This window comes from Terrabacter carboxydivorans (assembly GCF_039532035.1).
GTDB classification, from domain to species: Bacteria; Actinomycetota; Actinomycetes; order Actinomycetales; family Dermatophilaceae; genus Terrabacter; species Terrabacter carboxydivorans.
This window is the reverse complement of sequence record NZ_BAAARE010000002.1, coordinates 337,134-389,234: the sequence shown is the minus strand read 5'-3', so window position 1 is coordinate 389,234 and position 52,101 is coordinate 337,134. Positions and strand designations below refer to the sequence as shown.

Below are 52,101 nucleotides of genomic sequence, written 5' to 3'. Positions count from 1 at the left end.
GTCCAGACATGACTGGTTGTCCGGGAACCACTCGAGCAGCTGCTGGTACGTCGCTGGGTAGTCCTGCCCCCGAATCGGATTCGCGGTCATCCACAAAGGCTACTTCACCTAAGCAGATATGCAGAACACATGTTCTAATCGAGGTAGTCGTCGAGCCCGAGAGGAGGGGCACCGTGCCGTACGTCGCATCCAGCCGCTCGGGCCTGCTCGGGGTCGAGGACGACCACCTTCGCAGCGCGGTGATGACGGACGTGCAGGCCGGCCTCACGGCGCTGGGCGACCGCGCGTTGACCACCATCGAGCGGCTGGAGGCGGAGAAGGCGCGCGTCGAGGCCAAGCTGCTCACCGCCTACGGAGCCCTCCACACCATCGAGCGCCAACAGCTCGAGACGCTGGCGCTGACGGCGGGGTCCCTGCACGTGTCGGCCGACCGGGTCGTCAGCGAGGAGATCGCGCTGGCCACGGGCGTCGGCGTCGGCGAGGTGTCTCGCCGGCTGTCGCTAGCCACCGCACCACGGCGGCACCGGGTGATCCTCGCCGCGCTCCGGTCGGGAGCGACGACGCTGCACCGCGCCCTCCAGGTCGTGTCCGAGACGGCGGCCCTGTCCGACGCAGACGTGACGGCCGTCGAGCAGGCCGTCCTGGCGCCCTCCCGGGACGGCCGGGTCATCGCACAACGCACGTTCGTCACCCGGCTGCGACGGGCGATCGCCTCCGTCGACACGCGGGGGTCCGGTGAGCGTCACGCGCACGCGCGGTCACGGCGGGGCGTGTTCGGTCGTCTCACTGCCGACGGGATGGGCTGCCTCACCCTCGTCACCGACGCCGACGCGGTCGCCGCGGTCATGGACCGGCTCGACGAGCAGGCCCGAGCGGCGCGCGGTGCCGGCGATCCCCGCACCCTCGACCAGCTGCGCTGCGACCTCGCCACGGAGGCACTGCTGCGACAGCACCTCGAGGCGGCGCAGGCCGGCGCCCAAGCGCACCCGCCGACCGACCGCACGACGGACCACACGACCGACCACACGACCGGCACTGCGGTGAGCCCCTCGAGCAGCACCCCGGCCGACCACACGACGTCCGGCCGGCCGAGCACCACGGGCGACACCACGACCATGAGGCCGGCCAGCGACGGTGCCGCAGATGTCCGCGCCGCGGGCGCGGGCGGACGGCGCGACGGCGAGCGCCGACCTTCCTGGACCGGAGCGCCGGCGACCCCGGGGGCCGGACATCCTTCTTCCGCCCCTCACGGACCGGGTGCTGCCGCGACGGGCCAGCCGGCCGGGCTGGTCTGGCTGGTCGTGCCGTTCGAGGTCGCGACCGGGTTGTCCGACGCGGCGTGCGAGCTGCCCGGCCATGGCTGGGTCACCGCCGCCCACGCCCGCGAGATCATGACGCGTCCCGGGTCGGTCTGGCGCACCCTGCCGGTCGACCTGCGCACCGGCGAGGCCCTGAGCCGACCCACGCTCACCTACCGGCCGACCGCAGCGATGGTCGAGCACGTCGAGGCGGTCGACGGCCGGTGCCGCGGTCCCGGCTGCGAGGTCGTCGCGACCCGGTGCGACCTCGACCACGAGACGCCGTGGCCGAGGGGTGAGACGTCGGTCGCCAACCTCCACGCCAAGCACCGCTGGCACCACAACGCGAAGACGGACGGCGTGTGGGCCTCTGCGCCCGTCGCCGACGGCGGACTCGGATGGACGACGCTGACCGGTCGCACCTATGTCACGCTCCCCAAGGACTGGCGAGAGGGAGTCCCCCTGCCCGTTGCGGACGCCGGGCCTCCCCGCCCTGACGAGGCACCCCCACCGTTCTGAGGCACTCCGGTGGGCGCACGTCCGCCGCCCGGATCGTCGAGCCCCGCCGGGGTCGTCCGGCCCGTCGTAGTCTGGGCCGACCGAACCGACTCGACCGACTGGCTGACTGCTGCCGCAACGCGAGGAGCCCACGATGGATCCACGACCTCCCCTGCCGCCCTTCACCGAGGAGACGGCGCTCCAGAAGGTGCAGGCAGCCGAGGACGCGTGGAACACCCGCGACCCCGAGCGTGTAGCGGGGGCGTACACGGAGGACACCGAGTGGCGCAACCGCGGCGAACACGTCGTCGGTCGGGCTGCCGTGGTCGAGTTCCTCACGGGCAAGTGGGAGCGCGAGCTCGACTACCGCCTGCGCAAGAACCTCTGGTCCTTCTCCGGCAACCGCATCGCCGTCCGCTTCCAGTACGAGTCGCGTGACGCGAGCGGGCAGTGGTGGCGGTCCTACGGCAACGAGCAGTGGGAGTTCGACGACCTCGGCTACATGCGTCGCCGCGAGGCGAGCATCGACGACGTGCCCATCGACGAGTCCGAACGCCGCGTCACTCCCGGCGAGGGCGAGCTTCCCGTCTTCTGAGACCAGCCTGCGCCGCCCCTCTGGACCGGTCGCGTCCTACTGGCGCCCCGGCCGGCCGTCGACCTCGTAGACCGTGACGGTGCCGGCGTGGAACCGCGGGGTGGCGTACTGCGTGATCCGGGGGGAGACCGGTCCGGAAGACGTGTCCGCGACGAGCCAGCCGAGGCCGAACTGGTGCTCGAGCTTGGCGAAGCCGGCCGCCGTCGGGTCGATGAAGAGCGCGTCGTTGTCGGCGAGTCGCTCGGGCCAGCGAGTGGCGACCTGGAGCCCGCCCACGGGGCTCGTGTAGCCCCAGCCCTCGAGGATGGTCTGTCGGCCGCCGAGGCCGCTGACGTAGAAGGCGAGCGAGGGGCACCGGTCACGCTGGACCCCGGAGGCGCAGTGCCGGTTCGTCGCCACCACGGCGTCCTCCGGCGTGTGGGTGGCCAGCCAGTCGAGGGCCGCGCCGCCTCCTTCGGGCAGGGGCAGCCCCCCGACCACCGGTAGCGCGTCCCCACGGACGAACGCCTGCATCCCCTCGAGGACGGGCGGTGCCGAGGTGGCCAGCGGCGCACCCAGGATCGCCGCGGGGACGAGCAGCGCGACTCCGACGTGGGCGGGCAGCCGACCGAACCGCCGCAGCACGACGACGGCCACCCCGCCGACGACGGCCACGGCGAGGACCACCCCGATCGGCACGAGGATCGCCCGGGTCCACGCCTCCAGGCTGTGCTCCTGCCCGGACGCCACGGAGGGCGAGGCGTGCAGGGCGACGAGGGCAGTCGCCCAGCCGAGCGCCACGCCGCCGGCGACGACACCGGCCCGGACCGCGCGGCGAGCCGGGACTCGCTCGACGGCTGCTGCCATCGCCCAGGCGAGGACGGGTCCGAAGAAGGCCACCGCGAGGGAGAGGAAGTAGAGCTGGCTGAGGGCTGGGTGCGACAGCACGAGGTAGACGGTCACTCCCGAGCCGATGATGCCGAGAAGGAACCACGCGGCGGGGTCCTTGCGCACGCGACGGTGACGGAAGGCGACGGCAGAGGCGAGCACCGCGGCGAGCGGCACGAACTGCGTGACGAGCACGAGCGCGAGCACCTCGACCGACCGGGTCGAGAGGTCGGCGACGCCCTCGGGGAGGATCGGGCCGGCCGCGGGCCTGAACGGCGCCCCGGTGAGCTGGTGGTAGAGCCGGACCCACTCCATGAAGTCGAAGAGGCTCAGCTTCGAGCCGGAGTCGCTGCCCGAGACCAGTCGCGAGGACACCGGCAGGATGACGGCACCGATGCCGAGCAGGATCAGGGCAGGCCGCACCCAGGAGCGGTTGACGATCAGCCCGACGACGAGGACAGCAGCGGCGCCCGCGACCAGCACCGGCACCGCAGTGGGCTTGGAGCCACTCGCGAGCACGAGCATGCCGCCCACCAGGATCCACCCCGCTCCGAGCCGCTCGCCGCGCAAGGCCCGGACCGTGAGGGTGGCGGTGGCGAGCGCGATGACGACGACGTAGGTCTGCGAGAAGCTCAGCAGGCTGAGGGCGTTGACGTATGCCGTGACGGGCAGGATCTGCGCCACGCCGACGATCGCGATGATCCAGCCGGCGACCGGCCCGGTCCACCAGACGCCGGACAGCTCACGGGCCAGGGTCGCGGCCGCGAGGATCGCCAGCACGGTGAAGGCGGCCGGCCACAGGCGCAGGAGGATGGTCGCGTCCGGCACGTCGGAGACGAGGCCGCCTGCCGCCATCTGGGCGTGCGAGAACCAGTGGTAGCGCAGCAGCTCGCCACTGACCTGCGGGATCTCTGGCGGGATGGACCTCGTGATGGAGTGCACGATCCCGAGGTGCCAGAGCAGGTCCTGGTAGTAGGAGCCGTCCGCCGGCGGGAGTCGGTAGACGCCGAGCGTCCGCACGGCACCCACCGCGCTGAGGGCGGCCGCCGGGGCGATCCCCCAGTGCCAGAGCCGGGGCAGGATCGTCACCGTCTCGCCCGGCACCCGCCGCCAGTGCCGGCGCAGCCGGGGCACCGCGACGAAGACGAGGACGACGAGCGCCGGCCAGACGCGCAGCCAGTGCTGCACACCGAGCAGGGAGGTCAGCACGAGCGCGACCAGCTCGATGACGCAGCCGACGACGGTCCCGAGGGTCGCATCCTCGACCAGCGAGCGTCGCTGCCGGACCAGGCTGCGCAGCACCAGCGTGCCGGGCAGCGCCAACCCCAGCACGAGGTAGGCGCCGTAGCGCAGCACGTCGAGGAGCGGGACGCCGGTCTGCACCATCGCGACGCACACGGCCCCGAGCGCCAGCAGCCACGGCAGGACACGCGTGCCGGCGGCACGAAGCGGGGAGGCGGACCGGGGCGAGGAGGTGACGACGACGTCGCGCACCGGCGCAGCAGTCACAGCCATCCCCCTGATCCGCAGCACAGACGCCGAGCCGGGGCATCTGGGCGATGCGTTTGCCGGCTCTCCTTGCCGATCATTGTGACCTGAGGTTCTGGCAGGCCGCTGCAAGATCGATGAGGTGTTGCCGCTCGTGGCCGGGAGCGCCGCCGTCCCCACCGCACCCGTGGTTCTCGCTGTCGACGGTCAGTGATGCAGGCCCGAGACGTGGTCGCGCGCCCGGCGGAGCCATGCGCGGCGCTCGCCGGCCGGCAGGTCCGGCGGGAGGGCGCGGTACGCCGACATCCGGCGACGACCCATCATGAGCATGCCCGAACCGGGCAGGGCCCCCAGGTCGTCGAGGGCCTCGGGGCCGAGCTTCACCCCGACGGCGTCGGCCGTGGCGACGGAGAAGACGTGTCCGTCCACGAGGGCAGCGAGGGTGCCGAACATCGGCCGCAGCTCCACACCCGCCTCGTCGCCCACGAGCTCGCGCAGCTCTGCGTGGGTGTCCGGTTCTCTCTGGGTCACCTCCCCATGAGACCACCGTTGTCCACACCCCTCGAGGGCGAAGCCTGCTCGTCCACCGACCGCGACGGCGGTCGGGAGTCGGCGCGGTCGGGTGACAGCATGGTGACTCGACCCGAGGAGGACACATGGGCAAGGCACGTCGCAGACAGCGGCAGGGCACGGAGCGCAGCACCTGCGACCCGCGCACCCAGGCCGCGTTCGAGGGTCCGGCATCGGATGAGGAGACGCGCAGCGCCCTCCACGGACTCCTGACCGAGGCCTTCGACGCGCTCGACCACTGGGACGAGCACGGACTCGACTTCGTGGCCGCCACGATGGCTGCCCTCTGTGCCTCACCGAGCACCCGGCGCGCGGCGGTGCTGACGCTTCTCGACTCCACCACGACCGCCACCACGCACGCCTGGCAGATCGGCTGGCAGCCTGCCGACCTCCACCGCCTCGTCGGCCGCCGTCTCGGTGCGCCGGAGCAGGGCGTGGTCGTCGACGTCATGGCCCACGAGCTGGGGCAGTATGCGCCGGCGACGGTCGACGCCAGGTGGCTGGCCCAGCTGCGCGAGGTGGACGACCGACCGCCGGGGCCACGGTCGACCACCTGGATCGAGGCGCGCCGGGCAGCCGGCACCGACTGGTTCACGCTCGTGTCGCAGGTCATCACCGTGCTGCACCTGCTGGCACGCCTGCCGACGCTCGAGCACCTGACGCCCGTGCCAGGAGAGGCTCTGCCCGGTCCTGGCCAGCCGGAGGCGGCCGGTGCGGCAGCGGTCGACGAGCGCATCCTCAGCCGCGTCCGCATGCTCCTGGCCAAGGCGGAGTCGACGACGTTCGAGGCCGAGGCCGCCACCTTCACCGCGGGCGCCCAGTCGCTCATGGCGCGCCACAGCATCGACGCAGCCCTGTTGACGCAGCGGGCCGACCGCACCGACCGGGACGGCCCGCGGGGCAGACGCATCGGCATCGACAACCCGTACGACGGCCCCAAGGCCGTGCTGCTGCAGGCCGTGGTCTCCGCCAACCGGTGCCGCATGGTCTGGTCGCGCGAGCTGGGCTTCGGCACGGTCGTCGGTTTCGAGGCCGACCTCGACGCGGTCGAGCTGCTCTTCACCTCGCTGCTCGTCCAGGCGACGCGCACGCTCGCCGCCGCGGGCTCGCGCAGCACGCTGCACGGGGGCAGCCGCACCCGCTCCTTCCGGCAGTCGTTCCTCGCGGCGTTCGCCGACCGCATCGGCGAGCGGCTGCACGAGGCCACGGCCCGGGAGGAGGAGGCCGCTTTCGCAGCCAACGCGGGCGGACGAGAGCTGGTCCCGCTCCTCGCGGCTCGGGCCGAGCAGGTCGACGAGGCCCTCGGCACGTGGTTCCCCGAGGTGCGTCAGACCAGGGTCAGCGCGGCGCGTGACGCCGAGGGCTGGCACTCCGGTCGGACGGCGGCGGACCGGGCCCAGCTCGGGGCGTCGCCTCGACTGGGAGCCTGAGCCGGCGCGGGCGCCACCGGGCGACCCCAGGCGACCCCAGGCGACCCCGGGCGACCCCGGGCGACCCCGGGCGACCGTGGCCGAGGCGCCGCGGCTGGCTCCCGGGTGCCCGGCTGGCGGGCGCCTGGCTGGCGCCTGGGGGTCCGGCTGGGGCCTGAGCTTGCGGCTAGCGCCGGGGCTTGCGGCTAGCGCCGGGGCTTGCGGCTAGCGCCGGGGCTTGCGGCTAGGGCTTGGGCGTCCGGCGGGCGCTCGGCTTGTGGACCTTCGGCGGCAGGGTGGCCACGTGGTCGCGGGCGCGGTCGAGCCACGCGGACCGGGCGGCGTCGTCGAGCGCGGCGGGCAGCGACAGGTAGCCACCCATGGGTCGGCCCTCGGGACCGAAGGGCCCGCTGCCCGGCAGGGCCCTCAGCTCCTCCAGCCCGGCCGGGTCGAGCTTGACGCCGACGTCGGCGCCGAAGAGCCCGGCGAACATGTTGCCGTTGACGAACGCCCCGAGGCTGCCGAACATCGGCTTGACCTCCACACCCGGAGCGTCCTTCACCAGCGACCGGAAGTGGGCCTTGGCCTCGTCGGAGTGCTTGGGCAGCTGCATGGCTCCATGACACCACCACGCACGGACCCACGGGGTGGGTTCAGGCCGGTGCGGGGGTGGGTTCGCGCCTGCCGGTGTCGCGGACCACCGCCAGGAAGAGAGCCGCGACGAGGGCGGTGACACCGCAGATCGCCCAGACGGTGAGGTAGCCCGACAGTGAGGCGTGCGCCGTCGCCTCCGAGTCGACCGAGCCGGTCGAGGCCAGCGCGATCGCGAAGACGCTCGAGGCGAACGCACCGCCGATCGTCTTGGTGGTGTTGGTCATCCCCGTGGTCAGGCCGGTGTGCGTGGGCGGCGCCTGGGCCGCGGCGGCGGTCGGCAGACCGGCCACGAGGGCCCCGGAGCCCAGGCCGGCGATGACCATGTTGGTCATCGTCTGCGCGAGGCTGGCGTGGAACGGCAGGAAGAGCAGGTAGCCCACCGCGACGAGCAGCGCCGCGACGACCATCGCCACCCGCGTCCCGGTGCGGTGCGCGAGCAGGTGCAGTAGCAGGGCCCCGACCGCGAGGGACAGCACGTAGCCGCCGATGATGATCGAGACCTTGCCGGCGGAGGCGCCGAGCCCGTAGCCCGTCACGGCCGGGTCGGTGCGCGCGAAGGTGGACAGCGGAATCTGGGCGCCGAGCACCGAGACCCCGAAGAGGAAGGCCGTCGCCTGCACGGGCCACTGCCCGCGCGCCCCGAGGATCCGCAGGTCGACGAGCGGCTCCGGGTGAGCCAGCTCGACCCGCGCGAAGGGCACCAGCGCCGCACCACCCGCGACGACGAGCAGCCATGGCCAGGGACTGCCGGGACCGACGACGCGCACCATGACCAGACCACCCATCACGAGCGCGAGGGCGAGCGTGACGAGCCAGAAGCCACGCCAGTCGACCGTCCCGTGGGCGAGCACGGGTGACTCCTCGACCCCGAACCAGATCGCGACGAGCGCCAGCGTCACGACGACGGCCGGGAGGGCGAGCAGAGCCGTCATGCCGAGCGACTCGGCCAGCGCACCGCTCGTCAGGGCACCGGCGATGACGCCGAGCTCGAGCCCGGCAACGAGGAGCCCGGCGGCGCCGCGCACGCGCCGTTCGGAGCCGCCGGTGCGGCGGTGGATGATCGCCACCTCCATCGGCAGCCACACGACGTAGAAGCCCTGGATCGCCCACGCGACGAGGAAGAGCCCGAAGCTCGGCGCGAACTCGACGCCCCAGGAGGCGAGCGCCGTGACCACCGTCGAGAGCAGCAGCACCTTGCGGTGCCCGATGAGGTCGCCGAGCCGCGCGAGGAGCGGGACGACGAGCGCCGACACGATGAGCTGGGCCGCCTCGAACCAGTTGACGTCGGCGTCCTTGATCGACAGGTGCCGGGCGATGTCGGTGAAGATCGGCGTGTAGTAGCCCTGCAGCACACCGCTGGCGAGCTCGACGCAGATGAGGAAGCCGACGACCTTGGTGATCGGGCTGCGGGCCACGGCCCGGGCCGCGTCGGAGACGGCCGTGCTGTCTGACATGCGGATCCTGTTCTCGCTGTGGGGTGCTCGGCGTCAGAGCTGTTCGAGGAGGCGGCGGTACCACCGCACGCCGTCGAGGAGGTCGTCCACGCCGATGCGCTCGTCCACGCCGTGGATCGAGGCCCGCTGCGCGTCGGTCATGCGGAACGGCGTGAAGCGGTAGACCCGCGGCCAGACGCGGTGGAAGTGCCGTGAGTCCGTGGCCGCGAGCATGACGTACGGCACGGCGACCGTCCCCGGGAACACGTCCGCCAGCGTCGACTCGAGGAGGGCGTATGCCGTGTCGTCCGTCGGCGACACCGGGCTGGGCTCGTCGCCGCTGACGAGGGTGACCTCGACGTGGGGGTCCTTGACGGTGCTGCGGATTCGCGCGATGGCCCCGGCCACCGTCTCTCCGACCATGACCCGCATGTTGACGTGGGCCCGCGCGGTGGCGGCGATGACGTTGGCTCCCGGGGAGCCCGAGAGCTGCGTGACCGCGACGGTCGTCCTCGTCAGCGCGGCCGTCTCGTGACCGAGTCGCGGCAGCACCCGGGAGAGCACGGGCCGCAGCCGGCGCGCGTGACCGAAGACCGCGGCATACGGCATCCGCGCGTGGGCACCGGCGCGTTCGAGCATGTCGACGGTGGCGTCGGGCAGGTGGCTGGGGAAGGGCCTGCGCTCGAGCCGCAGGATCGCCCGGGCGAGCCGGCTCGTCGCGCCCATGCGTCGCGGAGCGGAGGCGTGGCCACCGTCCCCGCGCGCCACGAGCTCGACGTCGACCGTCCCCTTCTCCGAGACGCCGACGACGGCCATCGGCGCGGCGACGCCCGGGAGCGCCCCCTGGACGATGGCGCCGCCCTCGTCGACGACGAACCACGGCTCGACGGCCCGGTCGCGCAGGATCGCGACCGCGTCCTTGGCGGCGCGACCCGAGACCTCCTCGTTGCAGCCGAACGAGAGCCACACGTCCCGGCCGGGGGTCACCCCGTCCTCGATGAGGTCCTCGACCGCCTGGCACGTCGCGACGAGCGAGCCCTTGCAGTCGAGCGCCCCACGGCCCCAGACGTGCCCGTCGACGAGCTCACCGGCGAAGGGCGGGTGCGTCCAGACCGACGGGTCGTCCACGGGCACGACGTCGAGGTGGGCCATGAGCACGACCGGTGCCTCGCGCGTGAGCCCCGGCCACCGGACGAGGAGGGCGTCGCCGCTGATCCGCTCGACCTCGCACGTCGAGTGCAGGCGCGGGAAGCGCGCCCGCAGCTCGGCGAGGAGGGTCTCGAAGACGGCGCGGTCCTCCTTGGCGGGGTCCCAGTCCGAGACGGTAGGGATGCGGATGAGCGCCCGCAGCGCCTCGACGGCAGCGTCGTCCCCGTTCATGAGCGGGAGCGTATGCCACGCTGACCGCATGGACTATGGGCACGAGCTGCAGTTCGGGGTGTTCGCGAGCCCGGAGGTCTCCCGGGTGCACGAGACCCTCGAGCTGGCCCAGCTCGCCGACGTCGTGGGCCTCGACCTCTTCACGGTCCAGGACCACCCCTACAACGCCAAGCACCTCGACACCTCCACGCTGCTGACCGCCGTGGCCGCCCGCACGAGCGCGATCCGGGTCGCCGCCAACGTCGCCAACCTGCCCCTGCGACCGCCCGCCGGGCTCGCCAAGCAGGTGGCCACCCTCGACGTCATCAGCGGCGGCCGGGCCGAGCTGGGCCTGGGCACCGGCGCCTTCTGGGACGCGATCGTCGCCGCCGGCGGTGAGCGCCGCACACCGAGGGAGGCGGTGGACGCGCTCGTCGAGGCGATCCGGGTCATCCGCGGGGCGTGGGGTCAGGACCCGGACCACCCCGGGGCACGGTCGGTCACGGTGCAGGGTGAGCACTACTCCGTCGCAGGGATGCACGCCGGCCCGTTCCCCGTGCACCCGGTCGGCATCTGGCTCGGCGCCTACCGGCCACGGATGCTCCGCGTCACGGGCCGGCTTGCCGACGGGTGGCTGCCGAGCATGGGCTACGCCGACCCTGAAGCCCTCGCCGGGATGAACGCCGTCATCGACGAGGCCGCCGAGCACGCAGGCCGGGGACCGCAGGCGATCCGACGGATGTACAACGTCTTCGGGTCGTTCGGCACCGGCAGCGGCTTCCTGCGCGGCACCGCCGACGCGTGGGCCGAGCAGCTGGCCGAGCTGACCCTCACCGAGGGCATGAGCACCTACGTCCTCGGGACCGACGACCCGGACGTGCTGCGCCGGTATGCCGTGGAGGTCGCCTCAGCCGTGCGTGACCTCGTCGACGCCGAACGCGCCCGCCGCGCAAGGGGTTCCGAGCCGGCCGTCGCCTCCCGGCCGCAACGGGACTCGGTGTCCGTGGTCCAGCAGGCCACCCCGGTGCACGCCGAGGGCTCGCCGCTCGCCGTGGTCGCGACACCCGACGACGGGGTGCGGCTCAGCCCGACGCTCCCCTGGCGCGAGGACGACCGCCCGGTGACCGCGAGACCCGGCGACACGGCATACACCCCGGCCCAGCAGGCCGTGCCCCAGCACCTCGTCGACGTGCACGACCACCTCCGGGGCGAGCTCGCCCAGCTGCGCGACATCGTCGGCCAGGTGCGGCGCGGGGCGATGTCGACCGGGGCCGCACGGTCGGTCATCAACACGATGGCCATGCGGCAGAACAACTGGACGCTCGGCGCCTACTGCGAGACGTACTGCCGGCTCGTCACGGGACACCACACCCTCGAGGACCGGAGCATCTTCGTCCACCTGCGCGGAGCCCAGCCCGACCTCGGGCCGGTCATCGACCGCCTCGAGGAGGAGCACCACGTCATCGCCGACGTGCTCGAGCAGGTCGACGACGCGCTCGTCGGGCTCGTCGGGACCGACGCGTACGGCCGGTCCGGGGGCGAGGCCCTCGACGAGATCCAACGCGCCCTGGACCTGCTCACCGACACGCTCCTGTCACACCTCGCCTACGAGGAGCGCGAGCTGCTCCACCCCCTCGCGCAGCACGGGTTCGGCTGAGCGGCAAGGGGTCCGGACACGAGACCGCCCCTCCCGGCAGGGGTCCGGGAGGGGCGGCCGATCATGGGGCCGCAGGCGCGGCCGGTCGAGCGCCGGTCAGGCCGACGGAGCCGACGTCGCGGCAGCAGATCCGTGGTCGAGCGCCTCGACGACGGCGCCGCAGAAGTCCGGCAGGTCGTCGGGGTTGCGGCTCGTGATGAGGTTTCCGTCGACGACGAGCGACTCGTCGACCCACTCACCGCCCGCGTTGCGCAGGTCGGTCTGCAGGCTCGGCCAGGACGTGATGCGGCGGCCCTTGACGACGTCGGCCTCGATCAGGGTCCACGGCGCGTGGCAGATCGCGGCGACCGGGCGGCCCGACGCGACGAAGTCGCGCACGAGGGCCACGGCACCCTCGTGGGTGCGCAGGTTGTCGGGGTTGGCGACGCCGCCGGGCAGCACGAGGGCGTCGAAGTCATCGACCTTGGCGTCGGCGACGGTCACGTCGACGGACTTGGTGTCGCCCTTGTCGAGGTGGTTGAACATCTGGACCTCGCCGGACTCGGGGCTGACGAGGACGGCCTCGTGACCGGCGTCGGTGACGGCCTTCCACGGGTCGGTCAGCTCGACCTGCTCGATGCCTTCGCTCGCGACGAGAAATGCGACTCGCTTGGCCATGGGGCCCTCCTCTGGTCGCCCCGGGTGGGGGGCGCTCGGTGGTGTTCGGCGTCTGGGGTGGCGTCGAGCGCCACCCTCGGCTCCTACCCACCCCGCGCCGTCCTGTCACCCCCGACCGTGGCCTTCGACGGCGACCCTCGACAGCAGCGGCGGCCGACGCCGCCCGGCACTAGGGTCGGGCCATGGCCAAGGAGCTCGTGGTTCCGCTCGCGCCGAACGTCTGGCGCATCCCGCTCGTGCGCGACCTCGTCAACGGCTTCATCCTGCGTGACGACGACGGCCAGGTGACGCTCGTCGACATGGGGGTGAAGAGCTCGGGACCCAAGGTCCTGGCGGCGCTCGGCGCCATCGGCTCCGCCCCCTCCGACGTGACGCGCCAGGTGCTGACGCACGCCCACCCCGACCACGCCGGAGGCGCGGCGCACGTCGCGCGCGAGACGGGACGCGGCTTCACCGTCCACCACGACGACGCGGCCTACGCCGCCGAGGGGTCCTCACCACCGCGGGACCGGAGCTTCCTGCTCGGACGGCTCTTCGAGCGCTTCTCGCGACCGGGCCGCGACTTCGAGCCGCTCGCCGTCGAGCGCGAGATGACCGACGGCGAGGTGCTGCCGGTCGCGGGAGGACTGCGCGTCGTGCACACCCCGGGCCACTCCCCCGGTCACGTCTCGCTGCTCCACGAGGAGTCGCGCACCCTCATCACCGGCGACGCGATCTTCAACGTCGTGGGGCTGCGCTGGCCGGTCAAGGCCTTCTGCACCGACTTCCGGATGACGCAGCGCACGGCGCACGTCCTCGGGGAGCTCGACTACGACCTCGCCGCCTTCACGCACGGCGCCGAGCTGCGCGACCGCCCCCGCGAGGCCATCCGCCGCTTCCTCGGCTCGCACCGGACCGACTGACCGGCCGCCCCCAGCGCCGGCACCTGTCCACACGTCTGTCCACAACTGTGGACAGACCTTGTACACGCAAGACGGCACGAGTGGGTACGACCCGTACGTGACGAACTTCGGATACACCCTGATGACCGAGCAGAGCGGCCCCAAGGACCTCGTGCGCTGGGCGGTGGGAGCGGAGGCTGCCGGCTTCGACTTCGAGGTCTCCAGCGACCACTACTCGCCGTGGCTCACCGAGCAGGGCCACGCGCCCTACGCCTGGTCGGTGCTCGGCGCCGTGGCGCACGCCACCGAACGGGTCGAGCTCATGACCTACGTGACGTGCCCGACGATGCGCTACCACCCCGCCGTCATCGCCCAGAAGGCCGCGACGCTCCAGCTGCTCGCCGACGGCCGCTTCACCCTCGGTCTCGGCAGCGGCGAGAGCCTCAACGAGCACGTCGTCGGCGAGGGCTGGCCGGGCGTCGTCACGCGTCAGGAGATGCTCGCCGAGGCGATCGAGATCATCCGCAAGCTGCACTCCGGCGACCTCGTCACCCACCACGGGGAGTACTTCGATGTCGACTCCGCACGCGTCTGGGACCTGCCCGACATCCTCGTGCCGGTCGCGGTCGCGGTGAGCGGCGACATGTCGATCGAGCGGCTCGCCCCGCTGGCCGACCACATGATCGCCGTGCAGCCCGAGGCCGAGCTCGTCGACACGTGGAACCGCACCGAGGGTGCCGAGCGCATCGGCTCCGGCGCCCGCGCCATCGGCCAGATCCCGATCTGCTGGGACCCCGACGAGGAGGCCGCCGTCCAGCGCGCCCACGAGCAGTTCCGCTGGTTCGCCGGTGGGTGGAAGGTCAACTCCGACCTGCCCACCCCGGCCGGGTTCTCCGGGGCGACGCAGTTCGTCCGTCCCGAGGACGTCGCCGAGTCGATCCCGTGCGGCCCCGACCTCGACAGGATCGTCGAGTCGGTCCGCGCCTACTGGGAGGCCGGCTTCACCGACATCGCCCTCGTGCAGGTCGGCGGGGACGCCCAGGAGCGCTTCCTCGACGAGGCGGCGCAGCCGCTGCTCCAGAAGCTGCGGGCCGCAGCCGGCTGAGTCGGACCCGTTTGCTCGGGCGCCTCAGGCGGCCTGGCGCTCCGCACGCTCGGCGAGGATCCGCTCGCGGCGCTTGGTGATGTCGGCGCACTCGAGGCAGACCTCCTCGGGGATGACGCCGAGGCGCATGAGACCGGCGAAGGCGATGCAGCCGACGCAGATGCCGAAGATCGACTCGAGCGCCGGGAAGACCACCATGACGGCGCCGATGACGACGACCCCGACGACGGCGCCGGACGACCCGGTGACGAGGCTCAGCACCCAGAGCGCGGTCGCGGCGACCGTCATGACGGCGCCGATGGTCGCCGCGAACCGCTTGGGCGCGCCGGCCGTGGGCCGCTTCGGCGCCGGGACGGAGGGTCGGATCCACCGCTGCACGAGCCGGGCGATGGGGCTGGCCGAGGGTCCGAACGCGGCCCGCAGGGAGAAGTCGACGGCGAGGACGGCATACAGCCACCACTGCGAGGTGGCCAGTGCGATGACGCCCACGACGAGGACGACGGCGGCGATGAGTCGCACGGTGACATCGTCGACGACGGCGGGGAAGCGCAAGGAACTCATCCACACATTATTGACGACATAAGGGCTGGTTATGCAAGTCGTCTCGCCAGGTGACGCGTCCGACGGCGGCCGAAGCGGTGTCGGCCACGCGGCATACGCTGGCGACATGGCTCTACACATCGGTGCTCACGTCGACCAGGAGGACCCCATCGCCGAGGCGAAGGCGCGCGGCGCCTCCCTCTCGCAGCTCTTCCTCGGCGACCCGCAGAGCTACAAGGGACCGGTCGTCTCGTATGCGGGTGGCGCGGCCGCGCTCAAGGCCGACGCCGAGGCCGCGGGGGTCGACCTCTACGTCCACGCGCCCTACCCGATCAACGTCGCGAGCCTCAACAACCGCATCCGCATCCCCGGGCGCAAGCTGCTGCAGCAGCACCTGACCGCGGCCGCCGAGATCGGGGCCAAGGGGGTCATCGTGCACGGCGGCCACCTCGGCGCCGACGAGGACGCCGCCAAGGGCTTCGACAACTGGCGCAAGTGCATCGACGGTCTCGACCTGCCGGTCCCGCTCCTCATCGAGAACACCGCGGGCGGCGACAACGCGATGGCCCGTCGGCTCGAGGCGATCGCCCGACTCTGGGACGCCATCGGATCGGCGTCCGGCAGCGACCAGGTCGGCTTCTGCCTCGACACCTGCCACGCCCACGCGGGTGGCAACGACCTCGGCACCGTCGTCGACGAGGTGCGCGCCATCACCGGCCGCATCGACCTCGTGCACGCCAACGACTCGCGCGACGAGTTCGACTCCGGCGCCGACCGGCACACGAACTTCGGGTCGGGACACATCGCCGGCGAGGCGCTCGCGGGGGTCATCCGCGCTGCCGGGGCGCCCGTCGTGTGCGAGACGCCCGGAGGCCTCGAGGGGCAGACGGCCGACATCGCCTGGCTCCGGTCGCAGGTCGACTGACGCCGCACACCGACCCCGCAGCTCCCAGCGGGCTGACAGGATTTCCTGACCGACTCTTTACCCACCGGCCGCCCGCGGGCCCCTAGGTTACTCAGGGGTTGCGTTCGGGTCGCCAACGATGCCGGTCCGGCGCTCCCGCTCCCGTGCGCCGCGTCCCGCCATCCCCTCCTCGGTGGCGGGCTGCGGCGTACGGGCCTCGAGAGCCAGGAGAGCTCAGGTGCGGTCGGACCCGGCGCGACCGCCGACTGCCATCCGGTCGGCGAGCAGCACCGCGACCCGCAGCTGCTCGGCGGTGGGCCGCACGACGTGCGTCGAGGCCGTCACCCGGAAGTGGCCCAGCACCTGCTCGCCGCGCCGCACGACCACGGCCGCGTAGCCGTCGGTGGGGAGCCCGACGCGCTCGACGGGCAGGCGGCGTCCTCCCGACATGACCTGGCCGTCGGCGTCGACCACGGCGTCGTTCCAGCGCGGGTGGCCCGGGTCCCACGTGCAGCGGTCGGCCCCGAGCACCGTCGTGATGGCGCTCGCGATGGCGACGGAGCGGGCCTGCTCGGTCGTGTCGGGCGGCAGGTCGAGCAGGTGGGTCAGGCCCGAGATGTAGCCCTCCCGCCGCTGGGCCACCGCCTGCTGGCGCCGGCCCCAGAGGGCGATCTCCGTCACCGCGAGACCCACGACGACGAGCGCGACCGCGAGCTCGAGGTCGGCCTGGCGGTGGATCGAGAGGGAGTAGTACGGCTCGGTCAGGAAGAAGTCGAAGCTGCCGGCGGCGGCGAGGGCGGCGAGGACACCCGCGACCCGGTCGCCCGTGGCGGCGGCCGCGACGACGGGCAGCACGAGCACCATCGCCGCGGTGCTCGGGTCGAGGGGGTCGCGGAGCAGCGCGAGCACGGCACCCACGACGACCGGTAGGAGCAGGGCGCCCCACCGCGTCAGCGCACGGTGCGTGGCGAGCCAGTCAGTGGTCATGACTCCACGCAACACCCGCCGAGGGCGCGCCGTCACGGGTTCGACCCCATCCTGACGCGATCTTGACGCCGTCCTGACGACGGCGCCCGGTCCAGCAGGACTCCTCCACGCCCGGCGGCGGGAGCACGGCGAACGACGGGACCGGTGAGGCAAACCGCGTCCGCACCCTCTGACCGTCGGGAACGTTCTAGCCCAACGGCATTCGGCTCGCTAGCGTCGCAGCATGCTGAGCACCTCGACCTTCACGACGTCCGACTTCGACGTCACCGACTTCGTCCCCGACGTGACGACGGCTCTGCCCACCGGCCACCTCCGGATGCGCAAGACGTATGCCGGCGACGTCGCCGGGCGCAGCGTCACCCAGTTCACGTCGGCCTTCGACCAGGGCTCGGGCGTCGGCACGTACGTCGCGATGGAGTCCTTCGAGGGCACCGTCGCCGGCCGCCGCGGCGCGTTCAACTTCGTGCACGCCGCCTCGACGAGCGGCGAGGACCGGGCCCACGAGTACGGCCTCATCGTGCCGGGCAGCGGCACCGACGAGCTGGCCGGCATCGAGGGCACCGTGCGCCTGCGCATCGACGAGGACGGCACGCACCGGATGGACTTCGACCACAACCTCGGCTGACACCGACCGACACGGCCGACGGGCCACGGACCGGGTGTCGCAACCCGGTCCGTGGCCCGTCGTCGGTGGTGCGCGGGGGGCGTGTCCCCGGCACCGTCCGGTCGGCTACCCGACGCTCACCTGGAGCGAGGCGAGCACGTCGGACCGGGAGTCGGACACGAGCACCCGCACCGTGTAGGTGCCGGCGGCGGCCCAGGCGTGGCCGCCGCTGATGGTCGCCGTGCCGTCCGGGGCGGTCGTCACGGTGGCGTCCTCCGTCACGGTGCCGTCACCCCACTGGACCAGGGCCGTGTAGCCGGTCGACGCCGGGACGCCGCCCTTCGCCGTGCCCAGCGTGACGTCGGTGTCGGCCCCGGCCTTGGCCGTGGTGTCGGCGCCTGGCGCGACCTCGAGGGCCGAGCCGTTGTCGGCGACCGCGAAGACGTGGATCCGGCCCGCCGTCTTCGGGTCACCGGTCTGCGTCGGCAGGGTCACCGACTGCACCGTCTTGCCGTCCGGCACGGTGAGCGGCGCCGTGGCGAAGAGCTTCACCTGGCAGCCGTCGGTGCCCGTCCCGTTGAGGCGGTAGGCCATCTGGATGGCGACGACGTTGCCGAACTGCGGCGAGCCGCACCAGTCGCCGTACTGCACCTTGTAGCTCGTGCTCGAGCCGTCGGTGAAGTTGACCGTGGCGGTGGTGTCCTGGTTCTTCTGCGTCGCCGTGCCGATGAGCGACAGCTTCGTCGCCCCGGGGGCCAGGGTCACTGGGAGGGTCTGCCCCGCGCCGGTGGCGTTGTCCTTCTCCCCGACGGGGATGCCCGGCATCGAGAAGCGCAGGTCCGTGCCCGGCACGGTCAGCAGCTTGCCCGGGACACCCCCGGCGGCGACGAGCGCCTCACGGGACAGGCCCGCCCGGTCGCCGTCGCACGGGACCGAGTCACCCACGTTGCCGAAGCACACGGAGTCGAACCCCGCGGCATACGCCGGTGTGGACGCCTGGTGCACGGTCGCGGCACCGAGGGCCGAGCCGCTGTCGTTGGCCGTCGTGACGGTCACCTTGGGCTGGTACGGACCGGGCTTGGCCCACGTGTGCGAGCCGCGGACCGTGAACGAGCCGAGGTCACCGGCCTCGATGGTGCCGGCAGAGGTCGTGCCGTCACCCCAGGCGATGGTCGCCTTGGCCGTGGCCGACGGGTCCTGGCCCTGGCCGACGCCACCGGAGAAGGTGGCGACGGTGCCCGACCACGCGGTGTCCTCGGCGACCTCGAACGGCTCGGCCGCCGACACCTTGATGCCGGTGTTCTGCGCCTTGGAGCCGTCGGTGAGCAGCTCGAGCTCGGACAGGTTGGGCGCCGCCCCACCGGCCGTGGCGGTGACCACGAGGCGGTAGGTCGTGAACGTGCCCGTGTGCGCGATCTCGAACGGACGCGTCTGCACCCGCCACGGGAAGACCTGGGCCGTCCGCGTGTCGAGCGTCTGCCACGTCTTGCCGTCGTCCTTGCTGCCCTCGAGGCGCCACGCCGACGGGTCGCCGGCCTTCGGTCCCGAGGTGACGGTGTACCAGCTCGCCCGCTGGCCGACGCCCGACAGGGCGAAGGTGACCGACGGCGTGGCCGAGGTGAAGGCCACCGAGGTGCGCGACGTGTTGTCGAAGAGCGCCTTGGCGTCGTCACCAGACGCGAGGTCAGTCGCCGTCGCGGTGCCGCGGCCGGGGCCGGTCGCGTCCTTGAGCGGCTGGGGCGCCTCGGTGCCCTGCGTCAGCGACGGCGGGGCGTCCTGGGCGCGTGCGCCGAAGTCGGAGGGCTTGGCACCCATCGCGAAGTCGACCGTGGTCGGACCGGTGAGCTCGTCCTGGCTGATCGAGACGCTCTTGTGCTTGGAGCCGTTGACGGTCAGGCCCTGCACGTAGATGTTCGTCTCCGAGTTGCCCGGCGCGTTGACGACGAGGTCGCCCTGCGTGCGCTTGACCCGCACCTGCTCGAACTTCGGGGAGCCGACGGCCCAGTTGGCCGAGCCCACCTGCAGCGGGTAGATGCCGAGCGAGGACAGGACGTACCACGCGGACATCTCGCCGTTGTCCTCGTCGCCCGGGTAGCCCTGGCCGATCTCGCCACCGACGTAGAGGCGGCGCATGATCTCGCGGACCTTCTCGGCCGTCTTGTACTGCTGGCCGGTCCAGTCGTACATGTACGCGATGTGGTGGCTGACCTGGTTGCTCTGGCCGAGCTGGCCCATGCGGACGTCACGTGCCTCGAGCATCTCGTGGATGACGCCGCCGTAGCCGCCGGGCTTGGTCGCCGTCTCGGGCGTCGCGAAGAACGTGTCGAGCTTCTTCGCGAGCGCGTCCCGGCCGCCGTAGAGGTTGGCGAGGCCGTTGCCGTCGAACGGGGCGTGGAAGGCGAAGTTCCAGGCGTTCGTCTCCGTGTAGTCGCCGCCCCAGTCCTCGGGGTCGAAGCTCGTCGGGAAGCTGCCGTCGGCGGCGCGTCCCTGGAAGAAGCCGACCTTCGGGTTGAAGAGGTTGCCGTAGTGCGTCGCCCGCTCGAGGAAGTACTTCGACTCCTCGGCCAGCTGGGCGCGGCGCGCCTCCGGGGTCGCCGGGTCCTTGGCGAGCTTGGCCGCCATGGTCCCGATGCCGAAGTCGTTGACGAAGCCCTCCAGGCCCCACGACACGCTCTCGCCCGTGTTGGTGCTCGTGTAGCCGAGGAAGGTGGAGGTGTCGAGACCCTTGCGTCCGACCGCGCTCGACGTCGGGAGCACCGTCGCGTTCTTCACGGCGGCGTCGTATGCCGCGAGCGGGTCGGGCAGCTTGACGCCCTTCGCGTACGCGTCGGCGAACGCCACGTCGGAGCTCGTGCCGGTCATGAGGTCGGCGTAGCCGGGTGAGCTCCACCGGGCGACCCAGCCGCCGTCACGGTACTGCTGCACGAAGCCGTCGGCGATCTCGGCCGCGACCTCAGGGTAGAGCAGGCTGTAGGCCGGCCACACGGTGCGGTAGGTGTCCCAGAAGCCGTTGTTGACGTAGATCTTGCCGTCCTTGACGGCGGCGTTCGTCGTCGTCGTGGTGGCCGAACCGCTCTTGCCCGCAACGGGGCTCGCGTACTGGTAGTGCGGAGCAGCAGCCGTGCCGGTGTTCTCGAACTGGCTGTTGGGGTAGAGGTTCAGGCGGTAGAGGTTGGAGTAGAGCGTCGTGCGCTCCGAGTCGTTGGCGCCCTTGACGCTGACGACGCCGAGGCGGGCGTTCCAGGCGGCCTTCGCAGCAGCGCGCACGGCGTCGAAGTCGCGGCTCGCCAGCTCGAGGGCGTGGTTCTTCTTCGCCTGGTCGAGGGAGATGAACGACGTCGAGAGCTTGAGCGTGACCTGCTTGTCGGTGCTCGTGTCGAAGGTCGCGTAGCGGGTGCCGGCGTGGCCGTTCGGAGCGGTGCCGACGGCCGTGGCGGGACGGTCGAAGGTGCCGTAGACGAACATCCGGCTCCGGCCCGCGGACAGGCCGCTGCCGTTGTCGACCCAGCCGGTCATCGTGCCGGAGGCCGCGTCGACCGTGAAGGTGCCGTTGTCGTCGACGGTGTCGACGACGAGGTGCCCCTTGCTCGCGGAGGCGGGGAAGGTGAACCGGTAGACGCCGCCGTGGTCGGCGGGCGCCGTCTCGGCGGTGAGGCCGCCGGCGAGCTCCACCTTGTAGTAGTCCGGGTGGGCCACCTCGGTCGCGTGGTCGAAGGCGAGGCCTCGACCGGAAGCACTGCCGGTCGGCGTGCCGGTCGCGACGGACGGCATCACCGACATCTGGTTGCGGTCACCCATCCACGGGCTCGGCTCGTGCGAGACGGCAAGTCCTTGCAGCACAGGGAGGTTCGCCGCATTGTTGGCCGTCTGGTAGTAGTACTCCCACGACTGCGAGTTGGCGTTGGTCACCGGGGTGAAGAACGTGAAGCCGTTGGGCACCGCGCTGATCGGCAGGTTGTTGCCGCGCGAGAAACTGCCCGACGCGTTGGTGCCGCGCCGCACGTCGACGTAGTTCGTCAGGTCCGCGCCGTCGATGACCGCGGGGTTCGCCTGCACCGAGACGTCGTCGATCCACCCGCCGAAGCGGGTGTCCTTGGTCGCGCCGCCGGTGTTGTCGTAGCCGAGCAGGACCCGGTCGATCGTCTTGCCCGCGGCGACCTTGCCGACGTCGAGGGAGACGGCGTTCCACTGGTTCGCGTAGAGGATCTTGCCCTTGCCCTGGCTGCTCGGGCTCGCGGCCACACCGTGCTGGTCGTCGGCTCCGAGGTCGGACAGGTAGGTGCCGTCGGTGAAGCGGACGTCGAGGGCGGCATACGTCGACGGGTACTTCAGGTCCCCGGCGATCATGTCGGGGAAGATCTTGTAGCTGAGGCGCGTCGTCGACGTGACCGGCAGGTCGACGTCGAAGAGCCGGTTCCAGGCGTAGCCGCGCCCGTCGGCGGTGTGGCCGCCGGAGTAGCGCAGCGCCTTGACGCCCGTCCAGCCGACGAGCGGCTTGATGTTGAAGCCCGAGATCGGCCCCGAACCGACGACCGTGCGCATCGGCGTGGCCGGGCCCGAGCCCGTGCTGCCGTCGGAGAGGTCCCAGTCGGCGAGCTGGACGATGCCGCCGGAGTGGACCGCGGTCACGTCGAGCCGGTAGTACGCATACGTCCCCGGCGTCGTGACGTCGAAGGTGCGCTTGGCGAAGCGGCCGGAGAAGTCGATGCCGGTCTGGCGGTCGAGGTCGGTCCACGTCGTGCCGTCGGTCGAGCCCTGGAGGGTGAAGTCCTTGGGGTCGCGCTCGGGCGCGTCGTTGGCCGACGTCAGCGAGTAGCGCACGGCCTTGGCCGGGGTGCCGAGCTGGTAGCGCGCCCACGCGCTCGAGGCGAAGGCGAGCCACTTGCTGTCGGGGTTGGCGTCGGCGAGGTTTGCAGCGACCTCGCCCGGGGAGTTCTCCGCGCTCGCGGTGACGCCGACGACCGAGCCCAGGAGGCTGCCGTCCGAGCTCGCGGTGCCGGAGACGTTCTGCTGGCGCGGACCGCTGCCCCCCACCTCGACGGTGGAGAGCTCGGGCTGCGGCTGACCTGCCTCGAAGGAGGTCGAGAAGTCACCCGCGCCGGCTGCGGCGGCGGGTGCTGAGAGCGGCGCCGCGGCAGTGCTGCCGAGGGCGTCCGCCTGGGCGGGACCGACGACCGCGCCTGCGGTCGACGTGGCCAGGACTGCCAGGGCGATGACGCCTCTGTGGATCCCGGATCTCATGGACATGGTGCCTCCGTGCTCGTCGTTGAGCCGTGCTGGATGAGCTGCTGGATCTGCTGCTGGTGTGAGCCGCAGGTGCGAGATGTGAAGAGGCCGGCGCCGACGACCCCGAGCCGCCACCGACGTGGCGAGACTTGCCGCACGGGACAAAGGGCGTCAACACCCCGAACCGATCCTGTCCGGTCAGGACATCGGATCGGACAGAACGGACCTCTCGAGGGCCTCGGGAGGCACCCCGCGTTGCACCGGCGAGCGCGCAGTGGTCAGACTGCGGGCATGACAGCGTTGTCTGACCACCGGACAGCCGTGCGCCCGACCATGGCTGACGTCGCCGCCGAGGCCCACGTCTCGGTCAAGACCGTCTCGCGCGTGGTCAACCACGAGCCGGGCGTGCGTCCCGACACCGCCGAACGGGTCCGGGCCGTCATCGAGCGCCTCGGCTTCCGCCGCCACGACGGCGCCCGGCTCATGCGCCAGGGCCGCACCTTCACCATCGCCCTCGTCGTCGAGGACCTCGCCAACCCCTTCTACTCGCAGGTCGGGGCGGCCGTCGAGCGCGAGGCGCGCATCCGCCAGCACCAGCTCATCACCGCCTCGGCCGAGGGGTCACCGTCGCGCGAGCGGGCCGTCATCGAGGCCCTCGTCAACCGGCGCGTCGACGGCATCGTCGTCGTCCCCGCCGACGAGAGCGCGTCGTCGGACGCCGTCCTCGAGGCGAGCCGCACCCCCATCGTCTACATGGACCGGCCGGTGCGCGGCACCCCGCGCGACACCATCCTCAGCGACAACCACGGCGGCATCCGCAGCGCCGTCGAGCACCTCGTGGCCCACGGGCACCGCAACATCGCCTTCTACGGGGACGACCCCGCCTTCTGGACGGCGCGGCAACGCCGCGACGCCTTCGTCGCCACCCACCAGGGCCTGGGTCTCCCGAGCAGCCCACGGGTCTCGATGGGACCGCACACCGCGGGCTCGGTGCAGGAGACGCTGACCCAGTGGTCGGTCGGCTCCGAGCCGATCAGCGCGGTCATCACCGGCAACAACCGGATCACCCTGGCCGTCCTGCTCGCCCTGCGCGAGCTGCGCCTGCCGCTGTCGCTCGTCGGCTTCGACGACTTCGAGCTCGCCGCCCTCATCGACCCGCCCGTCACCGTCGTGCACCAGGACCCGGCAGCCATGGGGCAGAAGGCCGCCCAGCAGCTCTTCGCCCGCCTGCTCGGTGACGAGTCGCAGGCCCAGACCGTCGTCATGCCGACCCGGCTCATCGTCCGCGCCTCCGGCCTGCGACGGGCCGCCCTGAACCGCTAGCGCCCGGCAGCGCGCGAGCTCCGGGCACCCGATGCCCCGGCTCTCCCGCACCCCACCCAAGGAGAACCCGCCTGTGCCCGAGACGACCGTGTCCGACCCGACCAGCCTCCCGACCCATCTTCCGACCCATGTCCCGAGTCGCCTGCCCCTGAACACGCCGCACCGTTTCTACCGCGGCGGGGAGCGCATCCTCACCTTCCGCGGCCTCGAGGCGCCGGCGGACTTCGACGGGCACCGCCCGGAGGACTGGCTGGCCTCGACCACCCGGCTCTTCGCCGAGGGCGGCGACGGGGTCACGGTGCTCGACGACGGCACCCGGCTGCCCGACGCCCTCGCCGCGGATCCCGACCACTGGCTCGGCGACGCGCACGTCGCGGCCCACGGCGTCGAGCCGGGCCTGCTCACCAAGCTGCTCGACGCGGGCGAGCGCCTGCCCGTGCACTCGCACCCCGACCGCGCCTTCGCGGCGGCTCACCTCGACTGCGGCCACGGCAAGACCGAGGCGTGGATCGTGCTCGACGCCGAGCCCGGGGCCTGCGTCTGGCTGGGCTTCCGCGACGAGCTGCCGACCGAGGAGCTGGCGCAGCTCGTCGGGGCCCAGGACGACCGGCTCCTCGCCGCCCTCAACCGGATCGAGGTCTCGCCGGGCGACGCCCTGCTCGTGCCCGGCGGCCAGCCCCACGCCATCGGGGAGGGCGTCTTCGTCCTCGAGCTGCAGGAGCCGACCGACCTGTCGGTCATGCTCGAGCACCGACGCTTCGGCCTCGAGGAGGCGCACGCCTTCCTCGGCCTCACCGTCCCCCGCGCACTCGAGAGCGTCGACCGGGGGCCGCTGACCCCAGAGGGCCTGGCCGCCCTGCGCCGGCGCTGGACCGACGTCGCGGGCGCCGGCCACGCCCTGCCCGGGGAGGCTGCGGCGTTCTTCCGCGCCGAGGTGCTGAGCGCGGCGCCCGGCGCCCCCGCCACCGGCGAGGCCTCCTTCGCGGTGGCCGTCGTCGTCGCGGGCGAGGGCGTGCTGACGACCGGCACGGACGCGCCCCACGCCACTTCGGTGGCGCGGGGCGACGTGCTGCTCGTGCCCCACGGAGCCGGGCCGGTGGGCCTCGACGGCGACGTCACCGTCATCCGCTGCATGCCGTCGGCCTAGCCCTCGCCCCCGCCCGGAGGTCGGTCGACCACCAGGCGGGTCTGTCGGTGTCGGGGTCGTCAGTCGGTGGTCCGGCGGACGAAGGCGCGCACGGCCAGCGGCGCGACGACGGCGGTGATGAGCACCGACCAGATGAGCGTCGTCAGGACCGGGTGCTGGAGCGGGAGGGCCGCGTCGGCCGGCGCCGGCGGCACGTTGCCCCAGAGCTCACGCATGGCCTGGACGAGCGAGCTGACCGGGTTCCACTCGGCGACGGTGCGCAGCCACGGGACCATCCCCTCGGTCGGCGCGAAGGTGTTGGCGAGGAAGGTGACGGGGAAGATCGTCGTGAACATCAGCCCGTTGACCGCCTCGGGTGAGCGCATCGAGGAGCCGACGAGCACCCCGATCCAGATCATCGCGAAGCCGAAGAGCAGCAGCAGCCCGAAGGCCAGCAGGGCCGGCCCCACACCACCCCGGATGCGCCAGCCGATGGCCAGGCCCGTGACCGACATGACGAAGATGCCGATGCTCGAGTGGATGAGGCTGTAGATGCTGCGCCCCACGAGCACCGACGAGCGGGCGATGGGCAGGGACCGGAACCGGTCGATGATGCCCTTGCCGAGGTCCATGTTGAGGCCGATGGCGACGATGAACGAGGAGAAGGCCATCGTCTGGGCCATGATCCCCGGCAGCAGCCACTCGCGGTAGGACCCGCTGTCGGTGCGGATCGAGCCGCCGAAGACGAACGCGAAGAGCAGCACGAACATCACCGGCTGGATGGTGACGTCGGTGAGCATCTCGGGCTGGCGCTTGATGTGCTTGAGGTTGCGCCAGACCATGGTCGCGATCTGGCGCGCCCGGCCGGGCGGCTCGTAGTCGTGCGGACTCGGGCGCGTGCTCGTCGGGGCGTCGGAGGTGGTGACGGTCCGGTCGGTCATCGGGACTCCTCGGCGGAGGCTGCGGCGGAGCTGGGCTCGACAGGGGCGCCGGCGTCGGTGCTGTCGGACTCGGCGCGGTGCCCGGTGAGGCTGAGGAAGACGTCGTCGAGGCTCGGTCGCTGCAGGCCGAGGTCGTCGAGCACGATCTCGCTGCGCTCGAAGACGGCGGCCACGCGGGTCATGTCGTGCAGGCCCTCGGCCGGAGCGGTGAGGCGCCGGGCCGGGACGTCGACGTGGACCCCCTCGACGTGGGCCGAGAGCAGGGCCCGGGCGGCCTCGACCTGGTCGGCGTGCGAGACCGTGAGGACGATCGCGGCCTGGCCCGACTGGTCCTTGAGCTCGAGCGGCGTGCCCTCGGCGATGATCCGACCGTGGTCGATGACGACGATCCGGTCGGCGAGCTGGTCGGCCTCCTCGAGGTACTGCGTCGTGAGCAGCAGCGTGGTGCCGTCGCGGACGAGGCCGCGCAGGACGTCCCACAGCTCGACGCGACTGCGCGGGTCGAGGCCGGTGGTCGGCTCGTCGAGGAACAGCACGGGTGGGGTGGCGATGAGGCTGACGGCGAGGTCGAGGCGCCGGCGCATGCCTCCGCTGTAGTCCTTGACGACCTTGTCGCCCGCGTCGGTGAGCGAGAAGCGCTCGAGCAGCTCGCCGGACAGGCGGCGCACCTCGTCCTTGGGCAGCCCGTAGAGCGAGCCCATGAGCCGGAGGTTCTCGCGGCCAGTGAGCAGCTCGTCGACCGTGGCGGCCTGGCCCGTCAGGCCCATGCTGCTCCGGACGAGCTCGGGCTCCCGGGCGACGTCGTGGCCGGCGACCCGGGCGGACCCGCTCGTCGGGCGGCTCAGCGTCGTCATCATGCGCACGGTGGTGGTCTTGCCGGCGCCGTTGGGACCGAGCAGACCGAGGACCGTACCCTGGGGCACGGTGAAGCTGACGTCGTCGACGGCGGTCATGTCGCCGAAGCGTTTGACGAGGTGCTCGGCCTCGATGGCCGGCGCCGTGAACCGGTCGCGCACCGTGCGCGCGTCGGTGGTGATGGTCATGGAGATCTCCCCGGTGGTACGTCGGCGACACGTGGGTGAGACGTGAGAGTGGTGGGTGGAGCGTGAGGGGTGCGGTGCGGCGTGTGAGCTGCGGTGGGACGACCGTAGACGTCGTCACCGACAGCGTCGGTCACCAAGTGCACGCCGTCAACATTTTTCTCCTCAACCACCGGCGGACGGACGGTGGACGCGGAGTTACGCCCACGGCATACGCCAACGGTGGCCCGACGGGGCACCAGCAGCACGCGACCGTGCGACGCTGGAGACACGCACCCTGATCGGAGACGGCCCATGACCCAGATCGCCCCACGCCCGCGCCCCGGCGTCCGCCCTCCGCTGCTGCGCGAGGTCTACGGGCGACTGCTCCGCGGACTGCGCACCCGACAGGCCCGCACGCTCGCAGAGGTCGCCGGGCGCGCCGGCATCTCGGTCGCCTACCTCTCCGAGGTCGAGCGCGGCCTCAAGGAGCCGTCGTCCGAGGTGCTCGAGGCGGTCTGCGTGGCGCTCGGCTCGAGCATCACCGGGCTCGTCGGCGCGGCCCACCGGGAGCTGCGCGACCTCGACGGTGCCACCGGCGGCCGCGTCTTCGACCTCACCTCACGGGTCGGCACGAGCATCGCCTCCCCCGACGCGGCGCCCGCACCCACGGGCACGCTCTCCGACGCCACGGGGTCGGTGCTGCTCGTCGCGTGAGCAGCACCGACCCCGTGTGCGTCGGGCGGCCGACAGCACGCGCGGCCGCTCGTCAGTCGACGAGGCTGCCCCACGTGTTGTTGCCGACGACCCCGTCGACGACGAGACCCGTCTTCGACTGGTAGGCACGCACGGCCGAGTCCGTGGCCGGCCCGAACGACCCGTCGACGGTCAGCGAGTAGCCGGCGTCGACGAGCTCGCGCTGCAAGCCCGTGACGGCGTCGCCGCTCGCACCCTGGCGCAGCACGGGCAGGAGCGAGTACCACGTGTTGTCACCGACGACCCCGTCGACCGTGAGACCGTGCGCCGACTGGTAGCTGCGCACCGCGGAGTCGGTTGCCGCGCCGAAGGACCCGTCGGCAACGACACTGCGGCCCGATGCCCGGAGCAGGTACTGCAGCGTGCGCACCGCGGTGCCGCTGCTGCCGCTGCGCAGCACCGGCAGGCTCGTCTCCGTCGTGCTGCCGCCAGTGCCGCCCGTGCCGTACCTCGTCAGCACGTCGTTCGCGTAGGCGATGCGCTGGGTCGTCGCGCACGTGCCGCAGCGTTCGAAGTCCTGCATGAAGACGGTCGTCGCCGAGTCGACGGTCGTCGCCGCCCTGAGGTCCGCGAGGCCGTAGCCGGAGAAGGTCGACAGCTCGTACCAGGTGAAGTCGAGCTGCGCCGTGAGGCTGTAGCGGCTGCTCCCGTCGAGGCCGGCGTGCCAGACGAGGTTGTCGCGCGAGTCGGTGTCCCAACGGCCGCCCTCGCTCCACTGCGCGATGCCCATCCCCGGACCGCCGGGCTGGTCGGCGTAGGGGTTGATCGGGCTGCCCGACTCCTGGATGAGGTTGCCGACGATGCCGGCCGACTGGCGCTCGGTCAGTCCCTTGGCGACGAAGTAGTCGAAGGCGATCTCGTCGTTCGAGGCAGCGAGGGCGCTCGGTGCCGCGACGACCGCCAGGACGGCGACGGCGATGCCGGCGAGCAGGCCCGACAGGACCCGTCGAGCGGTGCCGGTGCCCCGCACCGCGGTCACCAGCCAGCGCACGCGTCGGCGTCCCAGGCGATGCTGGAGCGGATGTCGACGTGCGCGTGGTCGTCGTGGGCCGGGTAGCCCGGGCCGAAGATCCCGCCGAAGCCGGCGTAGCGGGCCTGCTTGGCGATGCTGCAGATCGAGGTGGCGCCGTCGCCCGGGACGAGGTCGAGCGCCCCACCGGTGAGGTGCACGCTGTTGCTCGCGCCGCCGACCGATGCGTTGCACGTCGAGTCGCGGTAGCCGGAGGTCACCTTGAGCGGGTGGTCGCCCAGCTGGTGGCGCAGCGCCTCGGCCCGCCACAGGGCCCGCTTCATGTTCTCCTTCTCGGTGGCGCCGCCGGTGAAGCCGCGGCCGCAGTTGTAGCTGGCCTCGGCGTAGCTGAAGTGGGCCGGCGAGCAGTCGGGGTCCTGCAGGGCGTAGATCGTCGAGAACGTCGCCGGGCCGGCGACGCCGTCCGCCGTGAGGCCGTATGCCTTCTGGAAGTTCGTGACCGCCGCCGTGGTCTGTGCCCCGTAGGCGCCGTCGATGCCCATGACCTGGCCGCGCGGCACCCAGCCGGCGACCCGGATCTGCAGCTGCGTGACGTCCGAGCCGGAGGCACCGGAGGCGAGAGTGCGGGGCCAGGAGTAGCACTCGTCCGCGTGGGCGGGCGAGGCCGTCGCGGTGACCGTCGCGGTGACGGTCACGGTCGCGACGCCGAGGCCGCCGAGGACGAGGGCGACGGCGGCGAAGGCGTGGGTGAGTCTCTTCCTGCGCATGCTGGTTCCTTTCGCGGGTGCGTGGACCTACATGCCGAGCGTGTCCGATTCGTCATGGTTTCGCGCGTCGAGCGCATGGGGAGCACTCCCCATGCGCTCGACGGCAGATGACGGTGGCGCCTCCCTGCGCCACCGCCATCCCTCCCCGGGGACGCCGCTAGGGCGTCACCTGGCTCACGCGCGTCGACCAGTTGCCGAGGGCGGTGCGCAGGCCGGCCGCGCCGGGCGACGCCGCGCACGTGCCGAGCTTGTTGTCACCCGTCGTCGCGCCGAAGAAACGGCCACCCCACGTCGCGTAGTCGCACGCGTGGGCGACGTACTCGCTCGCGATCCAGACCGAGCTGCCGTCGACAGCGGCGGCACTGTAGTCGCCCCACCGGGTGCGGGGCGGGTTGCCGACCTGGGCCTTGTAGCTCGTGAAGCCGTCGTCGGTGGCCTGGCCCTCGGCTGCGATCGAGATCGGGCCGGTCCCGACGAGGGCGTCGATGGCCGCGTAGCCGGCGCTCGGGAACTGCGTGTCGCCGGTGGAGCTGAAGGCCATGACGCCTCGACCGCTGGCGGTGACCCCGATGGCCGGGTAGGTCAGGTCGTGCCCGGCCTGGCCGAGGTAGCCCTGCATCGCCATCTTGGCCGACAGGGACCCGGAGGTCGTCGACGGCTTGACGATGAACCAGGCGATGCCCGCTCGCTGTGCTCCGCCGTCAGGGTTGACCGCGGTGTCGAGCGCACCCCAGAGCTTGCCGTTGGCATACATGACCTGCTGCATGCGCGTGTCGTTCGAGTCGGGCCTGGAGACGACCTCGTTGTGCGCCGGCTCGGGCGGGTTGAAGAGGAGCCGCCAGCAGTCGACGCCTGCGATGGTCGCGGTCGTCGTGTCGTTGATGCAGTGGCCCTGCGGCGTCGTGGTCGTGGGCGGCGTGCCGGCGCCCTTCTGCTGGGCCTTCGGCGGGATGGCATACGTCTCCGACGGCAGGACCTTGTTGCTGAGGGTCAGGGCCGGGGTCGACGTGCCGAGCGACGACGTGTTGGTCAGCGCCCACACCACGACGGTGTTCGACACGTAGTCCCCGCCGGTTCCGGCGACGGGGTGCGTGGCCTCGTCGGCGGCGGTGGAGCTGAGGAGGTACTCCGTGCCGTTCGCCGCGGTGTCGAACGAGCCGGTACCCGGCGACTGGGCGGGCCAGACAGTGAAGCCGGGCTGCGTGGCCCCGGCGTCGCTCGGGAGCGCGACGGTGCCGGACGTGTCGATGTGCTGCGTCGTCACGGTCGACGCGCCGGCGGCGAGCTGGGACTTCGAGAGCGCGTAGATCTGCGCCCCGGCGAAGCCGTTCGAGTTCCACGGGTAGGCGTTCGTCGTCAGGTAGATCCCGTTCGCGTCGGCGCCGATGTGCGGGTAGTCGCCGAGGTAGGGGCCGGGGTTGACGCCACCGGTGTTGGTGCCGTCGTTGGTGACGTCGAGCTTGTAGATGTTCCACGACCCGGTGGGGTTCGCCGTCTGGCTGACCGCGACGTCGAGGTGGTTCACGTGCGTGAGCGACCCGTTGGGCCTTGACTCCAGGGTGAGCACCGCGACGTAGAAGCGCTGCGTGGCCGCGTCGAAGAGGCACACCGGGTCGGTGATGCTCTGGGCGCGCACTCCGGTCGCACGGACGATGGCCGGGGCGTAGCCGAAGAAGGAGTTGAGGTCGACGGCGTGGCCGACGTCGGTGGGGAACCCCGAGACGATGTTGGTCGCGGTGTTGTCGGGCAGCTGCGAGGCACCGCTCTTGTCGTAGACGTTGAGCACGTCGTTGACGGCCTCGAGGACGAAGCCGTTGCCGACGCAGAGGGCCTGGTCCGGTGGCTCGACCGTGAACTGGTTGCCGCCGCGGGCGTACCTCTGCTGGAAGAGGTTGAGCCCCTCGAACGAGGTGCCGAGCTGCGGGTTGGACTTCGCCTTCTGCCCGCTGTGGACGCTGATCGACCTGCCCGTGCTGTGCCCGGTGGAGAGGCTGCGGTCGGTGATGGTGCCGGGGTAGGTGGGCCCACCCGTGTCGCCGTCCGTCTCACCGACGAACTCGTCCGTGGTCACGTCTGCGGAGCCCGACGGGGTGAACGCCCCCGTCGTCGCGGTGGAGGTGCCCACGAGTCGGGCCGAGGCGCCGGGGTCGGCGTGAGCGGCGGTCTGGGTCATGGAGAGTCCCAGGGCCGCTGCCGCGAGGACCGGGACGGAGATGGCACTGATGCGCCTGCGGCGCGACGTACGAGAACCAGCCATGAGCTCCCCTTCGAGGAAGTGGAGCCCGTCCGGGGCAGGTCCGGTCGCTGGGCGAGGGGGCGCGCCGGGGGCGGGCGAGGATGGACGAACAGGTGAGGGCCCTCGGCGCCGGGTCGCTCGGAACGTGCACCTCGAACTCTGGCACCGCCCGCGAGCGCGTGTCCACAGAATGGTCGAAGCCGGGGTTCAGGCGCCGTCCAGACGTGCCTCCGTCGCGCGCTCGACGACGTGGTCGACGAGGCCGAAGTCGACCGCCTGCTGGGCGGTCAGCACCTTGTCGCGGTCGGTGTCCAGACGCAGTTGCGCCACGGAACGACCGGTGTGCTGGCTCAGCACCTCCTCGACCTGGGCGCGCACGCGCAGCAGCTCGTCCGCCTGGAGCGCGAGGTCGCTCACGGTCCCCTGTCCGCCCGCCGACGGCTGGTGGAGCAGCACGCGCGAGTGCCGCAGGGCGAAGCGGCGCCCGGACTCACCTGCGGCGAGGAGCACGGCGGCCGCGGACGCCGCCTGCCCGAGGCAGTAGGTCGCGACCGTTGCCGGGACGAACTGCATCGTGTCGTAGATCGCCATGAGCGCCGTGAACGAGCCGCCTGGGCTGTTGACGTAGAGCGAGACCTCCCGGTCGGGCGCAACGTCGGCGAGGTGGAGCAGCTGCGCCATGACGACGTTGGCGACACCGTCGTCGATCTCGGTGCCCACGAAGATGATCCGCTCCTGGAGCAACCGGCTGTAGATGTCGAAGCTGCGCTCCCCCGCAGGTGTGCGCTCGATGACGTAGGGGATCGTGTAGCTCGCGTTCACCGCAGTCCCACCTTGCGCTCGACGCCGACCGGCCTCACGTCGGTCAGCGCGGTGACGACGTGGTCGACGATGCCGTATGCCGCCGCCTCCTCGGCGCTGAACCAGCGGTCGCGCTCGCTGTCGTGGGTGATCTGCTCGACGGTCTGGCCGGTGTGCTCGGCCTGCAGCTCGTTGACGCGGCGCTTGACGGCCTTGAGGTTGGCGGCCTGGACCTCGACGTCGGCCGCGGTGCCCTGGATGCCGGCGGAGGGCTGGTGCATCATGATCCGCGCGTTGGGCAGGGCGAAGCGCTTGCCGGGCGTCCCTGCGCCGAGCAGGAACTGGCCCATAGAGGCTGCGAATCCCACTGCGAGAGTGGACACGTCGTTGGGGATGACGCGCATCGTGTCGTAGATGGCGAGACCGGCGGTGACGGAGCCGCCGGGGCTGTTGACGTAGAGGCTGATGTCGGACCGCGGGTCACGGGCCGAGAGCAGGAGCAGCTGGGCGGTGATCCGGTTGGCGATCGGGTCGTCCACCTCGGCCCCGAGGACGATGATCCGTTGGTGGAGCAGCTGCATCGACAGCTGGTCGTCGAGCGCGGCTGGCATGGGTGAGTCGGTCATCCGGCCAGCATGCGCGTGGAGCCCTTGCACGGGAATCTCGCTCTGCCACCGGCAGATTCGCCGACAGCGAATGCCATCCGGCCGATATCGCGTGGCGCGCGGGCCGACGCTGATCCACCATGGCACGCATGGCCGGACAGAAGCACCCCGACATGTGGGTCGACCCCGAGGACGACCCCCGATCGCAGGAGGCGGTGCTCGGCGACGAGCGGGCCACCCTGCTCGACTACCTCCGCAGCTACCGTCTGACCCTCGAGCTGAAGTGTTCGGGGCTCACCGCCGAGCAGCTGGCCACCCGTTCGGTCCCGCCCTCGACGCTCTCACTCCTCGGGCTCGTGCGGCACCTGGCTGCGGTCGAGCGCAACTGGTTCCGCCGGACCATGGCGGGCGAGGCCGTCCCGCGGCTCTACCGCACCGCGGACGACCGCGACGCCGACTTCAACGGTGCGGTCGCCGACGACGCCGTCGTCGAGGAGGCCTGGGCGCGGTGGCGCGAGGAGGTCGCCCACGCCGAGGCCTTCCTCGACGCGGCCGAGTCGCTCGACCTCGTGAGCCTCGACCCGCACACGCGCATCAACCTGCGCGAGGTCCTCGTCCACATGATCGAGGAGTACGCCCGCCACTGTGGGCACGCGGACCTGCTCCGGGAGTGCGTCGACGGCGCCACCGGCCAGTGAGCCGGTGGCGCCGTCGAGGTCAGGTCACTTCTGCAGGAAGGCCAGCAGCGCGCGGTTGAACTCCTCCGCGTGGCTCGTGTTGATGCCGTGCGGGCCGTCCGCGATGACGACGAGCTCGCTCTGGGCGAGCGCCTCGTGCGTGCGGCGGCCGGAGCCCTCGAAGGGAACGGTCGCGTCGGAGTCCCCGTGGATGACGAGCCCCGGGACGGTGATCTTCGCGAGGTCGTCGCGGAAGTCGGTCGTGCCGAAGGCCTCCATGCACCCGATCAGCGCGCGCTGGTCGGACTGCCGGCAGAGCTCGATGGCCTGCTGGCGCTGCTCCTCGGTGACCTTGAGCTCGCCGTTCGCCGAGAAGAACTGCATCGTGAACTGGTCGAAGAAGGCGTCGCGGTCGCCCTTGGCGCCGTCCGCCATCTCCTTCGCGGCGTCCTCGGTCAGCGGGCCGTCCGGGTTGTCCTCGGTCTTGAGCAGGTAGGGCGGCACCGCGGCGGCGAAGACGACGCTGTGCAGGCGGTCCTGCCCGTGCCGGGTGACGTAGCGCGCCACCTCCCCGCCGCCCATCCAGAAGCCGACGAGCGTGACGTCACGCAGATCGAGGGCCTCGAGGAGGCTGGCAAGGTCGTCGGTCATCGTGTCGTACTCGTAGCCGCCGTGCGGCTTGTCGCTCTCGCCGAACCCGCGGCGGTCGTAGGTGATGACGCGGTAGCCGGCGTCGGACAGGGCGGGCACCTGGTCGGCCCACGACGCGCCCGAGAGCGGCCAGCCGTGGATGAGCACGACGGGACGTCCATCGCCGCCCGAGTCCTCGACGTGGATCTTGACGTCGTGGATCAGGCCCTGGTCTGCGGTGACGTCGGTCATGGACGTCTCCTTCCGGTCGGTGGTCCCCGTCCCTCACGGAGGCACCTGAGCCGTACCCGACCTCGTCGGAAGTCCAACCATCAACCAGAAACGCCCGAGACGGGTGGCATGCTCTGACCCATGGAAGCCGACGTCGTCGTCGTGGGTGCGGGCCTGGCCGGGCTCGTCGCCACCGCAGAGCTGGCCGACCGCGGGAAGCGGGTCGTGCTCGTCGACCAGGAGGGCGAGCAGTCCCTGGGCGGCCAAGCCTTCTGGAGCTTCGGGGGTCTCTTCCTCGTCGACAGTCCCGAGCAGCGCCGAATGGGGATCCGGGACAGCCTCGAGCTGGCGACGCAGGACTGGATGGGCTCGGCCCAGTTCGACCGCGACGAGGACTTCTGGCCGCGCAAGTGGGCCGAGGCCTACCTCCACTTCGCGGCCGGCGAGAAGCGCGCCTGGCTGCACGAGCAGGGCCACCGCCTCTTCCCCGTCGTCGGCTGGGCCGAGCGCGGCGACGGCCGGGCCGACGGCCACGGCAACTCGGTGCCGCGCTTCCACATCACGTGGGGCACGGGCCCCGGGATCGTCGAGCCGTTCGAGCGGCGCGTCCGCGTCGCGGTGGCGAGCGGCCGGGTCACGCTCGCCTTCCGTCACCGCGTCGACGAGCTCGTCGTGACCGCGGGCGCGGTCACCGGCATACGCGGCCGTCTCCTCGCCCCCGACGGCGTCGAGCGCGGACGCCCGAGCAGCCGGGAGGAGGTCGGCGACTTCGAGATCTCGGCCCAGGCGGTCGTCGTCACGAGCGGCGGCATCGGCGGCGACCACGACCTCGTGCGGAAGTCGTGGCCCGAGCGCCTCGGCACGCCGCCGGCGCGCATGGTGGCCGGCGTCCCCGCCCACGTCGACGGACGCATGCTCGGCATCACGCAGACGGCGGGCGGCCACGTCATCAACCCCGACCGGATGTGGCACTACACGGAGGGGCTGCGCAACTGGGACCCCGTGTGGGACAACCACGGCATCCGCATCCTGCCCGGACCGTCGTCGCTGTGGCTCGATGCCCGGGGTCGCCGCTTCCCGGCGCCCTACTTCCCCGGCTTCGACACCCTCGGCACGCTCGGCCACATCATGCGCAGCGGGCACGACTACTCGTGGTTCGTGCTGACGCAGCGGATCATCGAGAAGGAGTTCGCCCTCTCCGGCTCCGAGCAGAACCCCGACCTCACCGGCAAGGACGTCAGACAGGTGCTGGGCCGGGCCCGCAAGGGAGCGCCGGGTCCGGTCGAGGCCTTCAAGCGCCACGGGGAGGACTTCGTCGTGGCCGACACCCTGGCCGAGCTCGTCCGCGGCATGAACGCGCTCACCGGTGACGACCTCATCGACGTCGAGTCGCTGCGGCGCACGATCGTCGCGCGCGACAACGAGATCGACAACGACTTCAGCAAGGACGCCCAGGTCACCGCGATCCACGGCGCCCGGAACTACCGCGGCGACAAGCTGATCCGCGTCGCGAGCCCGCACAAGCTGCTCGACCCCAAGGCCGGCCCGCTCATCGCCGTCCGGCTCAACATCCTGACCCGCAAGACGCTCGGCGGACTCGAGACCGACATCGCCGGGCGGGTGCTGCGGCCCGGGGGCGAGCCCCTGCCGGGGGTGTATGCCGCGGGCGAGGTGAGCGGCTTCGGCGGGGGTGGCATGCACGGCTACAACTCGCTCGAGGGCACCTTCCTCGGTGGCTGCCTCTTCAGCGGTCGCACGGCCGGGCGCGCGGTCGCCGCCACCCTCTGACCCACCCCACTCCCGCCCCTGCGGTTCGAGGTGATCCCGGCAGGCGCGTGCCTCCTGGGATCACCTCGAACCCGGGGTCAGCTGACCGGGGTGGCGGCGACCGGCTGCTCGGCGGGCTCGGGCGCACCGGTTGCCGTCGGCTCGGCTGCCGAGGTCCTGCGCTCCGACGCGGTCGCGACGAGGAGGACCACCAGTCCCAGCCCCGCGAAGGCCACGCCGACCCAGAGCGGCGAGGTCCAGCCCATCCCGGCGCTGATGGCCAGGCCCGAGATCCAGACACCGAGGAAGTTGCCGACGTTGAAGGCCGCGATGTTGGCCGAGGACGCCATGGTCGGCGCGCCGGACGCGTGGCCGAGCACGCGCATCTGCAGGCCGGGGACGGTCGCGAAGCCGAAGAAGCCCATGGCCAGCAGCATGGCCGCCGATCCGACCTTGCTGCCCGAGAGCAGGGCGAAGCCGACGAGCGAGACGGCCAGCGCGAGGGTCAGCACGACGAGGGTCCGGGCCAGGGCCCGGTCGGCCCACCGGCCGCCGAGGAGGTTGCCGGCGAAGAGGCCGACGCCGAAGAGGACGAGCAGCCACGGCACCGCCGACTCCCCGAAGCCGGTGACCCGGGTCAGGAGCGGCTCGACGTACATGAAGGCCCCGAACATGCCGCCGAAGACGAGGACGGTCATCGCGAGGGACAGCCAGACCTGGCGGTTACGGAAGGCCAAGAGCTCGGCGCGCAGGGTCGCGGCCCGTCCGACGGGCCGAGCCGGTCCGGCCTGTCCCCCGGACTCCGTCTCGGCGGTGGCGTCGGGCACGAGGGCCGCGATGCCGGCCGCTGCGACGACGCCGACGAGCGCGATGAGGGCGAAGGTCGCCCGCCATCCCCAGTGCTGGCCGACGAAGGTGCCGAGCGGGACGCCGAGGACGTTGGCGAGCGTCAGGCCGCCGAACATGATCGAGATGGCGCCGGCCTTGCGGTCGGCGGGGACGAGCGAGGCGGCGAGCACCGAGCCGATGCCGAAGAAGGCGCCGTGCGCGAGCGCCGCGACGACCCGTCCGGCGAGGAGCATGCCGTAGCCGGTGGCCACGGCCGAGAGGGCGTTGCCGACGACGAAGAGGACCATGAGGGCGAGCAGTGCGCGCTTGGGCCGCCAGGCGCCGAGCACCGGGGTGAGGCCCAGCGCGCCGACGACGACGGCGAGCGCGTAGCCGCTGATGAGGTAGCCGGCGGTGGGGATGCTGACCCCCATGTCGGTGGCGACGGTGCTGATGAGTCCGGCGATGACGAACTCCGTCAGGCCGATGCCGAAGCCCCCGAGGGCGAGGGCGATGAGACCGAGTGGCATGGGTTCCGAGTCCTTCCGTTGAGGAGGTGGGCGCCGGTCCGAGCCTCTCTGCTTTCGCCGGTATGCCGCGTGTGCAACTAAGTGACCACGAGCGACGTTAGTTGCAGGCACGGCATATTGCAAACGCGCGTTATGATGGTGCGCATGGGAATCGCTGACTCCGCCGTCGAGGTGCGCGCCTCCGGGTGGCGCACCCTGGCCGCCCTGCACGGACACATCGAGGGCGCGCTCGAGCGAGAGCTCGTGCGCCGCCACGAGCTGTCCGTCGTCGAGTTCACCGTGCTCGACGCCCTCTCGCGCCAGGACGGCTGGCACATGCGGATGAGCCAGCTCGCCCGTGCGGCCGCCCTGTCGTCGTCGGCGACCACCCGGCTCGTCAACAGGCTCGAGGACCGGGGGCTGCTGACCCGGGTGCTGTGCGCCGACGACCGCCGCGGCATCTACACCGAGCTCACCGACCGGGGCTGGGCCCTCTACCGGGAGGCAGCCCCCACCCACGACGAGGTGCTCGCGGAGTCGCTTGAGAGCGCAGGCGACGTGCCGGAGCTGGCGCCCCTCGTGGAGTTCCTCCACCGCAAGGAGCCGGCGCGCGCCTGAGTCGCCGGCTCAGTCCGCGCGGTGCTCGTCCGACTGCTCGTCCCAGTGCTCGCCCGGGTGCTCGCCCGGGTGCTCGCCCGGGTGCTCGCCCGGGTGCTCGAGAGCTCCGGGGTCGCGGTCGGCGCCGTCCTCGGGGAGGTCCGGCACGGCATACCGCGGCACGTAGCCCTGCCCGAGCAGGCGCCGCCACTGCGGCGGTCCCGACGCGAGCGACCGCTCGAGCAGGCGGTGGGCCGTGGGCGCGAGGGCCCACGTGCCGAACCACACGACGACCACCCCGACAGCCAGGCCGGCCACGACGTCGTGCCAGTAGTGCGCGCCGGTCAGCACCCGCGAGGCGCCGACGGCGAGGGCGAGCGGCACGGCGAGGCGCCACCACACCGGCGAGAGGATGACGATGGCGGTCGTGAGCGCGCCGGCGATCGTCGCGTGGTTGCTCGGCCACGCCCAGTCACCCGGGGCCGGGCACGCAGCGACCGTGTGCACCGACAGCGTGCGACAGGGCCGCTCCTCGCGGACGAACCCCTTGACGACCTCACTGAGCACGTAGGCCGCGACGGCTGAGACCGCGGCCACCGCCGCGACCGCGAGGTGCTCGAGCCCGCGGGAGCGGGCGCGCCAGGTCAGCAGCGCCGCGACCCCGACGAGGACGACGAGCCCGAGCTCGCCGACGACCTCGAAGAACCCGCCGACGACGGAGGGCAGGGCGACGGCCCCGGACGCCGTCGCGCGGTAGGCGGCGTCGCGCACGACGTAGAGCAGGACGCCGACCACGACGACGACGAGCCCGGCCGACAGGGCACCCGTCGCCGGTCCGCCCCCGAAGCGTCGCCGGACGTCCACCGCACCGTCATCTCGAGATGGCATGGACCCGACCGTAGGTCACGAAGATGAGAGCGCCGTCCCGGCCCCGGCGCCCACCCTCCATGACCGGTCAGGCACGGTCAGGCACCGTCAGAGACGGCCGCGCAGTGGCGTGCGCTCGACGGGGTCACCGTCCTCGGGCATCACCATCTCGGCGCGGACGCCGAGGAGGCGGACCTCACGCCCGGCCTCGAGCGACTTGGCGAGCGCGACGGCGGCCTCGACGACGTCGGCCCGCTCGGTCGTCGGCGCGGGCAGCTTGCGTGCCTTCGTCGCGGTGAAGAACGGCGCGTAGCGCACCTTGAGCGTGACCCGGAAGACCGGCCGCCCCTCCTTGACGGTGTCGTCGAAGGCCAGGGAGGCGAGCTCGCGGACGGCGTCGCGGACCTGCTCGGGAGTCGTGAGGTTGCTCTGGAAGGTCGTCTCGCGGCTGTGCCCGCGCGCGATCCACGGGGAGTCGTCGACCACGGCGGACCCCAGGCCACGACCGAGCTCGGAGTACCAGACGCCCATGCGGGGGCCGAACTCGCCGACGAGGACGGACTGCTCGGCGTCGGCGAGCCGGCGCACGGTGTCGATGCCGTGGGTGGCGAGGCGCTTGGACACCTTGGACCCCACGCCCCACAGGTCGATGGTCGGGCGCTCGCCCATGACCTCGAACCAGTTCTCGCGAGTCAGTCGGAAGACTCCTCGCGGCTTGCCGAAGCCCGTCGCGATCTTGGCACGCACCTTGTTGTCGCCGATGCCGACGGAGCAGTGCAGGTCGGTCGCCTCGAGCACCCTCGCCCGGGCCTGCTCGGCGAACGCCTCGGGGTCGTCGGTGTCGACCCCGAGGAAGGCCTCGTCCCAGCCGAGCACCTCGACGACGACGCCCAGCCCGCGCAGGGCTTCCATGACCCGCTCGGACGCCTCGGTGTAGGCGGGGGCGTCGACCGGCAGGATCACCGCGTCGGGCACCTTGCGCGCGGCGACGCGCAACGGCATGCCGGAGCCGACGCCGAACGCGCGGGCCTCGTAGCTCGCCGTGGACACGACGGCGCGCTCGGTGGGGTCGCCGCGCCCTCCGACGATGACCAGACGGCCCGCGAGCTCGGGGCGGCGCAGCACCTCGACCGCGGCGATGAACTGGTCGAGGTCGACGTGCAGCACCCAGGGGTGGCGGCCGGCGCTCATCCCGCCATTGTGCCCGGCGGGTGCGACACCGACCCCGGTCAGTGCCGGTCAGCCCGCGTCGGCCCCCGGTCGGACCGGTCAGCCCCTGGAGGGCCGGTCGCGTCGTGCCGGTCGGGGTGCCCGCTCCGCGATCGGCTTGCCGCCCCGGAACGTGTAGACGTCGGGCGCCTCCGACGGCGCCGAACGCTCGCCCGAGCGGTTGGCAGCGCCGCGCCCGTCGTGGCCGTGGTGCCCGTCGTGTCCGTCGTAGCCGTCGTAGCCGTCGGTGTCGTCCCCGTCGTCCCCGTCGAACACGTCGGCATCGTCGAGGTCGTCGAGGTCGTAGCCGCCGACGGGCGCCGACGCGGCACGCTCGTCCAGAGCACGCGGGGCCGGACCGGCGGCGGTGTCCTGCTCGCGGGCAGCGACCACGATGCCGTGGAAGAGCATGGCGGCCGCGAGGAGGGTCAGGCCGTAGGCCGACACCGCGAGCGGTGTCCCGGTGTGCGACCCGCCGATGGCGGAACGGAGCAGGTGCAGGCCACCGGCGATCGCCCCCACGACCGCCGCTCCGACGAACCAGATGATGGTGGCCCGGGTCATAGATTTACCCACGGGGTCACTGTCGCACACGTGCCCGCCGACGGAAGGCCGCCACGAAGGACCCGCCGGACCGGGGATCAGTCGATCGCGAGTACCGAGCGCTTGGCCGGCTTGGTCGCCGCGCCGGACGTCCGGGCCGTGGCGGCCTTGGAGCTCGTGGAGGCCTTGGTTGCCTTGGCGGCCTTCGCTGCCTTCGCTGCCTTGGCTCCCTGGGACGCCGAACCCGGCTTGGCCGAGGGCGGCGCGCTCACCGGAGTGCCGATGCTCGTGGCGTGCTTCGGCTTCGGCGCGACGGGTGCGGGCCTGGGGCTCAGGGCGTCGGGCGAGAGGGTCAGCACGACTCCCACCTTCGTCAGCCCGGAGACCGCGGCTGAGGCGCCGGACGCGGGCTCGGCCGGCTTCGCGGGCTGCGCGGGGGTGGCCGGCGTCGCGGCGCTGCCCGGGGTCCCGGGCCGGGCCGGGGTCGCGGGCACGGCCGGCGTCGCCGGAGACGCCGGCGTGGCGGCGGTTCCGGAGGTCGCAGCCTCGTCGGCGAGCGAGGCGACCGACTCGTCGGTGCCGTCGGCGCCGGCGCCGGAAGCAGGTCGGGGCGCGGTCGAGGGCGTCGCAGCCGGCGCGGGGCGAGCCGCGGGCGCGGAGGGAGGGATGGCGGCATACGCCGTCCGGGTCTCGGACACCACGGGCGTCGTGACGCCGGCCGAGCGGTCGGAGCTGACCGGGACCAGGGCGGCGATGAGGCCCTGGGTCGCCGACGGACGGTCATGGGCAGCCACGGAGCCGGTGATGAGCGCCACCACGGCGGCGCCGAGCAGCACTCCCGCCCCACGCTGGCCGCCGACGCGGGTGAGCGAGAGGTGTCCGCGCACGAGCGCGGCGCTCGCCGCGAGCAGGGTGGAGACACCGATGACGATGAGGGCGCCGGTCACCCCGCCGACGAGGAAGCTGACGACGAGCAGCGCCGCGAGGACGCCGAAGCCCCGGGCCGTCCCCTCGGGCGCCCTGCGGCGGGCCCGACGGTCGGCGAGCAGGTCGACCCGCTCCTGCGCGTACCACGAGTCCTCGACGAGGGCCGTCGGACGGGTCGGCAGCGTGAACGACGCGTCTTCGAGCGCGGTCAATCGGGGCATTTCGGACAGCACGTCGTCAGTGTGCTGCATCGAGGCCTCGGAGTGCACGCGGGAACGCTGCGACTTCGCGGGGCCACGCTCCGCGGGCTGCGAGAGGCCGGCCCCGGCGGCCGCCCAGAGCTGCCAGCCGCGCGGTGGCACCGGCCAGGACGGGTCGGGCAGCCAGCGGTCGCTGTCGCCGCGGTGGCCGGGCCGGACGCCCATGGCGGCGGTGGCCGCCGTGGTGTCGGTGGTGGTGTCGGCGCCCGTGGCGTCGGCGCGGGGCGAGGTCGGATCACCGTGCGTGGGCGTCATGCTCGTCGTCACCAGACTCACTACTCCTGCGATCACGCGAGGCACCGGACCGGGGACGGTGCTGCTACAGGACGACGGTACGGGTCAAAGTCACGTTTTGCACCGTAAATGGTAAAAGAAGGGCAAAATTCGTGTTCTGTGTCGCTTCGACGGAGGTGACAGACTGCCTCCATGCTGCGCCTCGAGGACCGCTGGATCTGGGACGCCTGGACCGTCGACGACGGCGAGCGGACCCACCTGTTCTACCTGCAGGCACCACGGTCGCTCGGTGACGCCGGCCTCCGCCACGTCAACGCCACCATCGGCCACGCCGTCTCGACCGACTGCGTCGACTGGGAGGTGCTCGGCGACACCTTCGGTCCGGCCGACCGCGGCTTCGACGACCTCGCGATCTGGACCGGCTCGACGATCCACGACGGGACGCGGTGGCGGATGTTCTACACCGCGATCTCGAGCGCCGGCCACCACATCTACGACCAGCGGATCGGCTCGGCCGTCTCCGACGACCTGCACCACTGGACCCGTGTCTCGGACCAGCCCGCCCTGCGCGTCGACCCGCGCCACTACAAGACGCTCGCCTCGCACCCCGGCCCCACCGAGGGGCCCGACCTCGAGGGCAGCAGCGAGACGTGGCGCGACCCGCTCGTGCTGCGCGACCCCGACGGCGACGGGTGGCACCTGCTCGTCACCGCTCGGGCGCGTGACGCCGCGAAGAACGACGACGGGGTCATCGCCCACGCCTGGAGCCGTGACCTCGAGGAGTGGGAGGTCCGCGAGCCGCTGTGCGCCCCGGGGGCCGGCTTCGGTCAGCTCGAGGTGCTGCGCAGCCTCGAGATCGACGGTCGCCCGGTCCTCGTCTTCACCTGCCACCCCGACGAGATGACGCCGGAACGCCGGGCCATGGCCGGCGGGTGCTGCACGTGGTCGGTGCCCTCGCCCGGGCTCCTCGGCCCGTGGGACCTGACCCGGGCGCGGCCCTTCACCGCCGACCCGACGCTCTTCGCCGCGCCCGTCGTGCGACGCCGCGACGGCAGCACCGTCGTCTTCGGCTTCCACCACGACGGCGCCGACGGGTCGCTGTGGATCGGCGACCCGGTGCCGGTGACGCTCGACGCCGACGGCTACCTCGTGCCCTCCGCCTGCTGAGGCAGGCCGGCCCCCTCGCCTTCCGTCGTCCTCGTCGTCCCCGTCGGCGCCTCGGACCACGCGGACCGCACGGGGTGGAGCGTCCCCGCGAGCCAGGCGCGGGTCTGGTCGGCGAAGTGTGGGTCCCGCGCGTCGCCGCTCGCGCCGAACGGCACGACCCACCCGCTGGCGTCGCGGTCGGCGAGGTCCCAGACGTAGCGAGCCACGGGCCCGCCGTAGCAGTGGTCGGTCACCCCGGGCGCGCTCGCCGCAGCGAGCACACAGCCCTTGTCGCCACCGACGGGGTCCCGAGGCACCCGCGGCGAACGACCGGACGGGTCGAGCGCGTGGACGGGGTCGAGCCAGTGGCGCTCGCCCCACGTCGTCGCCGAGCCGCCCTGGGCCGCAATCCGTTCGAGCGCGAACCGCACGCCCTCGCCGACGTCGATGCCGTGCTGCGGCCCCTGGCGGGCCATCGAGTGCCAGGCCGCCCCGACCTGCGTCACGACTTCGGTCCAGGCGACGAAGAGCCGCGAGTGCCCGCTCGGCTCGTGCACCGCCGCGAGGAGGGGGTGCTCGGAGAACCACATCACGAGCGCCGTGCGCCACGCGGCGAAGAGCGCGGCACCCGTGCTGGCCGCGTCGCTGTGCCCGTCCCAGGCGAGCAGCTCGGCCCGGACGGCGGCGGCCGCTCCGGTGACGTCCGCAGCGGTCACGAGCTCGCGCATCAGGGCGGCCTGCCCGTTGAGCGTGTCGACGTGGACGGCGGCGCACTCGTCGACCGTCAGCCCGTCCCCCGCCTCGACGAGCTCGCGGATGCGGTCGGCCCGGAAGGGGGTCGCGTACTCGGCGCCCAGCCCGCCGCCGCTGGACCGGTCGTTGGCGCTGACCATGACGTCGGGCACGTCGCGCGCGGGACCGCGCCGGTAGCCACGCCAGACGTGCCTCGGGTCCCACGCCGCCACGGGCAGCACGGCCCCGACGTCGTCACGGTCCGGGACGCGCCCGACGACGAGGTGGCGCATGTGACCGCTGACGTCGGCGACGAGCGCGCTGTTGACCGGTTCGACCCACCGCGACAGGGCCTCCTCGACGTCGGCGACGGAGCGTGCGCGGAGCAGCGGCAGCAGCGCCCCGAAGCCGAGGTCGTCCTCGACCTGGGTCGGCGTGCGCAGGCTGTGCGGTGCCGGGTGCGCCCGCCGCGGCTGAACGCTCTCGTCGGTCCACTGGGGCGGTGCCTCGGCCTCCGCGGCGAGGCGCTCGAGCTCGGCCTCGAGACCGGTCACCACAGGACCTCGTGCGGTCACCACGACCGGCACGGTCACGTCCGCGCCGTCTCGCACGCGCACCGTCTCGGTCGTCGAGCTGACGGGCTCCCAGCCGTCGACCCCCTTGGCCTTGAGCACCGGTGAGCCGTCGGTGGCACGGCCCACGTGCCCGAGCGACTCGAGCGTCAGGTCCTGGTAGTCGGCCATCGCGTTCGTGATGCCCCACGCGACGGTCCCGGTGTGGGCGAAGTGCTGCACGCCGGGCACCCCGGGGAAGGCGAAGCCGACGACGTCGAACTCCGGGCAGGCCAGCCCGACCTGCTGGTAGCAGCCGGGCAGCTCGATCGTGCGGTGCGGGTCGCCGGCGAGGAGCGGCAGCCCGCTCGCGGTACGCCCTCCGCCGACGACCCACGCGTTGCTGCCCGACGCCGCCGCGCGCTCGACCCCCTCGGCGTTGAACAGCTCGAGCGCGTCGACGCCGAGCCGCTCGGCGACGTGGGCGTTGAACAACTTCGCCGGGAAGGTCCCGAAGAGCAGGTGGATGCCCCAGAAGATGCCGAGCGGCGTCCACGGCTCCCACGGGCGGGGCGACGCGGCATACGCACCCAGACCGAGCCGCGCCACCTCGGGAGTGCCCGCGAGCCCCTCCGCGAGGGTGTCGTTGACCCCGTCGACGTATGCCGTGAGCCACGTCCGCGTCTCGGGGTCGAGCCGCTCGAAGCAGCGCTGCACGGTGGGCTCGAGTCGAACCTGGCGGGCGAAACGGTCCCAGGGCAGCCCGTCGGCGCCGACGTACTCGGCCGTGCGGCCCTCCATGCGCCACCGGTGGTGCTCCACCTGCCAGGCCCGGTCGAGCGCGGTGATGCGACCCTGGAGCCGGGCCAGCTCCATGACGTCGTCGGCACGCAGGTGCGGGACGCCCAGGGCGTCGCGGCGCACCTGCCCGGTCACGTCACGTCCTGCAGCCGGCCCCAGCCGTGCCACCGGTCGACGGCGATGCGGGCGGTGACGCGGGCCCGGTCGCGCACGCGGTAGGGCCGGCCCGTGTAGTGGGTGGCGATGCGGTCGATGTCGGCGAGCCCGGGGTCGTCGACGATCTCGACGACCCGGCCCTGGAGGCTCACGTGGGTGATCCAGTCGACGGGGTCCATGGCGCTGAGGCTGACGCGAGGGTCGGCCCGCAGCCACTCGAGGCGCTTGCGTCCGGCGTCCATGTTGACGACGACGTGGCCGTCCTCGACGAGGTACCAGGTCGGCACCGAGACGGGTGAGCCGTCGGGACGCAGGCAGCTGATCGTCGCGTGGTTCGGACGGCTGAGGAACTCGACCACCTGGGTGGGCATGGGGGCGCGGGGCACTGCGGATCTCCTTCGACCTCAGGGGTTTTCAGACGTGCTGCTCGTGGTGCGACAGGGCGGTCACGGGCGACCTCAGCCCTGCGGCGCGGCGTCCCGGCGCTCGATCTCGTGCAGGAACGCGTCGGAGATCCGGCGGTACTGCTGGAGGGTGAGCGTCACCGCGGACCCGACCTCGAGGCCCAGGACGCTGCGGGCCGGGTCGAGCGGGACGGCCGGGTCGGCCATGACGGTGCCGCCGTTCTCCATGAGCGAGCGGGCCAGCACACGGACCTCGTCGAGCGCGGAGCCACCCGGCGCCCGGACGTCCCGACGGCGGTCTGCGAAGTAGCCGTCGAGGACGATGAGCATGTTGTTGAAGTACTCGTACTCCAGCGACTCCAGGGCACCCTCGAGGCCCGAGACGTCGGCGTCGCCGTGGTCCCGCGCCGACCGGGCGACCTCGGCGAAGACCGCGACCTGCGACTCGATGCGCGAGCGGCAGGCGTCGACGTAGTCCTGCTCGTACTCCCTCGTACCGGCCATGACCTCAGACTAGCGAGCCCCCTCCCGGCGCACGCCCCGTCGAGCCGCGTCCCGGCGCCTGTCCCGCACCCCGTGGCGCAGACCGGCGACCACTAGGTTTGGGCCATGGCAGCGCGCGAACGGAACGTGCTAGGCACCGAGCTCGAGCCGTGCGGCACCGACCCGGTGACCGGCTTCTACCGCGACGGCTACTGCACGACCGGTCCCGAGGACCGGGGCAGCCACACCATCTGCGTCGTCGTCACGGGCGAGTTCCTCGCCCACCAGCTGGGCGTCGGCAACGACCTCGTGACCCCGCGGCCCGAGTGGCGCTTCCCGGGCCTGACACCCGGCGACCGGTGGTGCGTCGTCGCCGCCCGCTGGCTCGAGGCGCACCGGGACGGCGCCGCCGCACCCGTCGTGCTGGCCGCCACCCACGAGCGGGCGCTCGAGGTCGTGCCGCTGCAGCTGCTCCAGTCCTACGCGGCCGACGTGCCCGACGACCCGAGCTCGCTGCTCTGACCCGTCCGGCCGCTGCTCGCCGACGACCGGTGCGGCATCCACGACGGACTGCTCGACGGCGGCTGGCCCGGCTGCGTGACCTTCGACTGCTTCGGCGCGGGGCAACAGGTCTCGCAGGTCACCTTCGGCGGCGTCTCGTGGCGCGAGGCGCCCGCGTCGGCCCCGACGATGTATGCCGTCCTGCCCGTCATGCGCCAGCTGCACGAGATGCTCGCCCACCTGCGGGACGCCCTCGCGCTGGGTCCGGACGAGGCGACGCGGGCGGCGCTCGTGGCGACGGACGAGGAGGTGTCGGCCGCGACCACCGGCACCTCGGACGAGCTGCTCGCCGTGGACCTCGTCGCGCTGCGGTCGCGCGTCGGTGGGCTGCTCTCGACGGTGAGCAGGACCGAGCGCGACCTCCGGAGGCGACGACACGGCATACCGAAGCCGCCACGACGGGTGCGGGCGGGCGCCGACCTCGTCGCCGCCGACCTGCGGGGACGCGACCTGCGCGCGTCGGACCTCCGTGGCGCGCTGCTCATCGCCGCGGACCTGCGGGGCAGCGACCTGCGCTGGGCCGACCTGCTCGGCGCCGACCTCCGGGACGCCGACCTGCGCGGCGCCCGGCTCGAGGGCGCGCTCTTCCTGACGCGTCCCCAGCTCGCGGCGGCCCGCACCTGACTCACCCTCGCAGGGACGATTCGCGCATTCCCTTCCGCCCGGGGCACGCAGCGATGACAATCGAGCCACCATCACGTCGAGCATCGGAGTCGGCCGTGCACCGCGCCAGGGTTGCAGCAGCAGTGTTGCTCTCGGGTGCCGCCGTGCTCGGCGGGTGCTCGTCGGGCACGCCCGCCATCGAGCTGAGCCAGGTCGCTGGAGGCTCTGGCACCCCGGTGCCGACCCAGACGGTGACGGTCACCGAGATCGACACCCACACCGTCACCGCGACGACGACGGTCGTCACGACGGCCACCGTCGTCGCGACCCCCACCGTGACGGTGACGGCCCTGCCCCGACCGAGCCTCACGACGAGCACCGTCTTCAACCGCCCCGTCGCGCTCGCCGACTACACCAGCCTCGTCTCCGACGTGCGACTGCTCGACGGGATGTCGTTGTCGGGCAACGCCGCCGCGCTCCAGCTCGACCTCATGTCGCAGCACCTCGCGCGCCTCGGCGCCAACGGGCCGCCGCCCGGTCTCGACGCCCCCAGCTACTACGGCAGGCTCGGGTCGCTCGGCCTCTTCGCGAGCGCGGCCTCGGACGAGGCGCAGGCGAACTCGCCCGTGGCGCAGAGCCGCTACGCCGTCATCCGGCACGAGACCGGTGTCCTGCTGACGCTCGTCAACGGGGCCCTGAAGACGACGTTCGCGCTGCCGACTCCCCCGCCACAGCCGACGACCACCACGCCCTGACCACCGAGCCGTCGGCTCGCACGACGGGCACTCACGACCGCAGCCCCCGACGTCAGCGCGGGGCGGGCGGCTCGGCGTGGATGCGCCGGCTCAGGCGCGAGTGCGACCGCGGCGCGGGCACCCGCGACCACACGGCCTGCTGCAGCGCCAGCGTCAGCCAGCCGGCGAGCGCCATGCCGACGATGTTGACGACGAGCTGCAGCCCGCTGCCCCGCACCTCGTCCCACGCGCCGAAGGCGAGTCCCAGGGCGACGTTGCCGGCGGCCGGGATGGTCGTCACGGAGATGAAGACACCACTGAGGCCGCCGACCTTGGCCGACGTCAGCGACAGCACTCCGGCCGCCGCGGCGAGGACCGCGACGATGAACGACCACTTGTCGGGCGAGTAGATGAAGCCGGTCGCCGGCCGCTTGCCGGTGATGTCCTCGAGCGTCACCCAGCCGAGGGCGCGACCGACGAGGCCCGCCACGCAGGTCACGGCGATGGCCACGAGGAAGCCGACGACGAGGGCCCGTGCGGCCACGGCGAGCAGGAGCGTCCGGCGGCGCACGAGCGCGACACCGAGGGCGGCGATGGCCCCGAACTCGGGTCCGAGCACCATGGCGCCGATGACGAGGATCTGCGAGTCGAGCACGATGGCGACGCCGGCGATGAGGGTCGCGAGCGCCATGAACGACAGGTAGGTCCAGTTCAGCTCGCTGTCGTCGTAGGAGCGTTGCGCGACCTGGGCCCACACCACGGCGTCGGCGCTGCTGCCGGGGGTCTCCTCCTCGGCCTCGAAGCCGGCGCGTGAGACCCAGGTCGTCACGGGCTCGATCTGCAGCGTGCCGCCGTCGTGGACCCCGAGCTCGCGCAGCCGGTCGACGAGGACGTTCGCGCCCTCGCGCGCCACGTCGGCCTGCACGACGTCGCCGACGGGTCGCACGGCCGCGCCGCGCAGGACCGAGAGCGTGCTGACGGCGGTCGAGTCCGACAGGACCCGGGTGACCTCCTCGGTCAGGTCGCTCGGGATCGTGACCGTGAGTCTCAGCATGTCCGACAGTCTGCCGCGCCACCGGCGCGAGATCCCTTGACGCCACGATCCGCGACCGACAGTGTGACCAACCGTGACACTCCAGGCCGAGTCCTCCTCCCTGCTCCGGTCCCGGCTCGCCGCCGGCACCGCCTTCTTCGTCCAGGGCCTGCTCTTCATCTCGCTGACGACGCGCCTGCCCCAGGTGCAGGCGAAGTGGTCCCTCGACGAGCTCGCCGTCAGCGGGCTGCTGCTCATGGTCGTGCTGCTGGCGGGGGTCGGCTCGGTCGTCGCGGAGGTCGTCGCGGCGCGCTCGTCGAGCGCCGTGGTCGTACGCCTGGGGCTCGTCGTCGCGACCGTGGGCTTCGCGGTGCTGCTCGTCGCTCCCGCCTTCGGCGTCTTCGTCGCGGGTCTCGCGGCCTACGGCCTCGCACTGGGTCTCGTCGACGCGTCGTCGAACATGCAGGCGGTCACCGTCGAGCACCTCTACCGTCGTCCGATCCTGCCGTCCTTCCATGCCTTCTGGACCGCCGGCGGCATCCTCGGCACGGTCGTGACGCTGGCGACGTCGGGCGTCGAGCTCGGGCCGGCCCTGCTGCCGCTCCTCGTGCTCCCCGTCGCCGCCCTCGCCGCGCCCTACGTCCGTCGCGACCGCGTCTCGGAGACCGCGGCGACGGTCGACGTGCCCTGGCGCCGCATCGCCCTGCTCGGCGTCGCGATGGTGCTCTTCTACATGGTCGACACGGCTGCGACGACGTGGGGACCGGTCTACCTCGACGGCACGCTCGACGCCCCGACGGGACTCACGGCCCTCGCGACGCTGCCCTACCTCGTCGCGACGCTGCTGGCCCGCGCCGTCGGTGACCGGCTCGTCGACCGGCACGGCGCCGTGTGGCTGCTGCGGATCAGTGGAGTCGTCGCGGCCCTGTCGCTCGCGGTCATCGTCTTCGCGCCGACGTGGGTCATCGCCGTCGTCGGCTTCACCGTCCTCGGCGGCGCCGTCGCCACCATCGCGCCCCTCAGCTTCTCGGCCGCGGGCGCCATCGCCGGGGGCGAGGACGCTTCGTCGGTCGGCGAGCGCATCGACAAGATCGACCAGGTCGTCGCTCGCTTCAACCAGTTCAACTACGTCGGAGCGCTCCTCGGCGCCGTGCTGACCGGCGCCGTCGGGTCGGACAACCTCCGGCTCGGATTCGCGGTGCCGATGGTCCTGATCCTCGGGATCATCCCGCTCGCCACGCAGTTCGCGATCATCCGCCGACGGGGCGTCCCGGCGGGCTCGAGCTGAGGACACGCGCCAGACTGCTGAGGGCGGGCCCGATCCCCTCGAGGGGGATGCCGCCGATGCCGAACGCGAGGCCGTGACGGGCGGGCTGCTCGAGGTGCCTGACCGACAGCGGCTCGACGAAGACCCCTGCGCCCATCGCCGCCCCGGCCACCGCCACGTCGTCGAGCCGCGGGTCGCGCAGCAGCGTGCACACGTGCAGGCCGGCCGCCGACGGGACGACCTCGAGGTGGTCGCCGAGGCCGCCGCTGCGCGTCAGTCCGGCGAGGAGGGCGTCGCGCCGGGCGCGGTAGACCTTCGTGGCCCGCCGCACGTGGGCGGCGTGGTGCCCCTCGGCGAGGAAGTCGGCGAGCGCCCCCTGGGTCACGGCGTCCCCGTCCCAGACGGTGACCCGCTTCGCCTCGCGCAGGGCCGCGGTCAGGGTGGCCGGCGCGATGGCGTAGCCCACCCGGAGGGCCGGCAGCAGCGACTTGGAGAACGACCCGACGTAGACGACGCGGCCGTCCCGGTCGAGGCTCTGCAGCGGCTCGAGCGGACGGTCGGCGAACCGGAACTCGCTGTCGTAGTCGTCCTCGACGATGACGGCGCCGTGACGGACCGCCCACTCCAGCAGCGCGATCCGCCGGGAGTGCGACATCGCGACCCCGGTGGGGTGCTGGTGCGACGGTGTCACGTAGACGAGCCGCGCCGCCTCCGGCAGCGCCTCGACGACGATCCCCTCTCCGTCGACCGGGACCCCGCGCACGACGGCCCGGTGTGTCGCGAAGAGCCGTGCCGCGGCGGTGTAGCCCGGGTCCTCGAGCGCGACGACGTCACCCGGCTCGACGAGCACCCGCGCGACGAGGTCGAGAGCCTGCTGGGCTCCTGCGGTCGTCACCACGTCGGCGGCTGACGCGACGACCGAACGGGACCGGCCGGCATACCTCGCGATCTCGGCCTCGAGACGGCTCCCACCCGCCGCGCCGCCCGGCCCGTCGTAGGTGCCCACCGACAGGCGGCCACGGCGCAACGTGCCGCTGACGAGGCGGCGCCACGTGGCGAGGGGGAAGAGCGACTC

46 protein-coding genes (1 of these 46 cut by a window edge) are annotated in these 52,101 nt (G+C 72.6%); 19 read left to right on the top strand and 27 right to left on the bottom strand.

Annotation, left to right across the window (positions count from 1 at the left end; all coding sequences use genetic code 11):
* Positions 1-173: 173 nt before the first annotated feature.
* Together ABD297_RS03775 and ABD297_RS03770 are read left to right on the top strand one after the other, a co-directional pair.
* The gene (locus tag ABD297_RS03775) at positions 174-1,817 is read left to right on the top strand and encodes an HNH endonuclease (protein WP_344253105.1); all 1,644 of its coding nucleotides are present in this window, start codon (positions 174-176) and stop codon (positions 1,815-1,817) included.
* Positions 1,818-1,950: 133 nt separating this feature from the next.
* Positions 1,951-2,391, top strand: a complete 441-nt coding sequence (locus ABD297_RS03770) for a DUF1348 family protein (protein WP_344253103.1) — start codon at positions 1,951-1,953, stop codon at positions 2,389-2,391.
* 36 nt (positions 2,392-2,427) lie between these two features.
* On the opposite strand, the gene ABD297_RS03765 is transcribed toward ABD297_RS03770, so the two are convergent.
* Both ABD297_RS03765 and ABD297_RS03760 read right to left on the bottom strand, forming a co-directional pair.
* The gene (locus ABD297_RS03765) at positions 2,428-4,773 is read right to left on the bottom strand and encodes a hypothetical protein (protein ID WP_344253100.1); all 2,346 of its coding nucleotides are present in this window, start codon (positions 4,771-4,773) and stop codon (positions 2,428-2,430) included.
* Between the two features lie 180 nt (positions 4,774-4,953).
* A complete protein-coding gene (locus tag ABD297_RS03760; protein ID WP_344253097.1) occupies positions 4,954-5,277 on the bottom strand; it encodes a TfoX/Sxy family protein in 324 nt (107 codons plus the stop codon).
* A gap of 125 nt (positions 5,278-5,402) precedes the next feature.
* Here ABD297_RS03760 and ABD297_RS03755 point away from each other — a divergent pair, with 125 nt between their 5' ends.
* Positions 5,403-6,746 (top strand): DUF2786 domain-containing protein, encoded by a 1,344-nt coding sequence (locus tag ABD297_RS03755; RefSeq protein ID WP_344253095.1) that lies wholly within the window; start codon positions 5,403-5,405, stop codon positions 6,744-6,746.
* A 223-nt stretch (positions 6,747-6,969) separates the two neighbouring features.
* Here the strand turns inward: ABD297_RS03755 and ABD297_RS03750 are convergent, their stop codons facing one another.
* Genes ABD297_RS03750 through ABD297_RS03740 form a run of 3 tightly spaced genes read right to left on the bottom strand, consistent with a single transcriptional unit; the run spans position 6,970 to position 10,192 of the window.
* A complete protein-coding gene (locus ABD297_RS03750) occupies positions 6,970-7,338 on the bottom strand; it encodes a TfoX/Sxy family protein (RefSeq protein WP_344253093.1) in 369 nt (122 codons plus the stop codon).
* A gap of 40 nt (positions 7,339-7,378) precedes the next feature.
* Complete coding sequence (locus ABD297_RS03745; RefSeq protein WP_344253089.1) at positions 7,379-8,833, bottom strand: MFS transporter; 1,455 nt, start codon at positions 8,831-8,833, stop codon at positions 7,379-7,381.
* Positions 8,834-8,866: 33 nt separating this feature from the next.
* Positions 8,867-10,192, bottom strand: coding sequence for a M20/M25/M40 family metallo-hydrolase (locus ABD297_RS03740; RefSeq protein WP_344253087.1), 1,326 nt, complete (start codon positions 10,190-10,192; stop codon positions 8,867-8,869).
* A gap of 28 nt (positions 10,193-10,220) precedes the next feature.
* Between ABD297_RS03740 and ABD297_RS03735 the strand changes: the two genes are divergently transcribed.
* On the top strand, positions 10,221-11,828 hold the full coding sequence (locus ABD297_RS03735) for an LLM class flavin-dependent oxidoreductase (RefSeq protein WP_344253085.1): 1,608 nt from the start codon (positions 10,221-10,223) through the stop codon (positions 11,826-11,828).
* 96 nt (positions 11,829-11,924) lie between these two features.
* On the opposite strand, the gene ABD297_RS03730 is transcribed toward ABD297_RS03735, so the two are convergent.
* Complete coding sequence (locus tag ABD297_RS03730) at positions 11,925-12,485, bottom strand: type 1 glutamine amidotransferase domain-containing protein (protein WP_344253083.1); 561 nt, start codon at positions 12,483-12,485, stop codon at positions 11,925-11,927.
* A 182-nt stretch (positions 12,486-12,667) separates the two neighbouring features.
* On the opposite strand from ABD297_RS03730, the gene ABD297_RS03725 reads away from it, so the two are divergent.
* Positions 12,668-13,387 (top strand): MBL fold metallo-hydrolase, encoded by a 720-nt coding sequence (locus ABD297_RS03725; protein ID WP_344253081.1) that lies wholly within the window; start codon positions 12,668-12,670, stop codon positions 13,385-13,387.
* A 97-nt stretch (positions 13,388-13,484) separates the two neighbouring features.
* The gene (locus ABD297_RS03720) at positions 13,485-14,471 is read left to right on the top strand and encodes an LLM class F420-dependent oxidoreductase (protein WP_344253079.1); all 987 of its coding nucleotides are present in this window, start codon (positions 13,485-13,487) and stop codon (positions 14,469-14,471) included.
* Between the two features lie 24 nt (positions 14,472-14,495).
* Here the strand turns inward: ABD297_RS03720 and ABD297_RS03715 are convergent, their stop codons facing one another.
* Positions 14,496-15,032, bottom strand: coding sequence for a DUF4395 domain-containing protein (locus ABD297_RS03715; protein WP_344253077.1), 537 nt, complete (start codon positions 15,030-15,032; stop codon positions 14,496-14,498).
* Between the two features lie 106 nt (positions 15,033-15,138).
* On the opposite strand from ABD297_RS03715, the gene ABD297_RS03710 reads away from it, so the two are divergent.
* A complete protein-coding gene (locus ABD297_RS03710; protein WP_344253075.1) occupies positions 15,139-15,936 on the top strand; it encodes a deoxyribonuclease IV in 798 nt (265 codons plus the stop codon).
* Between the two features lie 213 nt (positions 15,937-16,149).
* Here ABD297_RS03710 and ABD297_RS03705 read toward each other — a convergent pair whose 3' ends face one another.
* The gene (locus tag ABD297_RS03705) at positions 16,150-16,902 is read right to left on the bottom strand and encodes a DUF4118 domain-containing protein (RefSeq protein ID WP_344253073.1); all 753 of its coding nucleotides are present in this window, start codon (positions 16,900-16,902) and stop codon (positions 16,150-16,152) included.
* Between the two features lie 223 nt (positions 16,903-17,125).
* Between ABD297_RS03705 and ABD297_RS03700 the strand changes: the two genes are divergently transcribed.
* Complete coding sequence (locus tag ABD297_RS03700) at positions 17,126-17,527, top strand: DUF3224 domain-containing protein (RefSeq protein ID WP_344253071.1); 402 nt, start codon at positions 17,126-17,128, stop codon at positions 17,525-17,527.
* Positions 17,528-17,632: 105 nt separating this feature from the next.
* Here ABD297_RS03700 and ABD297_RS03695 read toward each other — a convergent pair whose 3' ends face one another.
* On the bottom strand, positions 17,633-22,753 hold the full coding sequence (locus ABD297_RS03695) for a GH92 family glycosyl hydrolase (protein ID WP_344253069.1): 5,121 nt from the start codon (positions 22,751-22,753) through the stop codon (positions 17,633-17,635).
* Positions 22,754-23,023: 270 nt separating this feature from the next.
* Between ABD297_RS03695 and ABD297_RS03690 the strand changes: the two genes are divergently transcribed.
* Both ABD297_RS03690 and ABD297_RS03685 read left to right on the top strand, forming a co-directional pair.
* Positions 23,024-24,055: a LacI family DNA-binding transcriptional regulator gene (locus ABD297_RS03690; protein WP_344253067.1), complete on the top strand. Its 1,032-nt coding sequence runs from the start codon at positions 23,024-23,026 to the stop codon at positions 24,053-24,055.
* Between the two features lie 73 nt (positions 24,056-24,128).
* Positions 24,129-25,202: a class I mannose-6-phosphate isomerase gene (locus ABD297_RS03685; protein WP_344253065.1), complete on the top strand. Its 1,074-nt coding sequence runs from the start codon at positions 24,129-24,131 to the stop codon at positions 25,200-25,202.
* Positions 25,203-25,261: 59 nt separating this feature from the next.
* Here ABD297_RS03685 and ABD297_RS03680 read toward each other — a convergent pair whose 3' ends face one another.
* Both ABD297_RS03680 and ABD297_RS03675 read right to left on the bottom strand, forming a co-directional pair.
* Entirely contained in the window at positions 25,262-26,122 is an 861-nt protein-coding gene (locus ABD297_RS03680; protein WP_344253063.1) for an ABC transporter permease, read from the bottom strand.
* Positions 26,119-27,165 carry an ATP-binding cassette domain-containing protein gene (locus tag ABD297_RS03675; protein ID WP_344253061.1) on the bottom strand — a complete coding sequence of 349 codons (1,047 nt, stop codon included), beginning with the start codon at positions 27,163-27,165 and terminating at the stop codon, positions 26,119-26,121. Before ABD297_RS03675 ends, ABD297_RS03680 begins: the two co-directional genes overlap by 4 nt.
* 291 nt (positions 27,166-27,456) lie before the next feature.
* Here ABD297_RS03675 and ABD297_RS03670 point away from each other — a divergent pair, with 291 nt between their 5' ends.
* Entirely contained in the window at positions 27,457-27,858 is a 402-nt protein-coding gene (locus ABD297_RS03670) for a helix-turn-helix domain-containing protein (protein WP_344253059.1), read from the top strand.
* Between the two features lie 52 nt (positions 27,859-27,910).
* Here the strand turns inward: ABD297_RS03670 and ABD297_RS03665 are convergent, their stop codons facing one another.
* The 5 genes from ABD297_RS03665 to ABD297_RS03645 all read right to left on the bottom strand — a co-directional run bounded on the left by ABD297_RS03665 (position 27,911) and on the right by ABD297_RS03645 (position 33,297).
* The gene (locus ABD297_RS03665; RefSeq protein WP_344253057.1) at positions 27,911-28,888 is read right to left on the bottom strand and encodes a phage tail tip lysozyme; all 978 of its coding nucleotides are present in this window, start codon (positions 28,886-28,888) and stop codon (positions 27,911-27,913) included.
* The gene (locus tag ABD297_RS03660) at positions 28,873-29,634 is read right to left on the bottom strand and encodes a D-Ala-D-Ala carboxypeptidase family metallohydrolase (RefSeq protein WP_344253055.1); all 762 of its coding nucleotides are present in this window, start codon (positions 29,632-29,634) and stop codon (positions 28,873-28,875) included. The genes ABD297_RS03665 and ABD297_RS03660 overlap by 16 nt, the downstream gene beginning before the upstream one ends.
* 157 nt (positions 29,635-29,791) lie before the next feature.
* Entirely contained in the window at positions 29,792-31,891 is a 2,100-nt protein-coding gene (locus ABD297_RS03655) for a hypothetical protein (protein ID WP_344253053.1), read from the bottom strand.
* A gap of 186 nt (positions 31,892-32,077) precedes the next feature.
* The gene (locus tag ABD297_RS03650) at positions 32,078-32,692 is read right to left on the bottom strand and encodes a ClpP family protease (RefSeq protein ID WP_344253051.1); all 615 of its coding nucleotides are present in this window, start codon (positions 32,690-32,692) and stop codon (positions 32,078-32,080) included.
* Positions 32,689-33,297, bottom strand: coding sequence for an ATP-dependent Clp protease proteolytic subunit (locus tag ABD297_RS03645; protein ID WP_344253049.1), 609 nt, complete (start codon positions 33,295-33,297; stop codon positions 32,689-32,691). The genes ABD297_RS03650 and ABD297_RS03645 overlap by 4 nt, the downstream gene beginning before the upstream one ends.
* Positions 33,298-33,425: 128 nt before the next feature.
* Here ABD297_RS03645 and ABD297_RS03640 point away from each other — a divergent pair, with 128 nt between their 5' ends.
* The gene (locus tag ABD297_RS03640; RefSeq protein WP_344253047.1) at positions 33,426-33,974 is read left to right on the top strand and encodes a DinB family protein; all 549 of its coding nucleotides are present in this window, start codon (positions 33,426-33,428) and stop codon (positions 33,972-33,974) included.
* A gap of 24 nt (positions 33,975-33,998) precedes the next feature.
* Here ABD297_RS03640 and ABD297_RS03635 read toward each other — a convergent pair whose 3' ends face one another.
* Positions 33,999-34,835 (bottom strand): alpha/beta fold hydrolase, encoded by an 837-nt coding sequence (locus ABD297_RS03635; RefSeq protein ID WP_344253045.1) that lies wholly within the window; start codon positions 34,833-34,835, stop codon positions 33,999-34,001.
* Positions 34,836-34,955: 120 nt separating this feature from the next.
* Between ABD297_RS03635 and ABD297_RS03630 the strand changes: the two genes are divergently transcribed.
* Positions 34,956-36,602 carry an FAD-binding dehydrogenase gene (locus ABD297_RS03630; RefSeq protein ID WP_344253043.1) on the top strand — a complete coding sequence of 549 codons (1,647 nt, stop codon included), beginning with the start codon at positions 34,956-34,958 and terminating at the stop codon, positions 36,600-36,602.
* A gap of 77 nt (positions 36,603-36,679) precedes the next feature.
* Here ABD297_RS03630 and ABD297_RS03625 read toward each other — a convergent pair whose 3' ends face one another.
* Entirely contained in the window at positions 36,680-37,939 is a 1,260-nt protein-coding gene (locus ABD297_RS03625; protein ID WP_344253041.1) for an MFS transporter, read from the bottom strand.
* 144 nt (positions 37,940-38,083) lie between these two features.
* Here ABD297_RS03625 and ABD297_RS03620 point away from each other — a divergent pair, with 144 nt between their 5' ends.
* A complete protein-coding gene (locus ABD297_RS03620) occupies positions 38,084-38,536 on the top strand; it encodes a MarR family winged helix-turn-helix transcriptional regulator (protein ID WP_344253039.1) in 453 nt (150 codons plus the stop codon).
* A 9-nt stretch (positions 38,537-38,545) separates the two neighbouring features.
* Here ABD297_RS03620 and ABD297_RS03615 read toward each other — a convergent pair whose 3' ends face one another.
* The 4 genes from ABD297_RS03615 to ABD297_RS03600 form a co-directional block, all read right to left on the bottom strand.
* Positions 38,546-39,403: a phosphatase PAP2 family protein gene (locus tag ABD297_RS03615; RefSeq protein ID WP_344253037.1), complete on the bottom strand. Its 858-nt coding sequence runs from the start codon at positions 39,401-39,403 to the stop codon at positions 38,546-38,548.
* An 87-nt stretch (positions 39,404-39,490) separates the two neighbouring features.
* Entirely contained in the window at positions 39,491-40,573 is a 1,083-nt protein-coding gene (locus tag ABD297_RS03610; protein ID WP_344253035.1) for a DNA polymerase IV, read from the bottom strand.
* 78 nt (positions 40,574-40,651) lie between these two features.
* Positions 40,652-41,155, bottom strand: coding sequence for a hypothetical protein (locus tag ABD297_RS03605; RefSeq protein ID WP_344253033.1), 504 nt, complete (start codon positions 41,153-41,155; stop codon positions 40,652-40,654).
* Between the two features lie 77 nt (positions 41,156-41,232).
* Positions 41,233-42,588, bottom strand: a complete 1,356-nt coding sequence (locus ABD297_RS03600; protein WP_344253031.1) for a hypothetical protein — start codon at positions 42,586-42,588, stop codon at positions 41,233-41,235.
* Positions 42,589-42,747: 159 nt separating this feature from the next.
* Here ABD297_RS03600 and ABD297_RS03595 point away from each other — a divergent pair, with 159 nt between their 5' ends.
* Positions 42,748-43,722 carry a glycoside hydrolase family protein gene (locus tag ABD297_RS03595; RefSeq protein WP_344253029.1) on the top strand — a complete coding sequence of 325 codons (975 nt, stop codon included), beginning with the start codon at positions 42,748-42,750 and terminating at the stop codon, positions 43,720-43,722.
* Here ABD297_RS03595 and ABD297_RS03590 read toward each other — a convergent pair.
* The 3 genes from ABD297_RS03590 to ABD297_RS03580 form a co-directional block, all read right to left on the bottom strand.
* Positions 43,698-45,920, bottom strand: a complete 2,223-nt coding sequence (locus tag ABD297_RS03590) for a penicillin acylase family protein (protein WP_344253027.1) — start codon at positions 45,918-45,920, stop codon at positions 43,698-43,700. The genes ABD297_RS03595 and ABD297_RS03590 overlap by 25 nt on opposite strands.
* A complete protein-coding gene (locus ABD297_RS03585; RefSeq protein ID WP_344253025.1) occupies positions 45,917-46,327 on the bottom strand; it encodes a TIGR03618 family F420-dependent PPOX class oxidoreductase in 411 nt (136 codons plus the stop codon). Before ABD297_RS03585 ends, ABD297_RS03590 begins: the two co-directional genes overlap by 4 nt.
* Before the next feature lie 72 nt (positions 46,328-46,399).
* A complete protein-coding gene (locus ABD297_RS03580) occupies positions 46,400-46,849 on the bottom strand; it encodes a hypothetical protein (RefSeq protein ID WP_344253023.1) in 450 nt (149 codons plus the stop codon).
* A 105-nt stretch (positions 46,850-46,954) separates the two neighbouring features.
* Here ABD297_RS03580 and ABD297_RS03575 point away from each other — a divergent pair, with 105 nt between their 5' ends.
* From ABD297_RS03575 to ABD297_RS03565, 3 genes are all read left to right on the top strand, one after another.
* Positions 46,955-47,350 carry a DUF2237 family protein gene (locus ABD297_RS03575; protein ID WP_344253021.1) on the top strand — a complete coding sequence of 132 codons (396 nt, stop codon included), beginning with the start codon at positions 46,955-46,957 and terminating at the stop codon, positions 47,348-47,350.
* 75 nt (positions 47,351-47,425) lie between these two features.
* On the top strand, positions 47,426-48,013 hold the full coding sequence (locus ABD297_RS03570; protein ID WP_344253018.1) for a pentapeptide repeat-containing protein: 588 nt from the start codon (positions 47,426-47,428) through the stop codon (positions 48,011-48,013).
* A gap of 95 nt (positions 48,014-48,108) precedes the next feature.
* Entirely contained in the window at positions 48,109-48,747 is a 639-nt protein-coding gene (locus ABD297_RS03565; protein ID WP_344253016.1) for a hypothetical protein, read from the top strand.
* A gap of 52 nt (positions 48,748-48,799) precedes the next feature.
* On the opposite strand, the gene ABD297_RS03560 is transcribed toward ABD297_RS03565, so the two are convergent.
* Positions 48,800-49,780 carry a DUF389 domain-containing protein gene (locus tag ABD297_RS03560; protein WP_344253014.1) on the bottom strand — a complete coding sequence of 327 codons (981 nt, stop codon included), beginning with the start codon at positions 49,778-49,780 and terminating at the stop codon, positions 48,800-48,802.
* Positions 49,781-49,853: 73 nt separating this feature from the next.
* Between ABD297_RS03560 and ABD297_RS03555 the strand changes: the two genes are divergently transcribed.
* Complete coding sequence (locus tag ABD297_RS03555) at positions 49,854-51,047, top strand: MFS transporter (protein WP_344253012.1); 1,194 nt, start codon at positions 49,854-49,856, stop codon at positions 51,045-51,047.
* Here the strand turns inward: ABD297_RS03555 and pdxR are convergent.
* Positions 51,010-52,101, bottom strand: partial view of a MocR-like pyridoxine biosynthesis transcription factor PdxR gene (pdxR, locus tag ABD297_RS03550; protein WP_344253010.1) — the 3' portion only. It continues 372 nt past the right edge of the window; only the last 1,092 of its 1,464 coding nucleotides appear in the window; its start codon lies beyond the right edge, outside the window; the stop codon is at positions 51,010-51,012. The two genes, ABD297_RS03555 and pdxR, sit on opposite strands and share 38 nt — an antisense overlap.

Coding starts and splice junctions, on each gene's coding strand:
- ABD297_RS03770 (WP_344253103.1), top strand. CDS start 1,951: ATGGATCCACGACCTCCCCTGCCGCCCTTCACCGAGGAGACGGCGCTC.
- ABD297_RS03765 (WP_344253100.1), bottom strand. CDS start 4,773: ATGGCTGTGACTGCTGCGCCGGTGCGCGACGTCGTCGTCACCTCCTCG.
- ABD297_RS03755 (WP_344253095.1), top strand. CDS start 5,403: ATGGGCAAGGCACGTCGCAGACAGCGGCAGGGCACGGAGCGCAGCACC.
- ABD297_RS03750 (WP_344253093.1), bottom strand. CDS start 7,338: ATGCAGCTGCCCAAGCACTCCGACGAGGCCAAGGCCCACTTCCGGTCG.
- ABD297_RS03745 (WP_344253089.1), bottom strand. CDS start 8,833: ATGTCAGACAGCACGGCCGTCTCCGACGCGGCCCGGGCCGTGGCCCGC.
- ABD297_RS03740 (WP_344253087.1), bottom strand. CDS start 10,192: ATGAACGGGGACGACGCTGCCGTCGAGGCGCTGCGGGCGCTCATCCGC.
- ABD297_RS03735 (WP_344253085.1), top strand. CDS start 10,221: ATGGACTATGGGCACGAGCTGCAGTTCGGGGTGTTCGCGAGCCCGGAG.
- ABD297_RS03730 (WP_344253083.1), bottom strand. CDS start 12,485: ATGGCCAAGCGAGTCGCATTTCTCGTCGCGAGCGAAGGCATCGAGCAG.
- ABD297_RS03725 (WP_344253081.1), top strand. CDS start 12,668: ATGGCCAAGGAGCTCGTGGTTCCGCTCGCGCCGAACGTCTGGCGCATC.
- ABD297_RS03715 (WP_344253077.1), bottom strand. CDS start 15,032: ATGAGTTCCTTGCGCTTCCCCGCCGTCGTCGACGATGTCACCGTGCGA.
- ABD297_RS03710 (WP_344253075.1), top strand. CDS start 15,139: ATGGCTCTACACATCGGTGCTCACGTCGACCAGGAGGACCCCATCGCC.
- ABD297_RS03705 (WP_344253073.1), bottom strand. CDS start 16,902: ATGACCACTGACTGGCTCGCCACGCACCGTGCGCTGACGCGGTGGGGC.
- ABD297_RS03700 (WP_344253071.1), top strand. CDS start 17,126: ATGCTGAGCACCTCGACCTTCACGACGTCCGACTTCGACGTCACCGAC.
- ABD297_RS03695 (WP_344253069.1), bottom strand. CDS start 22,753: ATGTCCATGAGATCCGGGATCCACAGAGGCGTCATCGCCCTGGCAGTC.
- ABD297_RS03690 (WP_344253067.1), top strand. CDS start 23,024: ATGACAGCGTTGTCTGACCACCGGACAGCCGTGCGCCCGACCATGGCT.
- ABD297_RS03680 (WP_344253063.1), bottom strand. CDS start 26,122: ATGACCGACCGGACCGTCACCACCTCCGACGCCCCGACGAGCACGCGC.
- ABD297_RS03675 (WP_344253061.1), bottom strand. CDS start 27,165: ATGACCATCACCACCGACGCGCGCACGGTGCGCGACCGGTTCACGGCG.
- ABD297_RS03670 (WP_344253059.1), top strand. CDS start 27,457: ATGACCCAGATCGCCCCACGCCCGCGCCCCGGCGTCCGCCCTCCGCTG.
- ABD297_RS03660 (WP_344253055.1), bottom strand. CDS start 29,634: ATGCGCAGGAAGAGACTCACCCACGCCTTCGCCGCCGTCGCCCTCGTC.
- ABD297_RS03655 (WP_344253053.1), bottom strand. CDS start 31,891: ATGGCTGGTTCTCGTACGTCGCGCCGCAGGCGCATCAGTGCCATCTCC.
- ABD297_RS03645 (WP_344253049.1), bottom strand. CDS start 33,297: ATGACCGACTCACCCATGCCAGCCGCGCTCGACGACCAGCTGTCGATG.
- ABD297_RS03640 (WP_344253047.1), top strand. CDS start 33,426: ATGGCCGGACAGAAGCACCCCGACATGTGGGTCGACCCCGAGGACGAC.
- ABD297_RS03635 (WP_344253045.1), bottom strand. CDS start 34,835: ATGACCGACGTCACCGCAGACCAGGGCCTGATCCACGACGTCAAGATC.
- ABD297_RS03630 (WP_344253043.1), top strand. CDS start 34,956: ATGGAAGCCGACGTCGTCGTCGTGGGTGCGGGCCTGGCCGGGCTCGTC.
- ABD297_RS03625 (WP_344253041.1), bottom strand. CDS start 37,939: ATGCCACTCGGTCTCATCGCCCTCGCCCTCGGGGGCTTCGGCATCGGC.
- ABD297_RS03620 (WP_344253039.1), top strand. CDS start 38,084: ATGGGAATCGCTGACTCCGCCGTCGAGGTGCGCGCCTCCGGGTGGCGC.
- ABD297_RS03615 (WP_344253037.1), bottom strand. CDS start 39,403: ATGCCATCTCGAGATGACGGTGCGGTGGACGTCCGGCGACGCTTCGGG.
- ABD297_RS03610 (WP_344253035.1), bottom strand. CDS start 40,573: ATGAGCGCCGGCCGCCACCCCTGGGTGCTGCACGTCGACCTCGACCAG.
- ABD297_RS03605 (WP_344253033.1), bottom strand. CDS start 41,155: ATGACCCGGGCCACCATCATCTGGTTCGTCGGAGCGGCGGTCGTGGGG.
- ABD297_RS03595 (WP_344253029.1), top strand. CDS start 42,748: ATGCTGCGCCTCGAGGACCGCTGGATCTGGGACGCCTGGACCGTCGAC.
- ABD297_RS03580 (WP_344253023.1), bottom strand. CDS start 46,849: ATGGCCGGTACGAGGGAGTACGAGCAGGACTACGTCGACGCCTGCCGC.
- ABD297_RS03575 (WP_344253021.1), top strand. CDS start 46,955: ATGGCAGCGCGCGAACGGAACGTGCTAGGCACCGAGCTCGAGCCGTGC.
- ABD297_RS03560 (WP_344253014.1), bottom strand. CDS start 49,780: ATGCTGAGACTCACGGTCACGATCCCGAGCGACCTGACCGAGGAGGTC.